The sequence below is a fragment of the Amycolatopsis sp. NPDC049159 genome (assembly GCF_040648295.1).
Lineage (GTDB): Bacteria > Actinomycetota > Actinomycetes > Mycobacteriales > Pseudonocardiaceae > Amycolatopsis > Amycolatopsis pretoriensis_A.
The window spans coordinates 1-43,908 of sequence record NZ_JBEZDL010000046.1 but is presented as its reverse complement, the minus strand read 5'-3'; the positions used below and the strand labels follow the sequence as shown (position 1 = coordinate 43,908).

The following is a 43,908-nucleotide window of genomic DNA, read 5'->3' as shown; positions in this document are numbered from 1 at the left end:
CACTTTCACGTGAAAGTGCGGGCCCCTGGTGGGCACTTTCACGTGAAAGTGCGGGGGTCAGGCGGGCGGTGTGGAGGCGGCCGGCGCGCAGGGCGACCTGGGGTTCGCCGGCCGCGAGGGCGCCCGCGACGGCCGTCTCCGGGACTTCGTCTTCGTCGGAGTCGACGAGGACGATCCGGCCCGGGTTCTCCAGCTGGGCCGCGCGCAGCAGGCCCCAGACGGCCGCGTGGGCGAGGTCGACGTGGTCGGCGGGCTCGACGGCGACGCCGTGGCGGGTGACCACGACGAGGGTGGGCTCCTCGGCGAGCCCGCGCTGGACGTCCGCCAGCACCCGGGCGGTCACCTCGCGGACGGCGGCCGGGACCGGTCCCGGCGCGGATGGCACCCGGAGGAGGGTGACCGGTGGTGCGTCCGGGATCGCGGAGGCTTCGGGCAGCGCCGGCCACGTGAGCCGGTAGCCGGTCGGGGCCGGGGTGGTCAGCGTGGGCACCGCCCGCAGCGCGAGCGAGCGGACCGAGACGACCGGGGTGCCGTCCGGTGTGGTCGCGGTGACCTCGACCGCGCCGTCGACCGGGGTGAGCCGGACCCGCAGGCTCGTCGCCCCGGCGGCCAGGAACGAGGTGCCCGACCAGCTGAACGGCAGCCCGCCGCCGATTTCCAGCAGCGACGCCGCGTGCAGCGCCGCATCGAGCAGCGCGGGGTGCACGACGAACTGCGCGGCGGCTTCGTGGTCGTCCTCGGCCAGTGCGACCTCGGCGTAGACGTCGTCGCCGAGCCGCCAGGCCCGGGTCAGGCCCTGGAACATCGGGCCGTACCCGAGGCCGCGGTCGGCCATCGAGTCGTAGAAGCCCTCCAGTGCAACGGCTTCCGCCCCGGCGGGCGGCCACTCGGACCAGGTGCCGGCCGGTTCGTCCACGGCGGGCACGAGCGTGCCGCTCGCGTTGCGGGTCCAGGCCGCGCCCGGTTCGCCGTCGTCGCGCGAGTAGACGCGCAAAGTGCGAGCGCCGCTGTCGTCGGCGCCGCTGACGGCGACCTGGACGACGACCCGGCCGCCGTCCGGGACGACCAGCGGGGCTTCGAGGGTGAGTTCGTCGACGCGCGGGCAGCCGGCCTGGTCGCCGGCGCGCACGGCCAGCTCCAGCAGCGCGGTGCCGGGGACCACCACGGCGCCACCGACGGTGTGCCCGGCCAGCCACGGCTGCGCGGCGAGCGAAAGGCGTCCGGTGAAGAGCAGGCCACCGGAGTCCGGCAGCTCGACCGCGGCGCCGACCAGCGGGTGCCCGGCCGCCCAGAGCCCGGCCGCGGAGACGTCGCCGGCCTGGGAAAGGCCGCCGCCCGGCCAGATCCACTGGTGCTGGAACGCGTAGGTGGGCAGCGGCACGACCCGGGCACCCGGCCCGGCCACCGCCGGCCAGTCGAGGGCGACCCCGGCCACGTGCAGCCGGCCGAGGGCTTCGACGACGGCGTCGGCTTCGGCCCGGTCGCGGCGCAGGAACGGGACGGCGACCCGGCCGGCGTCGAGGGATTCCGCCGCCATCGCCGACACCGTGGCGTCCGGGCCGATCTCGGCGAACGCGGTGACGCCCAGCTCGGCCAGCCGCCGCACGGCCGGACCGAACAGCACGGGCCGCCAGACCTGCTCGGCCCAGTGCTCGGCCGAAGCCAGGGTTTCGGCGGTGACGAGATCGCCGGTGACGGTCGAGACGATCGGCAGCGACGGCGCCGAGAAGGTGATCCCGGCGACGACCTTGCGGAAGTCGTCGAGCATCGGCGTCATCAACGGCGAGTGGAAGGCGTGGCTGACGCGCAGCCGCCGGGTCTTGCGGCCGTCGGCGGCGAAGTGCGCGGCGACCTCCTCGACGCGGCCGGCGGCGCCGGACACGACGACCGAGGCCGGGCCGTTGACCGCGGCCAGCGCGACCTCGTCCTCCCGGCCCGCCAGCAGCGGCCGGACCTCGGCTTCGGTGGCCTGCACGGCGATCATCGCGCCGCCCTCGGGCAGCTGCTGCATGAGCCGGCCGCGCGCCGCGACCAGCGTGCAGGCGTCGTCGAGGGTGAGCACCCCGGCGACGTGCGCGGCGGCGATCTCGCCGATCGAGTGCCCGGCCAGGTACTCCGGCGTGAGCCCCCACGACCGGACCAGGTGGTACAGCGCGACTTCGAACGCGAACAGCGCGGGCTGCGCGTACTGCGTCTCGTCGAGCGCGCCAGCCTCCTCGGCGAAGAGCAGTTCACGCAGCGGGCGGTCCAGTTCCCGGTCGAGCCGCGCGAGCACGGTGTCGAGTGCTTCGGCGAAGACCGGGAAGCGCTCGGCGAGGTCACGGCCCATGCCGGCGCGCTGGCTGCCCTGCCCGGCGAAGAGGAACGCGGGCACCTGCTCCCCCGCCGTGCCGGTGACCAGCCCGGCGACGCTGCCACCGCGGGCCAGCACCTCCAGGCGGGTCTCGAGGTCGGTCCGGGTCCCGCCGGTGACGACCGCGCGTTCGGCGAACTGCGTCCGGGTGGTGGCCAGCGCGAAGCCGATGTCGGCCGCGCTCGCGTCGCGGTGCCCGGCGAGGTGCGCGAGCAGCCGGGAAGCCTGCTCCCGCAACGCTTCCGGCGTGCGGCCGGACAGCGGCCAGGCCACCACCGACGGCGCCGGCTCCGCCCGCAGCGGCTCCGGGACGACCGGCGGCGCTTCGAGCACGGTGTGGGCGTTGGTGCCGCTGATGCCGAACGACGACACCGCGGCGCGGCGCGGGCGGCCGTGGTCGGGCCAGGCCCGCGGTTCGGTGAGCAGCTCGATCGCGCCGCCCGACCAGTCGACGTGCGTGGACGGCTCGGTGACGTGCAGCGTGCGCGGCACGGTGCCGGTCCGCATGGCCTGCACCATCTTGATGATCCCGGCGACGCCGGAGGCGGCCTGGGTGTGGCCGAGGTTCGACTTGATCGACCCGAGCAGCAGCGGGGTTTCCCGGTCGCGGCCGTAGGTGGCCAGCAGCGCCTGGGCTTCGATCGGGTCGCCGAGGGTGGTGCCGGTGCCGTGCGCCTCGACGACGTCGATGTCCTCAGTGGACAGTCCGGACGCGGCGAGCGCCTGGCGGATCACGCGTTGCTGGGCCGGCCCGTTCGGTGCCGTGAGGCCGTTGGACGCGCCGTCGGAGTTCACCGCGCTGCCGCGGACCACGGCGAGGATCTCGTGGCCGTTGCGCTTCGCGTCGGACATCCGTTCCAGGACGAGGATCCCGGCGCCTTCGGACCAGCCGACGCCGTCGGCGGTGTCCGAAAAGGACTTGCAGCGGCCGTCGGCGGACAGGCCGCGCTGACGGCTGAAGCCGATGAACGTGCTGGGCGTGGACATCACCGTGACGCCGCCGGCGAGGGCGAGCGAGCACTCCCCGTTCTGCAGGGCACGGGCCGCGAGGTGCAGGGCGACGAGCGAGGACGAGCACGCCGTGTCGACGGTCAGCGTCGGGCCTTCCAGCCCGAACGCGTAGGCGACGCGGCCGGAGGCGACGCTCGGGGCGCTGCCGTTGCCCTGGTAGCCCTCGGTGTCCGGGCTGCCCTGCAGCAGCAGGCCGTAGTCGGAGTACATGACGCCGACGAACACGCCGGTGCGGGAACCGCGCAGCGAGCGCGGGTCGACGCCGGTCCGCTCGACGGCTTCCCAGGAGACCTCCAGCAGCAGCCGCTGCTGGGAGTCGGTCGCGAGGGCCTCGCGGGGGCTCATCCCGAAGAACGCCGGGTCGAATTCGCCGGCCTCGTGCAGGAAACCGCCGCTGCGCGTGTACGAAGTGCCCGGGTGGTCGGGGTCCGGGTGGTAGAGGCCGTCGACGTCCCAGCCGCGGTTGGCCGGGAAGTCGGTGACCGCGTCCACGCCCTGCTCGACGAGGGTCCAGAGGTCTTCCGGCGAGCCGACGCCGCCGGGGTAGCGGCAGCCCATGCCGACGATGACGATCGGGTCGCCGTCCACCGCGGCCGCCGGGGTGACCGGCTCGGGGACGTCGACCTCGCCGAGCAGGAACGCGGCCAGCTCGGCCGGGGTCGGGTAGTCGAACGTGAGGGTGGCGGGCAGCCGCAGCCCGGTCGCCGCGTCGAGCCGGTTGCGCAGCTCGACCGCGGTGAGCGAGTCGAAGCCCAGCTCGCGGAACGGCCGGTCGGCGGCGACCCCCGCGGTGCCGGTGTGCCCGAGCACCGCGGCGACCTGCGCGCGGACGAGGTCGAGCACGGCACGGGACCGCTCGGCCCCGGTGAGGCCGAGGAGCGGGCCGTCCAGGCGCGGCAGGTGGGCCGCCGCCTGCCGGACGGGGGTGCGGACCAGGCCGCGCAGCAGGTGCGTGACCTCGGGCTGCGTGCTGAGCGCGGCGAAGTCGAGGCGGACCGGCAGGACGGTGTCGTGGCCGGCGGCGCAGGCCGCGTCGAACAGTGCGAGGGCGTGCTCCGGTTCGAGCGCGGGCATGCCGGTGGCGGCCATCCGCCGCAGGTCGGCGTCGGTGAGGGTGGCGGTCATGCCGCCGGCCCGCGACCACGCGCCCCAGCCGAGGGAAAGCGCCTGCTGCCCGCGGGCCCGGCGGCTCCGGACGAGCGCGTCGGCGGCCGCGTTGGCCGCGGAGTAGTTGGCCTGCCCGGCCGCGCCGAAGGTGCCCGCGACCGAGGAGTAGATGACGAACGCGGCCAGGTCGAGGTGGCGGGTCAGCTCGTCGAGGTGCCAGGCGGCGTCGAACTTGGGCGCCAGCACGGTGTCGAGCCGCTCGGGGGTGAGCGAGCCGAGGACGCCGTCGTCGAGGACACCGGCGGTGTGCACGACGGCGGACAGGTCGGCGCCGTCCAGCACGCGGGCCAGTTCGGCGCGGTCGGCGACGTCGGCCGCCACGACGTCGACCTCGGCACCGGCCGCGGTCAGGTCGGCGACCAGCTCGTCCGCGCCGGGGGCGTCGGGACCGCGGCGGCTGACCAGCAGGAGCCGCCGGGCGCCGTGGGTGGTCACGAGGTGGCGGGCGAGCGTGGCGCCGAGCCCGCCGGTGCCGCCGGTGATCAGCACGGTGCCCTCGTCCCACCTCGGCGGGACGACGTCGTCGGTGTAGGGCACGCGGGCGATCCGGGCGACGCTGATCTCGCCGCCGCGCACGATCGTCTGCGGTTCGCCGGACGCCACGACGGCGGGCAGCGCGGCGAGGGACTCGGGGTGATCGTCCACATCGGACAGGAAGAACCGGCCTGGGTGTTCGCGCTGCGCCGAGCGCACGAGGCCCCAGACGGCCGCGACGGCGGGATCGTCCATTCCGGACGTGACGAACACCAGCCGGGAGTCCTCCGCGGACTGCAGCACGGCGAGCGCGTCGGCGGCCGCGGCGCGCACCCCGCCGAGATCGGGGTCGCCCGTCGTGACGTGGTGGACGACGAACTCGGCTTCCCCGGCCGGGCGCGGGACCGGGACCCAGTCCAGGTGGTAGAGCGAGTCGACGGGCTGGGTCCGGGCCGGGGCGGCGGGCCGCAGCACGAGCGAGCCGACCGACGCGACCGGGTCGCCGGCCGCGTCGCGCAGCTCGATGGCGACGGAGTCCTCGCCGAGGCGGGTCAGCTTGGCCCGCACGACCGCCGCGCCACCCGCGTGCAGCGTGACGCCGCTCCAGGCGAACGGGAGCCGGCCCCCGTCCACCTCGGTCAGCCCGGCGTGTTCGGCGGCGTGCAGGACCGCGTCCAGCAGCGCCGGGTGCAGCCCGAACGCGGCCGCGTCCCGCTCGGCCTCTTCCGGCAGCACGACGTCGGCGTACACCGCCTCGGGGGTGCGCCAGACAGCCTTGAGCCCGCGGAACAGCGGCCCGTAGCCGAACCCGCCCGAGGCGAGCCGCTCGTAGAACCCTTCCAGGGCAACGACTTCGGCTTCCGGCGGCGGCCAGGCGGCCGAGTCGTCCGGAGTGGCCGTGCCGGTGCCGAGGCGGCCGCTCGCGTGCCGCGTCCACGGCTGCTCGCCGCCCCCGGCCGGGCTGGAGTACACGGCCAGGGCGCGCTCGCCCGCGGGACCGGCCGGGCCGACGACGACCTGCAGCCGGACCGCGCTCCCGGGCGGCAGGACCAGCGGGACTTCGAGGGTCAGCTCGTCGACGCGGTCGCAGCCCGCCCGGTCGGCGGCGCGGATCGCGAGGTCGAGGTAGGCGGTGCCGGGCAGCAGGGCCGCGCCGAGCACGAAGTGGTCGGCCAGCCACGGCTGCGTGCGCAGCGAAAGCTGGGCGGTGAACAGGAACCCGCCGGAGTCCGGGAGTTCGACGCCCGCGCCGAGCAGCGGGTGCCGGGCGGCGTCGAGACCCACGGAACCGAGGTCGCCGGGGACCGCGCCGGAGGTGCGCGGCCAGTGGCGTTCGCGCTGGAACGGGTAGGTCGGCAGGTCCGGGCCGGGGCCGCCGGCCGGGCCGAAGAACGCGGGCCAGCCGACCCGCACCCCGGCGACGTGCAGGCGGCCCAGCGCCGTCACGAACGCGGTCTCCTCGGCCTGGTCGCGGCGCAGCAGCGGGACGCAGGCGACGTCGGAACCGAGGACTTCGCTCGCGGCGGCGGACAGGGACCCGTCCGGGCCCAGTTCGACGACGGCGGCGGCACCCTGCTCGCCGAGCACGCGCACGGCGTCGGCGAAGCGGACCGGCTCGCGGACGTGCGCGACCCAGTACTCCGGCGTGTTCAGGCCGGCGAGCTCACCGGTCACGGTGGACACGATGGGCAGCCGGGCTTCGCCGAACTCCAGGCCCGCCAGGACTTCGGCGAAGTCGTCGAGCATCGGGTCCATCAGCGGCGAGTGGAACGCGTGGCTGACCGCGAGGCGCCGGACGTGGTGCCCGGCCGCGGCCAGCGCGTCGGTGGTCCGGGTGACGGCGGCTTCGGGGCCGGCGACCACGACCGCGGCGGGCCCGTTGACCGCGGCGATCGTCACGCCGTCCACGAGGAAACCGCGGACTTCGGCTTCGGGGGCGCGGACCGCGGCCATCGCGCCGCCGGCCGGGAGCGCGGCCATCAGGCGGCCGCGGGCGGCGGCGAGCGTGCACGCGTCCTCGAGGGACAGCACTCCGGCGACGTGCGCGGCGGCGATCTCGCCGACCGAGTGCCCGGCGAGCCAGGACGGCTTGACCCCGAAGGACTCCAGCAGCCGGTACTGCGCGACACCCAGCGCGAAGGTCGCCGGTTGCGTCCGGTCGGTGCGGTCCAGCAGCGTGCCGGATTCGGCGAAGACGACGTCCCGCAGCTCCTCGCCGAGGTGCGCGCACACAGCGTCGAAAGCTTCGGCGAAGACGGGGAAGCGCCGGTACAGCCCGGCGCCCATGCCCGGCCGTTGCGCGCCCTGCCCGGCGAAGACGAACGCGCTCTTGGCGCGGGTCCGCGCCGGGGTCGCGACGGGTGTTTCGGCGAGCGCGGCGAGTTGTTCGAGGGGGTCGCCGACGAGGGCCGCGCGGTACGGGAACGCCGTGCGCGTGGTGGCGAGCGCCCGGGCGACGCCGGCGGGCGCGCGGTCGGACAGCAGCGCGTGCAGCTGAGCGGCCTGCGCCGACAGCGCCTGCGGGGTGCGCGCGGACAGCAGCAGCGGCACGACCGGCGGCTCGTCGGCGACGACGTCGTCGAAAACCGGGGCCTGCTCGAGGATCGCGTGGGCGTTGGTGCCGGACAGCCCGAACGACGAGACACCGGCTCGGCGCGGCCGCCCGGACTCCGGCCAGGCGCGGTGCTCGGTGACGACGCGGACGTCGCCCGCGGTCCAGTCGACGCGGCTCGACGGCTCGTCGACGTGCAGGGTCTTCGGCAGCTCGCCGTGGCGCAGGGCGAGGACCATCTTGATGATCCCGGCGACGCCGGCGGCGGCCTGGGTGTGCCCGAGGTTGGACTTGACGGCGCCGAGCCACAGCGGCTCTTCGCGGTCGCGGCCGTAGGTGGCCAGCAGGGCCTGGGCTTCGATCGGGTCGCCGAGCACGGTGCCGGTGCCGTGCGCCTCCACGGCGTCGACGTCCGTTGTGGACAGTCCGGCGTCCGCGAGTGCCTGGCGGATCACGCGTTGCTGGGCGGGGCCGTTGGGAGCGGTGAGGCCGTTGGACGCGCCGTCGGAGTTGACGGCGGTGCCGCGGACCACGGCGAGCACCGGGTGGCCCTGCTCGCGGGCGGTCGAAAGCCGCTCGACGACGAGGACGCCGGCGCCTTCGGACCAGCCGGTGCCGTCGGCACCGTCGGCGAAGGGCTTGCAGCGGCCGTCGGCGGCGAGGCCGCCCTGGCGGGCGAACTCGGCGAAGGAGCTGGGCGTGGTCATGATCGTGACGCCGCCGGCGAGCGCGGTCGTGCACTCGCCGCGGCGCAGGGCCTGCGCGGCCCAGTGCAGTGCGACCATCGACGACGAGCACGCGGTGTCGACGGTGACCGACGGGCCTTCCAGCCCGAGCGTGTAGGACAACCGTCCGGAAAGGACACTGGCGGTGGTACCGGTGGCCAGGTGGCCCTGCACGTCCTCACCGGAGGTGGCGAGGAGGTTCACGTAGTCCTGGCCGTTGGTGCCGACGAAGACGCCGGTGTCGCCGCCGTGCAGCGTCGCCGGGTCGATCCCCGCGCGTTCGAGGGCTTCCCAGGACACTTCGAGCAGCAGGCGCTGCTGCGGGTCCATGGCCATCGCCTCGCGGGGCGAGATGCCGAAGAAGTCGGCGTCGAAGTCGGTGACGCCGTCGAGGAAACCGCCGGTGAGCGCGTATTCGTAGCCCGAGGCGAGGGTCGCGAGGTCCCAGCCGCGGTCTTCGGGGAAGCCGGTGATGCCGTCCTCGCCGCCCGCGAGCAGGCGCCAGAAGTCTTCGGGACCGCGGACGCCGCCGGGGAACCGGCAGCCGATGCCGACGATGACGATCGGGTCGTCGTCGGCGGCCGCGCGGGCCGGCGCGGCGGTCTCGGCCAGGGTGCCGGCGAGTTCGCCGAGCAGGTGGCGGGTGAGGATCTCCGGCGTCGGGTGGTCGAACACCAGCGACGGCGGCAGGTCGAGCCCGGTCGCCAGCGCGACGACGTTGCGCAGTTCGACGGCGGTGAGCGAGTCGAAGCCGAGGTCGCGGAACGCGCGGTCGGGGGCCACTCCCCCGGTGCCGCTGTGGCCGAGGACGAGGGCGACCTGCTCCAGCAGCAGCCCGAGCAGGAAGTCGAACCGGTCGTCCTCGGGGACGGCGGCGAGCCGGGCGCGCAGTTCCTCGTCGCCGCGCGGGGCCTCGGCGCGCGCGGCGGCGGGGATGCCGCTGAGCAGCGGGCTCGGGCGCAGGACGTGCGGGTAGCGGGTCCAGTCGATGTCGGCGACGACGACGGTGGTGTCGGCCAGTGCCCGCTCCAGCGCGGCGCTCGCCCGCTCGGGGTCGAGGGGGTTCAGGCCGCCGCGGCGAGCCCGGTCGGCGACGGTGGCGTCGGCGGCGAGCATGCCGCCGCCCGCCCACGGGCCCCAGGCGATGGACGTCGCGGGCAGACCGAGGCCACGACGGTGCTCGGCGAGGGCGTCGAGGGTGGCGTTCGCCGCCCCGTAGGCGGCTTGACCGGCCGAGCCGAAGGTGCCCGCGACGGACGAGAACAGGACGAAGTTCCGCAGGTCGGCGGTCAGTTCGTGCAGGTTCCACGCGGCTTCGGCCTTGGCGCGGTAGCCGGCTTCGAAGCGGTCGGGGGTCAGGCTGTCGAGGACGCCGTCGTCGAGGACGCCGGCGGTGTGCACGACCTCGGTGAGGTCGGGGATCCCGGCCAGCACGGCGGCGAGGGCGTCCCGGTCGGCGACGTCGCACGCGGTGATCGTGACGTCGGCGCCGAAGGCGGTGAGTTCTTCGCGGAGTCCGGGCGCGCCGGGGGCATCGGGACCGCGGCGGCTGACGAGCACCAGGCTGCGCCCGGTCTTCGCGAGCCGGCGGGCGATTTCGGCACCGAGGGCGCCGGTGCCGCCGGTGATGAGGGTGGTTCCGTCGCCGGGTTCGGGGGCGCGGGTCCGCGTCGGGGACGCGGCGATGATCCGGCGGCCGAACAGCCCCGCCGCGCGGATCGCCAGCTGGTCTTCTCCGTCGGCGCCGGTGAGCGCGGCGGCGAGCCGTCGCGGCACTTCGGCGTCCAGGTCGGCGGGCAGGTCGACGAGACCGCCCCAGCGCTGCGGCTGTTCCAGCGCCGCGGCGCGGCCGAGGCCCCACACGGCGGCCTGCGCGGGCCGCGCTACCGGGTCGCCCGGGGCGACCGCCACGGCTTCGCGGGTCACGCACCACAGCGGCGTGTCGCCGAGGGTCTGCAGCAGGGTGGCCGTGGCGGTGAGCCCGGCCGGGACGCCCGGGAAGCCGGTTTCGTCCAGGGCCAGCAGGGAAAGCACGTGGTCGAACTCGCGGTCGCGCAGGCGGTCGGCGATGGTGTCGTCGAAGACCACGGGCTCGCCGTCGAAGTACCCGGCGACCGTGGTGACCCACGGGTCGTCGGCCAGAGCGGCCGGGACGACCACGAGCCAGGAGCCGGTGCCGGGGCGGGCCGCGGTGACCGGGACCCAGGTCGCCTTGTAGCGCCATCTGTCCACAACGGACTCTTCGTGGCGCGAACGGCGGTACGACGACAGCGCGGGCAAGAGCGCCCCGAGGGTCGCGTCGTCGACGTCGAGGCGGGCGGCCAGTCCGGCCGCGTCACCCCGGTCGACGGCGGCCCAGAACTCCGCGTCGGCCGTGTTCGCGGCGGGGGCCGCGGCGGAGGGCCAGAACCACTCGTGCTGGAACGCGTACGTGGGCAAGGCCACCCGGCGGGCGCCGGTCCCGGCGAAGAACGCGGACCAGTCGATCCGGACGCCGGACACGTGCAGCTGCCCGAGGGCGCCGACCAGGGTTTCGACGTCGTCGCGGCCGCGGCGGGCCAGCGGGATGCCGTCGGTCATCGCGGACAGGACCGCGTCCGGGCCGATCTCGACGACCAGGCCGGCTCCCCGCAGCTGCTCGGCGGTACCGGCGAACCGGACCGGTTCCCGGACGTGGGCGACCCAGCGGTCCGGGTCGGTGACGTCACCCTCGGCGACCATCGGCACGGCGGGCGCTTCGAAGGCGAGCCCGGCGATGGCGTCGCGGAACGCGGGCAGCATCGGGTCCATCAGCGGCGAGTGGAACGCGTGCGACACCGTGAGCCGCTTGGTGTCGGCGAAGTGGCCCGCCGCGGCGAGCACCGCGGACTCCACCCCGGACAGCACGACCGACGCCGGGCCGTTGACCGCGGCGAGCGCCACTTCGTCGCTCAGGTGGGGCGCGACCTCGGCTTCGGTGGCGCGGACGGCGACCATCGCGCCGCCCGGCTCGAGGTCCTGCATCAGCGACGCGCGGGCCGTGACCAGCGCGCACGCGTCGTCCAGGGACAGCACCCCGGCGACGTGCGCGGCGGCGATCTCGCCGACCGAGTGGCCGCCGACGAAGTCCGGCCGGACGCCCCACGCGGACAGCAGCCGCACGAGCGCGACCTCGACCGCGAACAACGCGGGCTGAGCGAACCCGGTGCGGGACAACGCTTCGGCGTCGTCGCCCCACAGGACTTCGCGCACCTGCGGGTCGAGGCGGTCGAGCACGGCGTCGAGCGCGGTGGCGAACGCCGGGAAGCTGTCGTAGAGGCTGCGGGTCATCCCGGGCCGCTGCGCACCCTGGCCGGTGAAGACGAACGCGACCTTCGGCGCGCCCTTCGCCTCGCCGGTGGTGACCAGCGGCGACGGACGGCCCTCGGCGAGCGCGGCCAGCCCTTCGGTGGTGCGGACGACGGCGCGGTGGTCGAACGTCGAGCGCGTCGTGGCCAGCGAATACCCGAGGTCGAGCAGGTCCGCGGTGGTGTCCCGGAGCCGGGCGGCCTGGTCGCGCAAGGCTTCCGGCGTGCGGCCGCTGAGCACCAGCGGGACGCACGGCAGTTCGCGCTCGGCCTCGTCCCGGGCGGGGATGACGACGGGTGGTTCCTCGATGATCGCGTGGGCGTTGGTGCCGCTGATACCGAACGACGACACGCCCGCTCGGCGCGGGCGGCCGGCCTCCGCAGGCCACGGCCGCGCGTCGGTGAGCAGCTCGACGTTCCCGGCGGCCCACTCGACGTGCGTCGACGGCTCGGTGACGTGCAGCGTGCGCGGCAGGGTGCCGTTGCGCATCGCCTGGACGACCTTGATGATCCCGGCGACCCCGGCCGCGGCCTGCGCGTGCCCGATGTTCGACTTGATCGACCCGAGCAGCAACGGCGTCGAACGGTCCTGGCCGTAGGTGGCGAGCAGCGCCTGGGCTTCGATCGGGTCCCCGAGGGTGGTCCCGGTGCCGTGCGCCTCGACGACGTCGACGTCCGAAGTGGACAGCCCGGACGCGGCGAGGGCCTGGCGGATCACGCGCTGCTGCGAGGGGCCGTTCGGCGCGGTGAGGCCGTTCGACGCACCGTCGGAGTTGACGGCGGACCCGCGCAGCACGGCGAGGATCTCGTGGCCGTTGCGGCGGGCGTCCGACATCCGTTCCAGGACCAGGATCCCGGCGCCTTCGGACCAGCCGACGCCGTCGGCGGTGTCCGAAAAGGACTTGCAGCGGCCGTCGGCGGCGATGCCGCGCTGGCGGCTGGAGGCGACGAACGAGCCGGGCGTCGACATGACCGTGACACCGCCGGCCAGCGCCAGCGAGCATTCCCCCTGCCGCAGCGCCTGCGCCGCCCAGTGCAACGCGACCAGCGACGACGAGCACGCGGTGTCGACGGTGACGGTCGGGCCTTCGAGGCCCATCGTGTAGGCGATCCGTCCGGAAGCGACACTCGGCGCGCTGCCGTTGCCCTGGTAGGCCTCGGCTTCCGGGCTGCCCTGCAGCAGCATCCCGTAGTCGGAGTACATCACGCCGACGAACACGCCGGTCCGGGAACCGCGCAGCGACACCGGGTCGACGCCCGCGCGCTCCACCGCTTCCCACGACACTTCGAGCAGCAACCGCTGCTGGGAGTCGGTGGCCAGTGCTTCGCGCGGGCTCATCCCGAAGAACGCCGGGTCGAACTCGCCCGCCTCGTGCAGGAACCCGCCGTGGCGCGTGTACGACGTGCCGGGGTGGTCGGGGTCCGGGTGGTACAGGTTCTCGACGTCCCAGCCGCGGTTGACCGGGAAGCCGGACACCGCGTCGACGCCGGAATCGACCAGGTTCCACAGGTCTTCGGGCGAGCCGACGCCGCCCGGGTAGCGGCAGCCCATGCCGACGATGACGATCGGGTCGTCGGACACCGGGCGCGCGGTCACCGGGGTCTCGTCGGCGGCCGCGCCGGACAGCTCGCGGCCGAGGTGCGCGGCGAGCGCTTCCGGGGTCGGGTAGTCGAAGACGAGCGTGGCGGGCAGGCGCAGGCCGGTCGTCGCGTCGAGGCGGTTGCGCAGTTCGACGGCGGTCAGCGAGTCGAAGCCGAGGTCCTTGAACGCGCTCCGGCCGTCGACGGTGTCGGTGGCCGCGTAGCCGAGCACGAGGCCGGCCTCGGTGCGCACCAGGTCTTCCAGCGCCCGGGCGCGGTCGGCCTCGGTGAGGCCGCCGAGCCGGTCGGCCAGCGCGGAGGCGGGGCGGCTCGTGCCCGGCGCGGCACCCCCGGGCACGAGCGAGCGCAGCAGCGCGGGCACGCCCGGGCGGCCGCGCAGGGCGCCGGCGTCCAGGCGCATCGGCAGGACGGCCGGTTCGGCCTCGGCCAGCGCGGCGTCGAACAGCGCCAAGCCCTCGGCCGGGTCGAGCGGGGGCAGGCCGGCCGCAGCGAGCCGGCGGTGGTCGGCGTCGGACAGCCGGGCCGCCATCCCGGCGTCACCGGCCCAGGCACCCCAGGCCAGGGACTGGCCGGGCAGGCCCTCGGCCCGCCGGCGCTGGGCGAGCGCGTCGAGGAAGGCGTTGGCGGCGGCGTAGTTGGCCTGCCCGGGGCTGCCGAGCACGCCGGCGGCCGAGGAGAACAGGACGAACGCACCGAGGTCGCCGGTCAGCTCGTGCAGGTTCCAGGCCGCGTCGGCCTTCGCGCGGAACACGGTCGCGATGCGGTCGGGGGTCAGGGTTTCGACGACGCCGTCGTCGAGGACACCGGCCGCGTGCACGACGGCACCGACCGGGTGCTCGGCCAGCAGCGCGGCGAGGGCGTCGCGGTCGGCGGCGTCGCACGCGGCGATGGTGACGTCGGCGCCGAGCGCGGTCAGCTCCTCGCGGAGTTCGGGCGCGCCGGGGGCGCCGGGACCGCGGCGGCCGGCCAGCAGCAGCTTCCGGACGCCGTGCGTGGTGACCAGGTGCTTCGCGACCAGGCCACCGAGCCCGCCGGTGCCGCCGGTGACCAGGACGGTCGCGCCGTCGGGGAAGTGCGCGGCCGGGCCGTCGCCGACCGGGAGGCGTGCCAGCCGCGGCAGGACGATCCCCCCGTCGCGCACGGCGGCCTGGGCTTCCCCGGCGTCGAGGACGCGCTGCAGTGGCGCGGTGAGGCTCTCGGGCTCGTCGACGTCGACGAGCACGAACCGATCGGGGTGCTCGGCCTGCGCGGAGCGGACGAAGCCCCAGACCGCGGCGGCGGCCGGGTCGACGAGGTCGCCCTCGGCGGCCGGGACGGCGTGCGAGGTGACGAAGACCAGGCGCGACCGGGCGAACTCCGGTTCCGCGATCCAGGTCTGCAGCAGTTCGAGCGCCCACGAGGTGGCCGCGTGCGCGGCTGCCGCGTCGCCCGCGCCCGGCGGCACCGGGGCGAGGACGACGGAGGGGACCCCGCCGATCCGGACGGTCGCGAGGTCGGGGAAGACCGCCGGGGTGGCGAACCCGAGCCCGGTGCCGAGGACGACCCAGTCCGCGTCGTCGGCGGGCTGCGTGACGGAAACCGCGGGTGCGGGTGTCCACACGGGACGGAACAGCGACTCGTGCCTGCTCGCGCGCAGGTCCCCGGCGGCGACCGGGCGGAACGTCAGCGCGTCGGCGGCCAGCACCGGCGTGCCCGCGGGGTCGGTGACGGCGAGGGCGACGGCGTTGTCCCCCACCGGGCTGAGCCGGGCGCGCAGGGTGGTCGCGTGCGTGGGCTGGACGCCGACGCCGGCCCACGAGAACGGCAGGCCCTCGCGGCCCTCGACGTGCGCCGAGGCGTGCAGGACGGCGTCGAGCAGCGCCGGGTGCAGGCCGAACGACGCGGCTTCGGTCTCGTGCTCGGGCGGCAGCGCGACTTCGGCCAGCACCTCGTCGCCGAGCCGCCAGGCCGCGCGCAGCCCCTGGAACGCCGGGCCGTAGCCGAGTCCTTGCCCGGCCAGGCCCTCGTAGAAACCGTCCAGGTCCAGGGGTTCGGCGCCGGCGGGCGGCCACTCCCCCGGCAGGACGGCGGCGGGTGCGCCGCCGACGGCGAGGCGGCCGAAGGCGTGCCGCACCCAGGTGTCGTCCTGCTGGGAGTAGACGCTGACCGAGCGGGTGCCGTCTTCGGCGGCGGGACCGGCGACGACCTGCACGCGCACGCCACCGGAGGCGGGCAGCACGAGCGGTGCGGCGAACGTCAGTTCGTCGACGCGGGCGCAGCCGACCTGCGCCCCCGCGCGGCCGGCCAGTTCGAGGAACGCCGTGCCGGGCAGGAGTTTGGTGCCGAGGATCTCGTGCTGGCCGAGCCAGGCCTGCCGGCGCACGGACAGCTCGCCGGCGAACAGGAAGCCGCCGGATTCGGGCAGTTCGACGGCCGCGCCGAGCAGCGGGTGCCCGGCCGGGTCGAGGCCGACCTGGCCGAGGTCGCCGCCGGTGCCGCCTTCGAGCCAGTAGGTGCGGCGCTGGAAGGCGTAGGTGGGCAGGTCGACGACGCGGGCGCCGGTGCCCTCGTGCCAGGCCGCCCAGTCGAAGCCGCCGCCGCGGACCTGCCAGCGGGCGAGCGCCGAGAGCAGGGTCGTGGTCTCGTCGCGGCCGCGGCGGGCGGTGGGGATGCAGTCGCTGTCCGGGCCGGTCAGCTCGGCGGTCATCGCCGAGAGCGTGGCGTCCGGGCCGACTTCGAGGAACGTGGTGACCCCGCGGGAAACCAGGTCGGCGACGGTGTCGGCGTACCGGACGGCGTCGCGCACGTGCCGCACCCAGTAGTCCACAGTGGACATATCACCGGACGCGACGACCGGGATCGAGGGCTCGGCGAAGGTCAGGGTTTCCAGCACCGCGCGGAAGTCGTCGAGCATCGGGTCCATCAGCGGTGAGTGGAACGCGTGGCTCACCGTGAGCCGCTTGGTCTTCTCGAACCGCGCGGCGATGGCGAGCACCGCGTCCTCGGCGCCGGACACGACGACGGCGGCCGGGCCGTTGACGGCGGCGATCGAGACGTCTTCGGTGAGCAGCGGGAGGATCTCGGCCTCGGTCGCCTGGATCGCGACCATCGCTCCCCCGGCGGGCAGCGCCTGCATCAGGCGGCCGCGGGCCTTGACGAGCTTGACCGCGTCCGCCAGCGACAGCACCCCGGCCACGTGGGCCGCGGCGATCTCGCCGACGGAGTGCCCGGCGACGAAGTCCGGGCGCACGCCCAGGGATTCGAGGAGTCGGAAGAGCGCGACTTCGAAGGCGAACAAGGCGGGCTGCGCGACGCCGGTTTCGTCCACAGTGGCGTCTTCGGGCAGGTCGAGCAGCGCGAGGATCTCGTCCCGGGCCCGCACGAAAGCCGGGAAGGCCAGTGTCCGCCCCATGTCGGCGCGCTGGGAACCCTGGCCGGTGAACAGGAACGCCGACGCGCCGGGGTGCCCGGCCGAGCCGGTGTGCACGCCGGGTGCGGCGGCCGAGGTGGCGAGCGCGTGCAGGGCGGCCAGCAGCTCGTCGCGGCCGGCGCCGGTGACGACGGCCCGGTGCGGGAAGGCGACGCGCGTGCTCGCGAGGGAGTGCGCGACGTCGAGCGGGGTGTGCTCCGGGCGGGCGTCGAGGTGGGCGAGCAGGCGGGCGGCCTGCTCGCGCAGCGCGTCCGGGGTGCGGCCGGACACCGGCCAGAGGTACCCGGCGGGCTCACGGCGCTCGGCGGCTTCGACCGGTTCGGGCACCGGCTGTTCGAGGATCAGGTGCGCGTTGGTGCCGCTGATGCCGAACGACGAAACGGCGGCGCGGCGCGGTTTCCCGGTGTCCGGCCACGGGCGCGGCTCGGTCAGCAGCGAGACGCGGCCGGCGGTCCAGTCCACGTGGGACGTCGGCGCGTCGACGTGCAGGGTCCGCGGGAGGACGCCGTGGCGCATGGCCTGGATGGTCTTGATGACGCCGCCGACGCCGGCGGCGGACTGCGTGTGCCCGACGTTCGACTTGAACGACCCGAGCCACAGCGGGTCGCCCGCGCGCTCGCGGCCGTAGGTGGCCAGCAGCGCCTGGGCTTCGATGGGGTCGCCCAGCACGGTGCCGGTGCCGTGGGCCTCGACGGTGTCGATGTCGTCGGTGGTCAGCCCGGCGTTCTCGAGGGCCTGGCGGATCACGCGCTGCTGGGACGGCCCGTTGGGCGCGGTGAGGCCGTTGGAGGCGCCGTCGGAGTTGACCGCGGAGCCGCGGATGACGGCGAGCACCTCGTGACCGTTGCGGCGGGCGTCGGACAGCCGTTCCAGCAGCAGAAGTCCGGCGCCTTCGGAGAACCCGGCACCGTCGGCGGCCTCGGCGAAGGACTTGCAGCGGCCGTCGGAGGCGAGGCCGCCCTGGCGGTCGAACTCGCCGTAGAGGCCGGGGGTGGCCATCACGGCGACGCCGCCGGCGAGGGCGAAGGAGCACTCGCGGGCCCGCAGCGAGCGGGCGGCCCAGTGCAGCGCGACCAGCGACGACGAGCACGCCGTGTCGACGGTGACGGCGGGCCCTTCCAGGCCGTAGAAGTAGGCGATCCGGCCGGAGATGACCGAGGATTCGGTGCCGGTGACGAGGTAGCCCTCGACGCCGTCGGGCAGCGCGGCGAGCCCGCGGCCGTACCCCATGGACCCGGCCCCGACGAAGACCCCGCCGGTGCCGCCCTCGACCTCGCGCGGGTCGATGCCGGCGCGTTCGAAGGCCTCCCAGGCCAGCTCGAGGACGATCCGCTGCTGCGGGTCCATGGCCAGCGCCTCGCGCGGCGAGATCCCGAAGAAGGCGGGGTCGAAGTCCCCGGCGCGGTGCAGGAACCCGCCCTGGTGCCGCGATTCCGGCCAGCCGCGGCCCTCGGGGAACCCGGTGACCGCGTCCACCCCGTCGGCGACGAGCCGCCAGAGGTCCTCGGGCGACTGCACACCACCCGGGTACCGGCAGCTCATGGCGACGACCGCGACGGGCTCGGCCGCCGCGGCGAGCAGCGTGGTGTTCTGCCGCCGCAGCTGCTTGTTCTCCTGCACGGCGACGCGCAGTGCTTCGACGACTCGATCCGACCCGGCCGGCATAGACATCTCCAGGGTGAGCGTTTTCTTACCCGGGTGACGCCACCGCGACGGCGTTCCTCTCCGGACCGGCGCCGAGCGAACGTCCACTTGCCGGGGAGTCAACCGCACGCCCAGCCCGGAAACCCCCAGACTTGCCCCCGCCCCGAACGCCACATCGGGGGCATGCCGGAGGCGGCACTTTCGTAGGGAAAGTGCCGCCTCCGGTCGCCTCGGTCAGGCGCGGGTCAGTCCTGGTCGCCGCCCAGGACGAAGCGGACCAGGTCGTCCGCGTCCATGTCGCCCACGTCGCCGTCCTCCTCCGCCCGGGACTCCTCCGGGCGCTCAGGGCGCTCCGAACGTTCCGCCGCCTCCGCCAGCAGGTCCATCAGGCCCAGCGAACGCAGCTGGTCGAACGACACCGACGCCAGGAACTTCCGGACCCTGGCCTCCTCCGCCGACGCCGGGACGTCGTCCTCGGCGCCGAACAGCTCGCGGTGCAGGTGGGCCGCCACCGCCTGGGACGTCGGGTGGTCGAACACCAGGGTCGACGGCAGCCGCAGGCCCGTGCGCTCGCCCAGGACGTTGCGGACCTCGACCGCGGCCAGGGAGTCCACGCCCATGTCGCGGAACGCCTGGGACGGCTCGATGTCGCCCGGTTCGCCGTAGCCGAGGAGCTCGGCCGCCACCGTGCGGACCAGCTCGAGCAGCGCGTCGCGCCGCTCCGCCGGGTCCAGGCCGGCCAGTTCCTCGTGCAGGGTCGCCTCGGCCACCACCGCGTCGCGTTCGGTGTCCGCCGCCGACAGCGCTTGGCGGACCTCCGGCAGCTCGCTGAGCAGCGGGCTTTCGCGGGGCAGCGTGAACGTCTGCGCGAAGCGGTTCCAGTCGAAGTCCGCCGCGAGCACCGAGCCGCGGACGCCGAGGGCGCGCCCGAACGCCACCATCGCCTCTTCCGGGACCAGCGGCACCAGGCCGTGGCGCTGCATGTGTTCGAGCATGTCGCCCTGCAGGGCCATGCCGGCCTCGCCCCACACGCCCCAGCCGATCGACACGCCCACCAGGCCGCGGCGTTCGCGGTCCTCGGCCAGCGCGTTCAGGTAGGCGTTCGCGGCCGCGTACGCGCTGAGCTTGCCGCTGCCGAGCATGCCCGACACCGACGAGTACAGCACGAAGAAGTCCAGCTCCCGGTCGCCGACGAGCTCGTCCAGGTGCCGCGCACCCTCCACTTTGGACCGCAGGACGCCTTCGACCTCCTCCAGGGTCAGCGCGACGACGTCAGCGCCGTCCTGGGCGACGCCGGCGGCGTGGACGACCCCGCGCAGCGGATCCGACGCCGGGATGGCCGCCAGCACCGCGGCCAGCTGGGCGCGGTCGGCGACGTCGCACGCCACCACCGACACCTCGGCCCCGCGCCCGGTCAGCTCCTCGGCCAGCTCGGCCGCGCCCGGCGCGTCGGGGCCGCGGCGGCTGGTCAGCACCAGCCGCCGGACGCCGGCGTCGGCCAGCCAGCGGGCCGTCTCGACGCCGAGCGCGCCCGTGCCGCCGGTGATGAGCACCGTGCCCGGCCCGGCCAGCGCCGGGGTGACCGACGGCGTCTCCGCCGCCGTGGTGCGCCGCAGGCGGCGGCCCAGCAGGCGGCCGTCGCGCAGGGCGATCTGGTCTTCGCCGCCGAGCCCGGTCAGCACGTGCGGCAGGTTCCGCAGGTCGGCTTCGCCGGGTTCGGCGGGCAGCTCGACCAGGCCACCCCAGGCCGCCGCGCGTTCCAGCGCCACCGTGCGGCCGAAGCCCCAGACCGCCGCCTGGCCGATCGTGTCCACGGCCGCGTGCTTGCCCTCGACCGGCAGCGCTTCGCGGGTCAGGCACCACAGCTTGGCTTCGACCTCGGCCCGGGCGAGGGCCTGGACCAGCACCGCGGTGAGCACGACGCCCGGCGGCGCGGTCGGGGCCGCGTCGATCGGCCGCGTGCTCAGCGCGAGCAGCGAGACGACGGCGTCGAACGTCCCCGGCAGCTCGCCGAGCCGGGCGGCGAGGGCGGCCGGGTCGGGGTCGGTCACCGTGACGACGGTGACGTCGCCGGGCAGCGCGCCCAGCACCCGGGCGCCCCAGTCGCCGGTGTCCTCGGGGACGACGGCCAGCCAGCGGCCCGGTCCGGCGGCCCCCGCCGGGGGCTTCAGCGGCGTCCAGTCGATGCGGTACCACCAGCGGTCGACGGCGGCCTCGGTGCGCAGCTTCTCCCGCCACGACGTCAGCGCGGGCAGGACGGCGTCCAGCGCGGCCCGGTCGACTTCCAGCGCCGAGGCCAGTACCCCGCCGTCGGTCGCCGCGACCATGCCCCACAGCCGCGCGTCCGCCGTGCTCTCGCCGCCCGCGGAGACGGCCTGCGGGGCCGGCTCGGGCCAGTAGTTCTTGCGCTGGAAGGCGTAGGTCGGCAGCGGCACCCGCGCGGTGACGCCGGCCCGCTCGTAGAAGGCGGTCCAGTCGATCGTGACGCCTTGGGCGTGCGCCCCGGCGACCGCGGTGACCACCCGGCGCCAGTCGCCTTCGCCGGTGTGCAGCGTTTCCTGGAACACCAGGGGTTCGCCGGTGCGGTCCATGGTCTGTTCGAGGGCCATCTTCAGCACCGGGTTGGGGCTGGGTTCGACGAACGCGCTCGCGCCGCCGGCCACCATCGCGTCGGCCGCTTCGCCGAACAGCACGGTCTGGCGCAGGTTCCGGTACCAGTACGCGGCGTCCAGCTCCGCGGTGTCGAGCAGCCCGCCGGTCACCGACGAGTAGAACGGCACCGCCGAACTGCGCGGGGACACCGGGGCGAGCAGTTCGAGCAGGTCGTCCTCGAGGAGCTCGACCTGAGGCGAGTGCGCGGCGAAGTTCACCCCGGCCAGGCGCCAGCGCATCATGCCTGCCGCCGAGAGCCGCTTTTCCAGCTTCGCCATGGCGGTTTCGTCGGCGGAGACGGTGACCAGCTTGGGCCCGTTCACCGCGGCGATCGAGACGTCGTCGCCGACGAGCGCGCGGACGTCGTCGACCGGCGCCACCACCGAGAGCATCACGCCGGTGCGGGCCAGCTTCTGCCGGATCAGGCGGCTGCGCAACGCGACCACGCGGGCACCGTCCTGAAGGGACAGTCCACCCGCGACGCACGCGGCGGCGATCTCGCCCTGCGAATGCCCGGCGACCGCGGCCGGTTCGACGCCGAACTCGCGCCACAGCGCGGCGAGCGACACCATCACCGCCCACAGCGCGGGCTGGACGATGTCGACCTCTTCGAGGGCTTCCGCGTCGTCGAGGACGTCGAACAGGGACCAGTCGGCGAACTCGCTCAGCGCGGCGGCGCACTCGGCCATCGTCGCGGCGAACACCGGGGACGCGGCCAGGAGGTCCTTGGCCATCCCGGCCCACTGCGAACCCTGGCCGGGGAAGACGAACGCCGGGGTGCGCGTGCCGAACGCCCGGCCGGTCACGACGTCCGGGGCGGCCTCGCCCGCCGCGACCGCGGTGAGCGCGGCGGTGAGCCCGGCCCGGTCCTCGCCGACGACGACGGCCCGGTGCGCGAACGAGGTCCGGCCCGCCAGCGCGCGGCCGACGGCGGGAACGTCCTGGCCGTCGAGGTGCGTCAGCAGCCGTTCGGCCTGACCGCGCAGGGCGCCGGCGGTCCGGCCGGACAGCACCCACGGCACGATCGACGGCGGCTGCGCCGGTTCGGGCGCGGGCACCGGTGCCGGGCCGGCTTCGAGCACGGCGTGGGCGTTGGTGCCGCTGATGCCGAACGACGACACCGCGGCCCGCCGCACGCGACCGGTTTCCGGCCACGGGCGGGCGTTCGCCAGCACCTCGACGCCGCTGTCGTCCCAGTCCACGTGGGACGATCGCGTCTCCGTGTGCAGCGACCGGGGCAGCACGCCGTGGCGCATCGCGAGGACCATCTTGATGATCCCGGCGACGCCCGCGGCGGCCTGGGTGTGCCCGATGTTGGACTTGACCGAGCCGATCGGCAGCGGGGCGCCGCGGTCGCGGCCGTAGGTGGCGATGAGGGCTTGCGCTTCGATCGGGTCGCCGAGCGCGGTGCCGGTGCCGTGCGCCTCGACCGCGTCGATGTCCTTCGTGGACAGTCCGGACGCGGCGAGGGCCTGGCGGATCACGCGTTGCTGCGACGGGCCGTTCGGCGCGGTCAGGCCGTTGGACGCGCCGTCGGAGTTGACCGCGGAACCGCGCACGACGGCGAGGATCTCGTGGCCGTTGCGGATCGCGTCGGACTGCCGTTCCAGCACCAGCATGCCGACGCCCTCGGCGAAGCCCAGCCCGTCGGCGTCGTCGGAGAACGCCTTGCAGCGCCCGTCCGCGGCGAGCCCGCGCTGGCGGCTGAAGCCGATGAAGGTGCCCGGCGTGGCCATCACGGTCGCGCCGCCGGCCAGTGCCAGCTCGCATTCCCCGCTGCGCAGCGCCTGCGCGGCCAGGTGCAGGGTGACCAGCGACGACGAGCACGCCGTGTCGACGGTCAGCGTCGGGCCTTCGAAGCCGAAGGTGTAGGCGACGCGGCCCGAGGCGACGCTCGGGGAGCTGCCGTTGCTCTCGTAGCCGTCGGTGTCGGCGAGGTGGTTGAGCGTCAGGCCGTAGTCGTTGTACATCACGCCGACGTACACGCCGGTGCGGCTGCCGCGCAGGCTCACCGGGTCGATCCCGGCGCGCTCGACGGCCTCCCAGCCCGTCTCCAGCAGCAGGCGCTGCTGGGCGTCGGTGGCGAGGGCTTCGCGCGGGTTCATCCCGAAGAACTCGGGGTCGAACTCGCCCGCGTCGTGCAGGAAACCGCCTTCGCGGGTGTAGGTCGTGCCCGGGTGGTCCGGGTCCGGGTGGTAGAGCGAGGCGACGTCCCAGCCGCGGTTGGCCGGGAACGCCGTGATGGCGTCGCGTTCCTCGGTGAGCAGCCGCCAGAGGTCCTCGGGCGACGCCACGCCGCCCGGGAAGCGGCAGCTCATGCCGACGATGACGATCGGGTCGCCGGCCACCGCGGCGGGCGTCGGGGCCGCGTCGGCGACCGCGCCGGAGCCGAGCAGCGCCTCCAGGAGGTGCTCGCCCAGCGCGGCGACGGTCGGGTAGTCGAACACGGCGGTGGCGCCGAGCCGCACGCCGGTCGCGCCGTCGAGCCGGTTGCGCAGTTCGAGGGCGGTCAGGGAGTCGAACCCGAGCTGCTGGAACGTCTGACCGGCGTCGATCGCGCCGCCGTCGGCGTGCCCGAGCACCTGCGCGACCTGGGTGGTGACCAGCTCGCGGACGGCGCGGGTGCGCCCGGCGGCGTCGAGCGCGCCGAGCCGCTGGACCAGCCCGACGGCCGCTTCGGCACCCGCCGCGGACCGCTTGAGCGGGACGCGGATGAGGCCGCGCAGCACCGGTGGGACGTCGCCCATCGCCCGCAGGACCGGCAGGTCGAGCCGGACCGGCGCGACGTCGGGGACGCCCGCGGCGAGCGCGGCGTCGAACAGGCTCGTGCCCAGCTCGGCGGGGATGGCCGGGGTGCCGGCGCGGGCCATCCGGGCGAGGTCGGCGTCGGACAGGTCGCTGGTCATGCCGCTGCCGGTCGCCCACGGACCCCAGCCGAGCGAGGTGGCGGGCAGGTCTTCGGCGTGGCGGTGCCGCGCGAGGGCGTCGAGAAACGCGTTGGCGGCCGCGTAGTTGGCCTGGCCCGCGGTGCCGACGGTGCCGGCGACCGAGGAGAACACGACGAACGACCGGAGGTCGCGGGTCAGTTCGTGCAGGTTCCAGGCGCCGGCGGCCTTCGGGGTGAGGACGCGGCCGAGGCTGTCCGGCGTCTGGGAAGCCAGGACGCCGTCGTCGAGGACACCGGCGCTGTGCACAACGGCGGTCAGCGGGTGCTCGAGCCCGTCGATGAGGGCTCGCAGCGCGTCCCGGTCGGCGACGTCGCAGGCGGCGGTGGTGACTTCGGTGCCGTGCGCGGCGAGTTCGGCGACGAGGGTGGCGACTTCGGCGGGGTCTCCCCCGCTGCGGCTGACCAGCAGCAGCCGCCGCATCCCGTGCTCGGCGGCGAGGTGGCGGGCGAAGACCGCGCCGAGGCCGCCGGTGCCGCCGGTGATGAGGACGGTGCCCTCGGGGTCGCCGAATTCCCGTGCTTCGGACTGGACCGCAACGCGGGCGAGCCGGCCGCCGTGCACCTGGCCGTTCCTGACCGCGACCTGCGGTTCCTCGGCCGCCAGGGCGGCTTCGAGGTGGTCGCCGGTGTCGTCGAGGTCGACGAGCGCGAGCCGGCCGGGGTGTTCGGCCTGTGCGGAGCGGACCAGGCCCCAGACGGCCGCGGCGACGGGATTGCCTTCGGTGGCCCCGCGGGTGACGACGGCCAGGCGGGTTTCGCGGAGGCGGTCGTCGGCGAGCCAGCGCTGGAGGAGGTCCAGGACACGGGTGGTGACGTCGAGGGCGGCGGCCGCGGGGTCGTCGCCGGGCGGGTCGAGCAGCGGCAGGACGACGAGGCCGGGCGCGGCGGTGGCGGCGGCTTCGAGGTCGGCGAAGGTCGCCGCGCCGGGAAGCACCTCGTTCGCCCCGAGGACTCCGGCGTCGGCCGGATCCTTCGGCTCGACGGCCAGCGGGGTCCACGTGAGGCGGTACAGGTTCTCCTGGCTCACCTGCCGCACTTCCGCCGGCTCGCGCAGGCGCAGCGTGGCCACCTCGGCGACCACCGCTCCCGACGAGTCCGCGATCGCGAGCGAAACCCCCGGCCCGGCGAGGGAGATCCGCACCCGGACCGAAGCCGCGCCGGTGGCGTGCAGCTGCACACCCTCCCATGCGAAGGGCAAGCCGGCCTCGCCACCGAGCAGGCCGATCGCGTGCAGGCACGCGTCGAACAGCGCCGGGTGCAGGCCGAACGCGCCCGCCTCCCCCGCGTCGCCGGTGGGCAGGGCCACCTCGGCGAAAACCTCGTCGCCCGCTTGCCACGCCGCCCGCAGGCCGCGGAACGTGCCGTCGTAGGACAAGCCGCCGTCGGCCAAGCGCTCGTAGTGACCCGAAAGATCCACCGGCTCGGCGGCGGGCGGCCACGGGAAAGCGGCCGCCGCCGCCCGCTGGGGCCCGAGCACGCCGGTCGCGTGCCGGACCCACGTCAGGTCGTCGCCGTCCTCCGGTCGCGAGTGGACGGTCAGCGTCCGGCGCCCGTCCTCGCGCGGCGCGGACACGCGCAGCTGCAGCTGCACCCCGCCCCGCTCGGGCAGCACCAGCGGTGCCTCCAGCGTGAGGTCGTCCAGGCACGGCGTCCCGGCTTCGTCGCCGGCCCGCAGCGCCAGCTCCGCGAGCACCGTGCCGGGCAGCACCACCGCGCCCCCGACGACGTGGCCGCGCAGCCACGGGTGCCCGGACACCGACAGCCGGCTCGTCAGCAGCACCTCGCCCGACCCGGCCGGGCGCACCACGGCGCCGACCATCGGGTGGCCGCCGACGCCCAGGCCGGCCGCCGTCGCGTCGCCGCGCGGGGTCGCGCCGCCGCGCGGCCAGAACCGTTCGCGCTGGAACGCGTACGTCGGCAGCTCCACGTGCCGGCCACCCGGCAGCACCGCGGGCCAGTCGACCCGGGCGCCCACCACGTGCAGGCCGGCGAGCCCGGCCAGCGCGGCCCGCGGCTCGGGGGTTTCCTTGCGCAGCAAGGGGACCGTGACCGCGTCGGTGAGGGTGCCGGCGGTCATGGCGGAGAGGACGCCGTCCGGGCCGAACTCGGCGAACACGCGCACGCCGTGCTCGTGCAGCGCCGTCACGCCGTCGGCGAAGCGGACCGTCCGGCGGACGTTGGCCACCCAGTGGTCCGCGGTGAAGTCCGTGACGAGCGCGCCGGTGACCGTCGACACCACCGGGATCCGCGGCGCCGAGTACGTCAGCTCCTCGGCGACCGCACGGAATTCCTCGAGCATCGGGTCCATCAGCGGCGAGTGGAACGCGTGGGACACCGTGAGCCGCTTGGGCTTCTCGAACCGCTCGGCCACGGCGAGCACCGCTTCTTCGGCGCCGGCGAGCACGACGGCGTCCGGCCCGTTGACCGCGGCGATCGCGACGTCGTCACCCAGCAGCGGCTCGACTTCCGCGGCGGTGGCGCGCACGGACACCATCGCTCCGCCGGAAGGCAGCGCCCCCATCAGCTCGGCGCGTGCCCGCACCAGCGTGCACGCGTCGGCCAGGGTCAGCACGCCGGCGACGTGCGCGGCCGCGACCTCGCCGACCGAGTGCCCGAGCACGTAGTCCGGCCGCACGCCCCACGACTCGAAGAGCCGGTACAGCGCGACTTCGAGGGCGAACAGCGCGGGTTGCGCCGCGGCCGTGTCCGCGAGCCGGCGGGAGTTCTCGCCCCAGACGATCCCGGCCCACTCGCCGGGCAGCTGCTCGGCGACCGCGTCCCAGGCCTGCGCGAACACGGGGTAGCGCGCGTACAACCGGCGTCCCATGCCGAGCCGCTGCGCACCCTGACCGGCGAACAGCGCGGCGAGCTTGGCCGATTCGGCCACGTGCCCGGTGACGACGGCCGGGTGCGGTTCGCCGGCCGCCAGCGCGTCCAGCGCCGCGGACAGTTCCGCGCGGTGCTCCGAAAGCACCACCGCGCGGTGGTCGAACGCGGTCCGGCCGGTGGCGAGGGTGTACCCGGCGTCGACGCGGTTGAGGTCGTACCCGGCCAGCCGCGCGGCCTGCTCGCGCAGGGCGCGTTCCGTCGTCGCCGACACCGGCCACGGCACGACCCCGGCGTCCGGCGGCGCGTCCGCGAGCACCGGCTCCGGCGCCTGTTCGATGATCGTGTGCGCGTTGGTGCCGCTGATGCCGAACGACGACACCGCGGCGCGGCGCACGCGGCCGGTCTCCGGCCACGGCCGGTTCTCGGTGACGACCTCGACGTCCCCGGCCGCCCAGTCGACGTGCGAGGACACCTCCCCGGCGTGCAGCGACGGGGGGACGACACCCTGCCGCAGCGCGGCCACCACCTTGATCACGCCGGCGACGCCCGCGGCGGCCTGGGTGTGGCCGATGTTCGACTTCACCGAACCGAGCAGCAGCGGGGTTTCGCGGTCCTGGCCGTAGGTCGCGAGCAGCGCCTGCGCCTCGATCGGGTCGCCCAGGGTCGTCCCGGTACCGTGGCCTTCGACGACGTCGACGTCCGAAGTGGACAGTCCGGCGACGGAGAGGGCCTGCCGGATCACGCGTTGCTGCGAAGGGCCGTTCGGCGCGGTCAGGCCGTTGGACGCGCCGTCGGAGTTGACCGCGCTGCCGCGCACCACGGCCAGGATCGGGTGCCCGTTGCGCTTCGCGTCGGAAACCCGCTCCAGCAACAGCATTCCGGCGCCTTCGGACCAGCCGACGCCGTCCGCGCCGTCGCCGAAGGACTTGCAGCGGCCGTCCGGGGAAAGCCCGCGCTGGCGCGAGAACCCGACGAACGTGCCCGGCGTCGACATCACCGTGACACCGCCCGCCAGCGCCAGGGAGCACTCCCCCGAGCGCAGCGCCTGCGCGGCCCAGTGCAGCGCCACCAGCGACGACGAACACGCCGTGTCGACGGTGACCGCCGGGCCTTCCAGCCCGAGCACGTAGGCGACGCGCCCGGATGCGACGCTGCCCGCGCTGCCGTTGCCCTGGTAGGCCTCCAGGTCCGCGCCCGCGACGAGGCTGTTGTAGTCGTTGTACATCACGCCGGCGAACACGCCGGTGCGGCTGCCGCGCAGGCTGCGCGGGTCGATGCCGGCCCGCTCGAACGCCTCCCACGAGACTTCCAGCAGGAGCCGCTGCTGGGTGTCCGTGGCGACGGCCTCGCGCGGGCTCATCCCGAAGAAGGCGGCGTCGAACTCGGCGGCGTCGTGCAGGAAGCCGCCGTGGCGGGTGTAGGACGTGCCCGGGTGGTCGGGGTCGGGGTCGTAGAGCGCGTCGACGTCCCAGCCGCGGTCGGCCGGGAACTCGGTGATGGCGTCGGCGCCGCCGGTGACCAGCTCCCAGAGCTGCTCGGGGGTGGTGACGCCACCCGGGTAGCGGCAGCTCATCGCGACGATCGCGATCGGCTCGTCGGCCACCGCGGCGGTGACCGGCGCGACGTCCACGCGGTCGCCGTCGCCTTCGCCTTCGCCCAGCTGCTCGGCGAGGTGGCGGGCCAGCGCGGTCACCGTCGGGTAGTCGAACACCGTGGTGGCCGGCAGCGCGACCCCGGACGCGGCGGTCAGCTTGTTGCGCAGGTCGACCGCGGTCAGCGAGTCGAAACCCAGCTCCTGGAACGTTTTCGCGGCCGGGACGGCGGCGGCGTCGGTGTGCCCGAGCACCAGCGCGACCTGCTCGCGCACCAGCGTCAGCAGCGCTTCGGCACGCTCTTCCGGTGTCAGCCCGGCCAGGCGGCGGAGCAGTCCGGCGGACCCGCGGCCCGCCTGCTTGCGGCCGGTGACGCGGACGAGGCCGCGCAGCAGCGGCGGGATCTCCGGCAGCGACCGCAGCACCGGCAGGTCGAGGCGGACCGGCAGCAGCACCGCGCGGTCGGTGGTGAGCGCCCGGTCGAACAGGCGGATGCTCTGCTCGGGCTGCAGCACGGGCATGCCGAGCCGGGCCATCCGCTCGAAGTCGGCGTCGCTGAGCGTCCGGGTCATCCCGGTCGCCGCGGCCCACGGGCCCCAGCCCAGCGACTGCGCCGGGAGGCCGTCGGTGGTGCGGTGCAGGGCGAGCGCGTCGAGGAAGGCGTTGGCGGCCGCGTAGTTCGCCTGGCCGGCGCCGCCGAAGGTGCCGGCGACCGAGGAGAACGAGACGAACGCGGCCAGGGGGAGGTCGCGGGTCAGCTCGTGCAGGTTCCAGGCCGCGTCGACCTTGGGACGCAGCACGGTCGCCAGCCGTTCGGGCGTGAGGGAGCCGAGGACACCGTCGTCGAGGACGCCGGCGGTCTGCACGACCGCGGTCAGCGGGTGCTCGGGCGGGACGTCGTCGAGCAGCGCTCGCAGCGCGTCGCGGTCGGCGATGTCGCACGCCTTCACGGCGACCTCGGCACCGGCCGCGCCGAGGTCGGCGGCCAGCTCGGCCGCCCCCTCGGCGGCCGGCCCACGGCGGCTGACCAGCACCAGGTGCCGGACGCCGTGCTCGCCGACCAGGTGCCGGGCCAGCAGCCCCCCGAGCCCCCCGGTCCCGCCGGTGATGAGCACGGTCCCGTCCGGGTCCCAAGCCGCACTTTCACGTGAAAGTGCGGCTCCCTGGTGCGCACTTTCACGTGAAAGTGCGGGGTCGGGGCGGGTGAGGCGGGCGGCGCGGGGTTCGCCGTTGACGAGCGTGAGCTGCGGTTCGCCGGTGGTGAGCGCGTTCGGCAGCGCGGCCAGGGAGGCTTCGGTGCCGTCGAGGTCGATGAGCGCGACGCGGCCGGGGTGCTCGACCTGCGCGGTGCGGACCAGGCCCCAGACGGCGGCCGCGGGCAGGTCGGCCCCGGTCGTCGCGCCCCGGGTGACGAGCACCAGCCGCGCGGGCCGCTCGGCGGCCAGCCAGTCCTGCAGGATGCCCAGCACGTGCGTGGTCAGTTCGTGCGTCTCCTGGACGACGTCGCCGCTCTCGCCGGCGGCGATCGGCCACAGGACGACGCCCTCGTCGGCGGCGAGCGGTCCGGAAAGCCGGGTGGCGGCGGGGAAAACAGCGGCCACGCCGAACGGATCGACGCCCGCGACCGACACCGCGGCGGTTTCGGGCGCGCCGACGGCGATCGGGGTCCAGTCGAGCTGGAACAGCGAGTCGCGGTCGACGGCCGGGGTCGCGGACTGGGGCCGCAGCACCAGCGAACGCACGGTCGCGACCGGCTCGCCGTCGAGGTCGGTCAGGTGCAGGGACACCGCGTCGTCGCCGGCGGGCGAGACGCGCAGCCGCACCGCGGTCGCGCCCGAAGCGTGCACGGTGACGCCCGCCCACGAGAACGGCAGGGCACCCGGCCGGACGGTGGTGCCGAACGAGGTGGCGTGCAGGCACGCGTCGAGCAGCGCCGGGTGCAGGCCGTACGTCTCGGCGGGTTCGTCCTCGGGCAGTTCGACTTCGGCGTAGACGTCCTCGCCGTGGCGCCAGGCGGCGGTCAGGCCGCGGAACGCCGGGCCGTACTCGAAGCCCTGGTCGGCGAACCGGTCGTAGAGGCCGTCGAGGTCGATTCCGGTCGCGCTGTCCGGGCGGGTGACCGGTGCCGCGGGCTCGCCGGACGTGACCAGCGTGCCCCCGGCGTGGCGGGTCCACAGCTCGTCGGGCGCGTCTTCCCGGCGGGAGTAGATCGAGATCGGCCGCTCGCCGTCCTCGCCCGGGGCACCGACGGCGATCTGGACGTGCGTGCCGGTCTCTTCGCCCACCACCAGCGGCGCTTCGAGGGTCAGCTCGCCGACGACCGGGCACCCGGCCTGCTCGCCGGCCGCGGCCGCGAGCTCCAGCAGCGCGGTCCCGGGCAGCAGCACCGAACCGGCGATCCGGTGCCCGGCCAGCCACGGGTGCGCGGCGAGGGAAAGCCGTGCGGTGTAGAGGAAGCCGCCGGACTCCGGCAGCTCGATGCCGCCGCCGAGCAGGGGGTGGGCGACGGCGTCGAGGCCGGTGCCGCCGGTCAGCAGGGCCACGCGCGGCCAGAACCGCTCGTGCTGGAACGGGTAGGTCGGCAGCTCGACCGCGCGGCCACCGTCGAGGTAGGACTCCCAGCTCACGTCGGCCCCGTGCAGGTGCAACGCGGTCAGCGCGTCGAGGACCGAGTCGTCCTCGGCGCGGTCGCGGCGCAGGCACGGGACCGCGATCGCTTCCGGCGGCAGGGTTTCCGCGGCCAGCGCGCTGAGCACCCCGGCCGGGCCGAGCTCCAGGAACGCCGTGACGCCGTCGGCGAGCAGGGTCGTGATCCCGTCGGCGAACCGGACGGCGGCGCGGACGTGCCGCACCCAGTAGTCCGCTGTGGACAGTTCCGCCCCGGCGACCGCCCCGGTCAGGTTCGACACCACCGGCAGGTTCGCGGGCGCGTACTCGATCGTCTCGGCGACCGCGCGGAAGTCGTCGAGCATCGGGTCCATCAGCGGCGAGTGGAAGGCGTGGCTCACGTCGAGCCGGCGGGTGCGGTGCCCGGCCGCGGCGAACCTGGCGGCGATCTCCGTGACCGCGGCCTCGTCGCCCGAGATGACGACGGACTCCGGCCCGTTGACCGCGGCGATCGACACCCGGTCGTCCAGCGCTTCCGCCACGACGGCTTCGGGCGCGTTGACGGCGACCATCGCGCCACCGGCGGGCAGCGCGGCCATCAGCCGGCCGCGCGCGGCGACCAGCCGGCAGGCGTCCTCGAGCGAGAACACCCCGGCGACGTGCGCGGCCGCCAGCTCGCCGATCGAATGCCCGAGCAGCAGGTCCGGGGTGACGCCCCAGGAGCGCACGAGCCGGTACAGCGCGACCTCGATCGCGAACAGCGCGGGCTGCGCGATGTCGGTCGGCGCCAGGGACGCGCCGGCGTCGAACATCCGCTCCCGCAGCGACGGGTCGAAGTGCGCGCAGACCTCGTCGAGCGCGGCGGCGAACACCGGGAACCGCTCGGCCAGCTCACGGCCCGCCCCGGCGCGCTGGGCGCCCTGGCCGGTGAACAGGAACGCCGTCCGGACGCCGGACACCGCTTCGCCGACCGCGAGCCCGGGTGCGTCGGTGCCGTCCGCGAGGGCGGCGAGGGCCGCCAGGGTGTCGCCGGTCAGGACCGCGCGGTGCTCGAACGTGGTGCGCGTCGTGGCCAGGGACCAGGCGACGTCACCCGGATCGGACGCCAGCAGCCGGCTCGCCTGCTCCCGCAGGGCTTCCGGGGTGCGGGCCGACAGCAGCCACGGCGCGGGCCGCCCGGCGGAAGCGGGTTCCGGCTCGGCGGCCGGGGGCTGCTCCAGCACGACGTGGGCGTTGGTGCCGCTGATGCCGAACGACGAGACCGCCGCGCGGCGCGGGCGCCCGGTCTCCGGCCACGGCCGGGTCGCGGTGACCAGCTCGATGTCGCCGGCCGTCCAGTCCACATGGGACGACGGCGCGTCGACGTGCAGGGTCTTCGGCACGAGGCCGGACCGCAGCGCGTAGACGGACTTGATCACGCCGGCGACCCCGGCCGCCGCCTGCGTGTGGCCCAGGTTCGACTTGATCGAGCCGAGCAGCAGCGGCCGGAACTCGTCGCGGTCCTGGCCGTAGGTGGCCAGGAGCGCCTGCGCTTCGATCGGGTCGCCCAGCGTCGTCCCGGTGCCGTGGCCTTCGACGACGTCGACGTCCGAAGTGGACAGTCCGGCCGCGGTGAGGGCCTGGTGGATCACGCGCTGCTGCGACGGGCCGTTCGGCGCGGTCAGGCCGTTGGACGCACCGTCGGAGTTGACCGCGGAGCCGCGGACCACCGCCAGGACCGGGTGGCCGTTGCGGCGGGCGTCGGAAAGCCGTTCCAGGACGAGGACACCGACGCCTTCGGACCAGCCGACGCCGTCGGCGGCGTCCGCGTAGGACTTGCAGCGGCCGTCGGCGGCGAGGCCGCGCTGGCGGCTGAAGTCGATGAACGTCCCCGGGGTCGCCATCACGGTGACCCCGCCGGCCAGCGCCAGCTCGCACTCGCCGCGCTGCAGCGCGGTCGCGGCCATGTGCAGCGCGACCAGCGACGACGAGCACGCCGTGTCGACGGTGACCGACGGCCCTTCCAGGCCGAAGACGTACGACAGGCGCCCGGACAGCACGCTGCCCGCGTTGCCGGTGCCGAGGTAGCCGAGCGAATCGGCCGGGAACTCGACGTTCGCGCCGAGGTAGTCGTGGTACATGATCCCGGCGTAGACACCGGTGCGGCTGCCGCGCAGGGTTTCCGGCCGGATCCCGGCGCGTTCCAGGGCTTCCCACGACGTCTCGAGCAGCTGGCGCTGCTGCGGGTCCATGGCCAGCGCCTCGCGCGGGGAGATGCCGAAGAAGCCGGGGTCGAAGCCGGCGACGTCGTCGAGGAAGCCGCCTTCGCGGGTGTAGCTGGTGCCCGCGTGGTCGGGGTCCGGGTGGTAGAGGGCGTCGACGGGCCAGCCGCGGTCGCCCGGGAAGCGGGAGACGCCGTCGCCGTCGCCGAGCACGAAGTCCCACAGCTCGTCGGGCGAAGTGATCCCGCCCGGGTAGCGGCAGCCCATGGACACGATGACGACCGGGTCGGCCTCGACCGGGGTCGTCCGCGTGGGAGTTTGCACCGCTTCCAGCGTGCCGACCAGTTCGTCGTGCAGGTGGCGGGCGAGGGCGAGGACGGTCGGGTAGTCGAAGACGAGCGTCGCGGGCAGGCGCAGGCCGGTGTCGGCCTGGACGGCGTTGCGCAGCTCGACCGCCGAGAGCGAGTCGAAGCCGAGGTCCGCAAAGGACTGCCCGGGCTCGACCTGGCCGATCGAGCTGTAGCCGAGCAGGCCGACGACGTGCGTGCGGACGAGGTCGACGAGCGCGCGCTGCCGATCGGCCGGGGCCAGCGCGGCGAGCCGGGCGGTGAGCCCGGAGTCGGCGCGGTTCCGGCGGCGCGTGCTGCCGCGGACCAGCCGGCGCAGCAGCGGCGGCACCTCGGGTGCGGCGGACAGCGTGTCGAGGTCGAGCCGGACGGGCGCGAGGAGGGCGTCGTCCGCGCCGAGGGCGGCGTCGAACAGGCTCAGGCCCTGGTCGAGGGCCAGCGGCGGGGTGCCGGACCGGGTCATCCGGTCGAGGTCGGCGTCGGTGAGGGTGCCGGCCATGCCGGTCTCCCACGCGCCCCAGGCGAGGCTGACCGCGGGCAGGCCGCTCGCGCGCCGGTGGGCGGCGAGGGCGTCGAGGAAGGCGTTGCCGGCGGCGTAGTTGGCCTGCCCGGCCGCGCCGAACACCCCGGCCACGGACGAGAAGAGCACGAAGGTCTCGACGGGCCCGGCCAGTTCGTGCAGGTGCCAGGCGGCGTCGACCTTCGGGCGCAGGACGGCGTCGAGCTGATCTTCGGTCAGCGCACCGAAAGTGGCGTCGTCGAGAACGCCGGCGGTGTGCACGACGGCGGTGACGTCGTGCTCGGCGAAGACCGCGGCCAGTGCTTCACGATCGGTGACGTCGCAGGCGATCGCGGTGGCTTCGATGCCCAGCTCGGCGATCAGCTCGGCCGCGCCCGGGGTGTCGGGGCCGCGGCGGCCGAGCAGCAGCAGGCGGCGGGCGCCGTGCTCGGCGACCAGGTGCCGGGCGAGGTGCGTGCCCAGGCCGCCGAGGCCGCCGGTGATGAGGACGGTGCCGTCGAAACGGCCTTCCGACGCGGGCGCGACGGCGGCCCGGCCGAGCCGCGGGACGTGCAGCCGTCCCTCGCGGACGACGACCTTCGGCTCCCCCAGCGCGACGGCCGCGGCGAGGAGGTCGTCGTCGTCGAGGTCGACGAGCGTGATGCGGCCGGGTTGTTCGGCCTGCGCCGAGCCGAGGAGCCCCCAGATCGGGGCGGTGGCGAGGTCGGTGGAACCGGCGACGACGACCAGGTGGGAGTCGGCGAAACGGTCGTCGTCGAGCCAGGTCTGAACGGTGTGGAGGACTTCGCGCAGGGTCTCGCGGACGGCTTCGGGGGTGGCCCCGCCGGCCGGCCGGTAGACGACGTGGGAGGGCGTCCCGGTCGCGTCCCCGAGCGCCGGCCAGTCCACCGGACCGGCCGCCGCGCTCGCCGGGACCGGGACCCAGTCCACGGTGAACAGCGACTCGTGCCGCGCCTTCCGGCCCGCGCCGGTGCCCGCGGCGACCGGGCGCAGGGCGAGCGCTTCCACCGACGCCACCGGCTCGCCCGCGGTGCCGGTGACCTCGATCGCCACCGACACCGGGTCGGCCGCGTCGATCCGGACCCGCAGCGCCGAGGCACCCGGGGCGTGCAGCGTCACGCCGGTCCACGCGAACGGCAGCAGCCGGTCCGCGTCCTCGCCGCGGTCCGCCGCGCCCAAGGCGTGCAGGGCCGCGTCGAGGACCGCCGGGTGCAGGCCGTACGCGTCCGTCGCGCCCGCCTTGCGCGGAGCCGTCACCTCGGCGAACACCTCGGTGCCGCGGCGCCAGACCCGTTCCAGGCCCCGGAACGCCGGGCCGTAACCGAACCCGGCCGAGGCCAGGCCGTCGTAGAAGCCGGTGAGGTCGACCTCCTCGGCGTCCGCGGGCGGCCACGCCACCGGCGCCGGCACCGCCGCACCCGGGGCGAGCACGCCGCCGGCGTGCCGTTCCCAGGCCGTGTCCTCGGGTTCGTCTTCGAGTCGCGAGTGGACGGTGAACGGGCGCCGCCCGGTGTGGTCCGGGGCACCGACGAGCAGCTGCAGCCGGACGCCGCCGCGCTCGGGCAGGACCAGCGGCGCCTCCAGGGTCAGCTCGGCGACGCGCGGGCAGCCGACGCTGTCGCCCGCGCGCATCGCCAGTTCGAGGAAAGCCGTGCCGGGCAACAGGATCGCGCCCATGATGACGTGGTCGGCGAGCCACGGCGTCGCCGCCGCGGAGAGCCGGCCGGTGAACAGGTGGCCCTCGCCGTCGGCCAGGCCGGTGGCCGCGCCGAGCAGCGGGTGCCCGGCCGCGGTCAGGCCGAGCCCGCCCGGGTCGGTCGCCACCGCGCCCGGCGGGGTCGCGACCGGCCAGTAGCGCTCGTGCTGGAAGGCGTACGTCGGCAGGTCGATCAGCCGCGCGCCGGTGCCGGCGTAGAACCCGGCCCAGTCCACCGGCACCCCGGCGACGTGCAGCGCGCCGACCGCCGCCGTGACGGTCTGTTCCTCCGGCCGTCCGGCCCGCAGCAGCGGCACGCACTTGACGTCGTCGCCGGCGCCGCTCGCCATCGCGGACAGCACGCCGTCGGGACCCAGTTCGACGAACCGGGTGACGTCCCGCTCGGCCAGCCACCGCACGCCGTCACCGAAGCGGACGGTGTCCCGCACGTGGGAAACCCAGTACGCCGGGTCCTGCAGCTCGCCCGGTGCCGCGACGCGGCCGGTGCGGTTCGAGACGACCGGCAACGTCGCCTCGCCGTAGGAAATCCGGCGCGCGACGGCGGCGAAATCGCCGAGCATCGGCTCCATCCGCGCCGAGTGGAAGGCGTGGCTGACGCGCAGCCGCTTGGTCCGGCGCTCGCTCAGCGCGGCTTCGAGGGCGTCGATGGCCGCCGCGTCCCCGGAGAACACCACGGAGCCCGGCCCGTTGACCGCGGCCAGCGAGACCTCGGGGCCGGTGATCAGGGCGAGGGCTTCGGCTTCGGTGAGCTCGGCGGCGAGCATCGCACCGCCGGCCGGCAGCTCCTGCATGAGCCGGCCGCGGGCGGTGACGAGCGCGCAGGCGTCTTCCAGCGAGAACACGCCCGCGACGTGCGCCGCGGCCAGCTCGCCGACGGAGTGCCCGAGCAGGTAGTCCGGCCGCAGCCCCCACGACTCGGCGAGCCGGAAGAGCGCGACCTCCAGCGCGAACAGCGCGGCTTGGGCGTTCTTCGTGTCGTCGAGCCCGGTCCCGGTGCGCACGACGTCGGCGAGCGCCGGGTCGAGGTGGGCGCACACGGCGTCCCACGCCTCGGCGAACACCGGGAACGCGGCCCGCAGTTCGAGGCCCATCCCGGCGCGCTGCGCACCCTGCCCGGTGAACAGGAACGCGACCGCGCCCGAAGCCGCGGCCTCGGAAGTCCCGTCCGCCAGCGCCGCGAGCCCCGCTCGCAGATCATCCACAGTGGACCCGGTGACGACGGCGCGGTGCGGCAGCGCGGCCCGCGAAACACCCAGCGAGTAGGCCAGGTCCAGCGGCGCGGGTTCCGTGTCCACAAAGGACAAAAGGCGGGCGGCCTGCCCGCGCAGCCCGGCGGCGTTCTTGCCGGACAGCGGCCAGTTCAGCACCCCGGGCACCCGCGGCGACGGCTCGGCCGCGGCCTCGACCGCGGGCGCCTGCTCCAGGATGACGTGCGCGTTGGTGCCGCTCAGCCCGAACGACGAGACACCGGCGCGCCGCAGCCGCCCGGTCGACGGCCACGGCCGCGTCCCGGTGACCAGCGCGAGCCCGCTGCCGTCCCAGTCCAGTGCCGACGTCGGCGCGTCGACGCCCAGCGTCTCCGGCAGGACGCCGTGCTGCAGCGCGAGGACCATCTTCAGCACCCCGGCCACGCCGGCGGCGGCCTGCGTGTGCCCCAGGTTCGACTTCACCGAGCCGAGCCACAGCGGTTCGCCGTCACGGTCGCGGCCGTAGGTGGCGGCCAGCGCGCGGGCCTCGATCGGGTCGCCGAGCGTGGTGCCGGTCCCGTGCGCCTCGACGGCGTCGACATCGGCCGGGGTGAGCCCGGCGCCCGCGAGCGCCGCGCGGATGACGCGTTCCTGCGCCGGCCCGCTCGGCGCGGTCAGGCCGTTGGACGCGCCGTCCTGGTTGACCGCGCTGCCGCGCAGGACGGCGAGGACCCGGTGGCCGTTGCGTTCGGCGTCGGACAGCTTTTCCAGCACGAGCACCCCCGCGCCTTCACCCCAGCCGGTGCCCGCGGCGCCCTCGGCGAACGAGCGGCAGCGGCCGTCGGGGGCGAGCCCGCGCTGACGGCTGAACGCGATGAACAACGTCGGGGTGGCCATCACGGTCGCGCCGCCGGCCAGGGCCAGCGAGCAGTCGCCGCGGCGCAGGGCGTGCGCGGCCAGGTGCATCGCGACCAGCGACGCCGAACACGCGGTGTCGACGGTGATCGCGGGCCCCTCCAGGCCGAGCGCGTAGGCGACCCGGCCCGACAGCACGCTGGACGCGTTGGCCGTCGAGAGGTAGTCCTCGGCGCCTTCGGCCGCGCTCGCGGCGAGGTGGATGTAGTCCTGGAAGTTCGTGCCGGTGAAGACGCCGGTCGACGAGCCGCGCAGCGACGCCGGGTCGATGCCCGCGCGCTCGATCGCCTCCCACGAGATCTCCAGCATCAGCCGCTGCTGCGGGTCCATGACCAGCGCTTCCCGCGGCGAGATGCCGAAGAACGCCGGGTCGAAGTCGCCCGCGTCGTGCAGGAACCCGCCGTGGCGCACGTAGGACGTGCCGCGGGAGGCGCCGTCCGGGTCGTGCAGCCGGTCGACGTCCCAGCCGCGGTCGGAGGGGAACTCCGTGATCGCGTCGCGCCCCTCGGAAAGCAGCTCCCAGAGCGCTTCCGGCGTCGACGCCCCTCCCGGGAAGCGGCAGCCGAGACCGACGATCGCGATCGGTTCCTGGTCGGCCGTCTCGGCCTCCCGCAGCTTCGCGCGCGTCTCCTGCAACTCCACGGTGACGCGCTTGAGGAAGTGCCGGAGCTTCTCTTCGTTGTCCATCAGCGCTCGCCCATCCTGCGTGCTCACGAGATCCCGAACTCCTTGCCGAGCAGGTCGAACATTTCGTCGTCCGAAGCCGCCAAGACGTCTTCGCCGTCCGTGCGCTCCGGCCGCAGCCCGTCGAGCAGACGGTGCAGCCGCCGGGACACGGCGTCCCGGCGGGTTTCGTCGAGGCCGCCGGCCGCCATCGCCCGTTCCAGGCCGGCCAGCTCGGCGTCCAGTGGATCGGCCGCGGGCCGGTCGGCCGGCACCAGCTCGGCCCGCAGGTACTGCGCGAGCGCGAGCGGCGTCGGGTGGTCGAAGACCAGGCCCTGGGGCAGGTTCAGCCCGGTGCGCCGGGCCAGCAGGTTGCGGAACTCGACCGCGCTCAGCGAGTCGAAGCCGAGCAGTCCGAACTTCGCCTCGGGCTCGATCGCGTCCCCCGAGGCGTGCCCGAGGATCATCGCGGCCGCCGTCCGCACCGCCTTCGACAGCGTGCTGACGCGCTCCGGTTCCGGCATCCCGGCCAGCTGTTCGGCCAGCGGTTCCTCGGCGGTCTCCGGTGCTTTTCGGGCGGCTTCGACGGCCGCGCGGGCGCTGGGGACGCCGTCGAGGAGGTGCGTGGTCCGCATGAGCGCCATGCCGGGCGCGTACCGCGTCCAGTCGATGTCGGCGACGGTGACGGAGGTGTCCCCGCGGCGGAGTGCTTCCCCGAGCGCGAGGAGCGCCCGTCGGGGTGCGAGAGCGGCGGCGCCGCTGCGGCGCATGCGTTCCTGGATGGCCGGGTCGGCCGCCATGCCGACCTCGCCCCAGGCACCCCAGGCGACCGACAGCGCGGGCAGCCCGGCGGCGGCCCGCTGTTCGGCGAGGGCGTCGAGCACGGCGTTCGCGGCGGCGTAACTGCCCTGACCCGGTCCGCCGACGGTGCCGGCGATGGAGGCGAAGAGCACGAAGAGGCTGAGGTCGAGGCCGGCGGTCAGTTCGTGCAGGTGCACCGCCGCCGCGGTCTTGGGCCGGAGGACCGTTTCGAAGCGGCCCGGGTCGACGGCGTCGACCACGCAGTCGTCGAGCACACCGGCCGCGTGGACCACTCCGCGGAGGGGGAACTCCTCCGGCAGGGTCTCGATGAGGTGCTCGAGGGCGTCCCGGTCGGAGACGTCGCAGGCGGCGACGGTCACGCGGGCGCCCGCGGCGGTCAGCTCGTCCGCCAGTTCGCGGGCACCGGGCGCGTCGGGCCCGCGGCGGCTGGTCAGCACGATGTGGCCTGCACCGGACTCGGCGAGCCAGTGCGCGAGCTTGCCCCCGAGAGCGCCGGTACCGCCGGTCACGAGCACCGTGCCGTCGGCGGGCACCTCGCCCAGGCGCCCGGTGGAGGCTCCGGTCGGGTCGGGCACCAGCCGCCGGACCAGCGCGCCGTCCGGGCGCACCGCGATCTGGTCCTCCTCCCCCGCCGCCGCGAGCGTGGCCGGCAGGCGGGTCAGCGCGCGGGGCTCGAAGTCCGCGGGCACGTCGATGAGCCCGCCCCATCGGCCGGGGTACTCCATCGCCGCCACCCGGCCGAGGCCCCAGACCGCGGCCTGCGCGAGGCTGCCCGCCGCGTCCCCGGGACCGGTCCGGACCGCGCCGGTGGTCAGGCACCACAGCGGCGCGTCGACCCCGGCGTCGCCGAGGGCCTGCACCAAAGCCGCGGTCGCGGCGAGCCCGCCCGGTACCGATGGCGTGTCCGGCGCCGGTGTCTCGTCCAGCGCCAGCAACGACAACACGCCCGCCGGGCTCGGGAAAGTCTCCAACAGCGCCGTGATCCGCTCCGCCAGCTTCGCGCGGTCGGGGCCGTCGACGACGAGCCGGACCGTGTCCGCGCCCAGCACGTCGACCAGCACCTCGACGCGCTCGTCGCCGTCGAGCGACGCGGGTACCGCGATCAGCCAGTCCTCGCGGCGCGGCGCGGCCGTCCCCGCGAACGGCTGCCAGTCGACGCGGTAGCGCCAGCCGTCCGTCGTGGTCCGGTCCACGTGTCCCTTGCGGTGCGCGGAAAGCGCGGGCAGAACCCGGGCCAGCTCGTCGGCGTCGGCACCGAGTTCCGCGGCCAGCGCCGGGATGTCCGTGCCTTCCAGCGCCGCCCAGAACCCGTCCGCGGGCTCGACCGGCGTGGCCGGGACCGAGGCCTCCGGCCAGAACCGCTCGCCGTCGAACGGGTACGCCGGCAGCCGGACGCCGCGCGCGTCCACCCCGGCGAAGAACCGGGACCAGTCGATCGCGAGGCCGTCGACGTGCAGCCGGCCCAGCGCGGTGACGATCGTCGTCTCCTCGTCGCGGCCCGCCCGCAGCAGCGGCACGAACGTGGCGTCGACGGTCTCGGCGGCCATCCCGCACAGCACGGCGTCCGGGCCGACCTCGACGAACCGCGTCACCCCGCGCCCGGCCAGGTCCGCGACGACGTCGCCGAAGCGGACGGTCCGGCGCACGTGGTCCACCCAGTACTCGGCCGTGGCGAACAGCTCGCGTTCCGGCCGCCCGGTGACCGCGGAGATCAGCGACCGCTTCGGCACCCGCAGGTCGAGGCCGGCGACGACCTTGGCGAAGTCCTCCAGCATCGGCTCCATCAGCGGCGAGTGGAAGGCGTGGCTGACGGTGAGCCGCCGGGCCTTCTCGAACCGCTCGGCCACCGCGAGCGCGGCGGCTTCGGTCCCGGCGACCACCACCGACGACGGCCCGTTGACGGCGGCGAGCGCAACATCCGGGCCGAGCAGCGGCTCGACGTCGGCGGCGCTCGCGCGCAGGGCGAACATCGCCCCGCCGCCGGGCAGGTCCTGCATCAGCCGGGCCCGCGCCGCGACGAGCGTGCACGCGTCCGTCAGCGAGAGCACCCCGGCCGCGTGGGCGGCGGCGATCTCGCCGATCGAGTGCCCGGCCAGGTGGTCCGCCCGGACTCCCCACTCGTCCAGCAGCCGCAGCAGCGCGACTTCGACGGCGAAGATCGCCGGCTGCGCCCAGCCGGTGGTGTCCAGCAGAGCGGCGTCCTCGCCGAAGACGACGTCGCGCAGCTCGTCGCCGAATTCGGCGCAGACCTCGTCGAACGCCGCCCGGAACACCGGGTAGCGGTCGTACAGCCCGCGGCCCATGCCGGGCCGCTGCGAACCCTGGCCGGTGCACAGCAGCGCCGTGCCACCGTCCTGCGCGAGGCCTTCGACGAGGTTTCCGGCCAGCGCCGAGCGCATCTCCTCGACGTCGGCCCCGACGACGACCGCGCGGTGCTCCAGCGCGGCCCGGCGGGTGGCGAGGGCGAGCCCGGTGGCGGCGAGCGGCGACCCGGCCCCGGCCAGGCGGGCGGCCTGGGCGTGCAGCGCGGTCCGGCTGCGGGCCGAAAGCACCCACGGCACCACGGCGGGCGGGGGTTCCGGGGCGGGTGCGGGCGCTTCGGGAGCCTGTTCGAGCACGACGTGCGCGTTGGTCCCGCTGACGCCGAACGCCGACACCCCCGCGCGGCGCGGCCGGGCCACCTCGGGCCACGGCGTCGGCGCGGTGACCAGGTCGATCGACCCGGCCGTCCAGTCCACGTGCGACGAGGGCGCGTCGACGTGCAGGGTCGGCGGTACCAGGCCGTGCCGCATCGCCTGCACGACCTTGATCACCCCGCCCACCCCGGCGGCGGCCTGGGTGTGGCCGATGTTGGACTTGAACGAGCCCAGCAGCAACGGTGTTTCGCGGTCCTGCCCGTAGGTCGCCAGCAGGGCCTGCGCTTCGATCGGGTCGCCCAGCGTGGTCCCGGTGCCGTGTGCCTCGACGACATCGACGTCCGAAGTGGACAGTCCGGCGTCGGCGAGCGCGGCCCGGATCACCCGGCGCTGCGAGGGGCCGTTGGGGGCGGTGATGCCGTTGGACGCGCCGTCGGAGTTGACCGCGGAACCGCGCACCACGGCCAGGACCTCGTGCCCGTTGCGGCGCGCGTCGGAAAGCCGTTCCACGACGAGCATCCCGACGCCTTCGGCCCAGCCGGTGCCGTCGGCGGCTTCGGCGAACGCCTTGCAGCGCCCGTCCGGCGCGAGGCCGCCCTGCTGGCTGGTGCCGAGGAAGTAGTTGGCGCTGGACATCACGAGCACGCCGCCGACGAGCGCCAGCTCGCACTCCCCCGCCCGCAGGGCCTGTGCCGCCAGGTGCAGCGCGACCAGCGACGAGGAACACGCCGTGTCGACGGTCATCGACGGGCCTTCGAGACCGAGCACATAGGACACCCGCCCGGACACCGCGCTGGCGGCGTTGCCGAGCCCGGCGTGCGCGCCGACGTCGGCGTCGCTGCCCGCGAGCACGCTCGCGTAGTCCTGGCCGTTGGTGCCGACGAACACGCCGGTCGGGGTGGCGCGCAGGCCGAGCGGGTCGATCCCGGCGTCCTCCAGCGCTTCCCACGACGTCTCCAGGACCTGCCGCTGCTGCGGGTCCATCGCGAGGGCTTCGCGCGGGGAGATGCCGAAGAACGCGGCGTCGAAGCGGTCGATGCCGTCGAGGAAGCCGCCGTAGGTGGTGGCGGACGCGCCCGCGGCGAGCGTCGCGAGGTCCCAGCCGCGGTCGCGCGGGAACGGGCCGACCGCGTCGTGGCCGTTCGCGACCATCGTCCAGAGGTCATCGGGCGAGCGGACGCCGCCCGGGTACCGGCAGCTCATCCCGACGATGACGACGGGGTCGTCGGTGCGCGCCCGGGTCCGGCGGGCCGGACCGGCGCGTTCGTCGTCGCCGAAGAGCCCGCCCAGCAGCAGGCGCGCGACGGCGGCCGGGGTCGGGTGGTCGAACACGAGCGTGGCCGGCAGCTCGAGGGCGGTGGCGGTGGTGAGCCGGTTGCGCAGCTCGACCGACATCATCGAGTCGAAGCCGAGGTCGGTGAACGGGTCGCCGGTGCCGACCGCGCCGGTGTCGCCGTGACCGAGCACGGCGGCGACGGTGGTCCGGACCAGGTCTTCGGCCGCACGGACGCGGTCGGCCTCGCCGAGCGCGGCCCAGTCGCCGGCCACCGGGCTCGCCGGGACGCGCACGGGGGTGGCCGGCGCGGCCTCGATCTCGGTGACGGCGCTGCCGAACCCGACCTCGGCGGCGACGAACACCGGCCGGTCCGCGGAGTCGAGCAGCGCGAGGCTGACGGTCGTCTCCCCGAGCGGGGCGACGCGCAGCCGCAGCCGGGTCAGCCCCCGCGCGTGCAGCGAAACCCCGCGCCAGGAAACAGCTTCCGCGCCGCAGGCTCGGAGGGCTTCGGCGAGCAGGAGCGGGTGGAGGTCGAACGCACCCGCGTCGCCGTCGAGGGTGACATCGGTCAGGTACGCGCCTTCGGCCAGCACAGCGGGTTCCGAACCGGCGACCGCAGCCAGAACGCCACTGGCGTGGTGCGTCCAGCCCGCCCCGGAGTCCGCACTTTCACGTGAAAGTGCGGCCCCCTGGTGGGCACGGTCGCCGGGAAGGGAGGCGGGGCCGGCGGGCGCG

3 protein-coding genes are annotated in these 43,908 nt (G+C 75.4%); all 3 read right to left on the bottom strand.

Annotated features, from left to right (window positions below; translation table 11 throughout):
- Positions 1-18,283: type I polyketide synthase (locus AB0B33_RS45875; RefSeq protein ID WP_360784286.1), on the bottom strand; the 18,283-nt coding region annotated here is incomplete at its 3' end.
- 224 nt (positions 18,284-18,507) lie between these two features.
- On the bottom strand, positions 18,508-38,463 hold the full coding sequence (locus AB0B33_RS45870) for a type I polyketide synthase (RefSeq protein WP_360784289.1): 19,956 nt from the start codon (positions 38,461-38,463) through the stop codon (positions 18,508-18,510).
- 23 nt (positions 38,464-38,486) lie between these two features.
- Positions 38,487-43,766, bottom strand: a complete 5,280-nt coding sequence (locus AB0B33_RS45865) for a type I polyketide synthase (protein ID WP_360784283.1) — start codon at positions 43,764-43,766, stop codon at positions 38,487-38,489.
- Between the last annotated feature and the right edge of the window lie 142 nt (positions 43,767-43,908).

What these genes read in the sequence shown, in the direction of transcription:
- AB0B33_RS45870 (WP_360784289.1), bottom strand. Translation starts at nt 38,463, where the DNA reads ATGGACAACGAAGAGAAGCTCCGGCACTTCCTCAAGCGCGTCACCGTG.